Consider the following 57,671-nt stretch of genomic DNA (forward strand, 5'->3'; position numbering starts at 1 on the left):
GCTTTTCTTTACTATTATGACTAGACAAATATCATTTTAAACTCACCTAATTGAATAGATGGGTTCAATTAGTTTTTACGATAATTTTTGTATTTTTTAGACTCTATATATAAATTTTCAGTTTTTATACTTACTGTATTAGAATCACACATTGATTTTTGTATAGTAACTAAAAGTTTTGTACTTTCGATAAGATAGGTATTATAAAACTTGTTGAAATAGATAGTTGCTACAGGGTTTTTTTTTAATCCTATACTTATCAGTTTGAAATATTTTGACATAACGCAGTGAAAAAAGGTCATTAAAAGTAATGGTCAGGTGATTAGAAAATATAGTAAAATTAGAGCGAGCAAGTTGGATAGATGGTGGCTAATCTCAGTATAAAATGAGGTGGTGCTTATGAAAGTACCGTTAAAATCTTTAGAATGGAGACGCCTTGTGTGGTTTCAATTGTAGAAGCGCTACACTTAATGTTAGGTTTCGGTATGTTCATCGTTACCTTGTTAGGTTTAGTTATTACAATTGTTAAATTAAGCTATAAAAAATAACCATCTCTAACTTTGGCGGTTTAGATGGTTGTTTTTAAAATAACTTATAATAATCTGTCACCGTCTTTTTAACGGGCTCATTGGGGCGATACACGTATGGTGTGTTGCCCTTTTTCTATCTATAAATTACCACAATATAAAAATATAATCAAATTCTATAGGGCGACAAAAGTAATAGTATGTAGAATAAAAAATATAGTAAAATTAGAGCGAGCGAGTTGGGTAGATGGTGGCTAATCTCAGTATAAAGTGAGGTGGTGCTTATGAAAGTGCCATTTAAATCTTTAGAAAGGAGACGCCTTGTGTGGTTTCAATTGTAGAAGCGCCGCACTTAATGTTAGGTTTCGGTACTTTCATCGTTACCTTATTAGGTTTAGTTATTACAATTGTTAAATTAAGACATAAAAAATAACCATCTCTAACTTTGGCCGGTTAAATGGTTATTTTTATATAAATTATCATTTTAAAGCCACCGTCTTTTTAACGGGCTCACTAGGGCGATACACGTATAGTGTGTTGCCCTTTTTCTATCTATAAATTACCATAATATAAATAAATCATCAAATTTTTATGAATCGTCTCATTGTATTGGCTATTTATTATAGATGTAACTAAATGAATGTAAAAATGTATGATATGGTATATTAAATATATAGATAATACAATATAATTAAAGAATTAAGAAAAAAGTATTTTTTATAGTTTTTTAAAACAAAATGGGGCGATGTCAATTAAGAGAGAATCATTTTATACATATGTTTTACCTGGAATCATCCTGATTATTATAGTATCTATAATAATATTCATACCAAAAGTTAAAGGGTATGAAGGCACTGAAAAGAAACCTTTAATTATTGCTCATAGGGGTGCTAGTGGTTATGAACCGGAACATAGCTTTCCAAGCATATAATAAAGCGATTCATGAAATGAATATTGACTATTTGGAACTGGATCTACAAATAACTAAGGATAATAATTTAGTCGTTATGCATGATGAATCAATAGATAGAACTACAAATGGAAAAGGCAAGGTAGAAGACTATACAATTGAAGAGTTAAAAAAGTTGAAGTTAAGAGATAAGAAAAATCGAAATTTGGAGGTTCCAACTTTTGATGAGGTTTTAGATCAATATGGTAACAATGTTAAATACTATATTGAGTTAAAAAACGCTAAAGATAATCCTAATATGGCACATATTACGGTAGAAAAATTAAAAAATAAAAAGTTATTTAACTCTAAATACATCGTTATACAAGCGTTCGATGATAAAGCTTTGAAAACAATTAAAAATGAGAATGAAAACATACCATTGGTCAAATTGATTTATGATAATGAATTAAGCAAATTAGATAATAATATGTTAGAAAATATAAGTAGTTATAGTTATGCAGTTGGAGTTTCGCATAAAAAAATAGATCGTAAGCTTATAGAAAGTGTTGAAAACAATGCTATGCAAGTACACGCATTTACTGTAAACAGTGGGAATGACTATAAGTCCTTGAAACAAATAGGAGTGAAAGGATTTTTTACAAATTATGGAGATGATATTGTAAAGTAATTAACAATAATAGACGCTATAAATATAAAGGGGGATGCGTATTTCAATTATAATTTCCATTGCATTAAATACTTGAATGATAAGTATTTTAAAATAATTCCATTTAAAGTGTTGTGTATTACCATTTTATGTTATTTTTAGGTAGTAGTTTTTAAAATATTAATAAATACATAACGAACGATTTTTATACATATTTAAGAATTTAACGACTTATAGAAATAAGTAGGGATTGTTTTTTATAAAAAATACTTTAGTAATCATTTATACTATATAATGATTACTAAATCATCTAAAAGGGGAATTAGGAATTGGAAAAATTGCTGTCTATCATTGTACCAGTGTACAACAAAGAATTATTTCTTAATGAATGTATAGAATCAATTGGGGCATTAAATATTAATGAAGATAAAATTGAAGCGATATTTGTAGACGATTGTTCTAGTGATAACTCATTAAAAATAATTGAAGGATATAAAAATAAATATAGTTTTTTAAAACTCATTAAATTAGAAGAGAACACGGGTAGTCCTGCTGAACCTAGAAACGTAGGCATTAAAAATGCGAATGGAAAATACATAACTTTTCTTGATGCAGATGATTGGTTAGATTCAACTGGTTTGCCGACGCTATTAAACCAAGCTGAAGAGAATAATTCAGATGTTGCGTTTGGACACAGTATTAAACATACAGATAAAGCAATTAGCAAATTAGGAAGATTTACTTCATATAAAGTTGCAAATAATTTAGTACCATATGAAATTAATAAGATTTTTAGAGCTGTAGGACCACCAGGTAAAATTATTAAAAGAGATATCATTATTGATAATAATATTGAATTCAAGCATATGAAATTTGGTGAAGATAAATTGTTCTTTATCAATGCAATTTCTAAATGTAAAACAGCTTCTATGAATTCAACGCCTGTTTATCATGTGAATAGATATTCATATAATCAATCACTTGTAGGCGAAACAAATATTATAGAAAAAACACATTTTAATTTATTGGTTCTACAAGAAGTGTTGAAATTGGATATACCTAAGCCAGCAGAATTTCAATCATTAAGTCGACTTGTAGAAGTAGATTTCGTTTCTAGATTATTTAATAATAGAAGATTTGTAAAAAGTGAAAATAAAGATGTATTCTATAGTCTATTTCAACAAATGATAGATACTTTAAATGAACATGATAAAAATGTTGAAGATTATATCATTGGTGATAAATATAAAAATATTTATCAAATGCTTATAAATAAAGAATATGAGAAACTTTTTGACTTTATCGGCATGCTATTAAAAGGTGGAAAAGCAGATAGATATGTGAAAGATAATCAAATTCACTTTTTAATGCCTGAATCTGTAAAAGATTATTTACCAATGAAAGAAGAACTATTCGCTGTTTATGAAGGCACGCATCTTATTGATGATGAATTAAGAGAAGTTATAAGAGTATATAAAGCTTCAGAAACTACAATTAATCAAGTGTTACTTACTGAAATTAATTATGAGCTCAACGCAATCGAAGTTGAATTCTCTGAAGATGAGCATCGATTATACGTAAAAACTGAAGATTTAAGTAAGTGCAATTTTGACTTTAACATTAATTTAATTCACGATAACTATAAGAAGTATACAATTAACATGAATTTACCTAACGCAACGCAGACGCTCAAACTTAATAGACAAAATTTTAAATCTGAATTTATTGTGAATGATAAAAAAACTGGAAAGACAGAGGCGCCTAATAAATATTTCACCTATAATCCAATAACGATTGGTATAGCGAAAAAGGTCAATTTATATAAAGATCTGGAGTTTAAAGAACGCGCAGATGTTAATGTTGAAATAGGTGAGATAATAGAAATTAAAGACATTGGCTATACTAAAAAGAATACACCAAGACTTATCACAGTGGATGGATTAGTGTTAACAGCCAATCAAAAGTTTATTTATCGTGTTGCTACTAGTAAAGCCAATAAATATATTTATGAGAAACCTGAAACAGTGATGATTACAAAAGATTGTAAGGAATATCAAAATAGGGACTTTAGTGGTGAAGCTTTGACAGAGCTTAAGGTTAATGAAAAAGTAGCTATTCAAAAAGTAGTGGCATCTTCAAAGGGTACGCCACGACTTAAAACAATGAATGGTACATTTATAACCGCAAATAGAAATTTTGTTAAAGAGGTTTAAATTGAAAAGGAACAGTGACTTTATAGAGATTACTAGAAGATTCCAATTTTGGAGTCTTCTTTTTTAATGTTTACCTTTATTGATGAAATTACTTTTAAATTCGTCGTATAAGATGCTCATATATAAGTCGGTTTCATAATTTCCATTTATATATGAACCTTCACGATCACTACCTTCAATTATAAAACCTGAATTTTTGTAAGAATTTATAGCTCTATAATTATATGAAAGGACTCTTAAATAAACTTTATGGAGACCTAAGTCATTAAAGGCATATTCCAAAATTTGATGTGTTACTTGAGTACCAATTCCTCCATTCCAAAACTGTGGATTAAATATACCTATTGCAAACTTAGCTTTATTATTTGTTTCATCTAAAGTTAAACGAGCTTGTCCAATAAATAAATTGTCATAGTCAATAACCCATTCATATGGGTTAGCCATAATTTTCGCGATTAATAATTTAGCACCAGATTGTTGCTTTTCAGTTTCTGAATTTATTTCAGAGCCATACATTCTTAAAAGCTCTTCATTAAAAGGGACTGAGAGATAATCTTCAATGTCACTTGCTTGAGCATCTCTTAAACTTAGATGGTTATTAATTTTAAGCACTGCTTTCATAATGATCCTCCCAATCTATTCAGATAGTCTGTTGAATTTATTTATATCAGCATACTACAAATTAATTGTGATTATACATTAATTTTAAAAAGTTCTGATAAAATCAATGCTTTTCTAACAAAAAATTAATAATTCACCAACATTATGAAAAGTTATTTAATTGTGTGAAATACAATTAAGGATTCATAACTGTTTCAAACTAGCAATTAAATAACAGATACAGCGATTTTATGATTAAGTAAGGAATTTCGAACAATATAATCAAGTATTATCTTATATTATACATAATAAGTGATACACAAATAAAAAGTATTTTATAAGTATCACTTTAAACATAATTTTCAGTCAGAGCAAATCTTATTTTATAAGGAGTGTTTACAATGGAAGGTTTATTTGAAGCAATTAAAAATACAGTACAAGTCGGTATTGCAGGAGATGGCATGAAAATTGGAAGTGGCGTTTTAGACATCATTTCTAATGGGGCAGCATTAATTTCTCAAGCATTAGGATTTTAATCTAAGTAGATTTTAAAAAATAATACTTTAAAGGAGATAATCAATATGTCAGATTTATTTAACGCAATAAAAGAAACAGTACAGGCAGGAATTGCAGGAGACGGAGTTAAATTAGGGGCAAGCATTGTAGATATCGTATCAAGCAGTGTAAGTCTATTAGGACAATTATTCGGATTCTAGTAAAAATAAATTATAAAACTTATAAATAGAGGAGAGATTTTTATGTCTAAATTAGCAGAAGCTATCGCAAATACTATACAAGCAAGACAATCAGGTAATGGTGTAGAATTAGGGACTAGTATTGTAGATATTGTATCAAGCGGTGTCGGATTATTAGGTCAATTGTTTGGATTCTAATTATTAAAATAGGAAGTAGTGGTCAAGGTGATAACCTTGGCCATTTTTTTGTATGTTCAAAATGTGTATACTGTTATTGAGTGAATAAAAGCAATAAATATATTCAATTGTATTAATGAATATGTATAAAAAGAGGGGAAATAAAAATGAATTCTAAAAGTCTACTCATAGATTTTGATGATACAATCGTAGATTTTCATGATGCGGAATCACATGCATTTTTCAAAATGGCAGAAAAATATAAATTGATCGCTAATCATGACGATTTAAAAACCTTTATGAAAGTGAATCAAGCGCATTGGGAAGCTTTTCAAATTAATAAGTTAACGAAGGAAGAGGTTCTAAGTAAGCGATTTGAAGTATATTTTGATTTACATGAAATGACCGTGGATGGTAAAGAAGCGGATCACATATTTAGAGATGAATTAGCGAAAGCACCAATAAAATTCTTTCCTAACACAGTTGAAACTTTAAAGTATTTAAAACAAAATCATGATTTATATATTGTGACGAATGGTGTGTTAGAAACGCAAGAGCGCCGTATTGCGAAGGCACAGTTTGGTCAATTATTTAAAGGTGTTTTTGTTTCAGAACAAACAGGTTACCAAAAACCAATGCCTGAATTTTTTGATTATGTATTTAAGGAAATTGGTGAAGACAAACGAGATAATGCCATAATCGTCGGAGATTCTATGACATCAGATATTTTAGGTGGTAAAAATGCCCAAATTGGCACGTGTTGGTTTAATCCTAGAAATAAAATAAATGAAACTAATATCAAACCAGATTATACAATAAAATCACTCAATGAATTATTAATTTATATGAAATAAAAAAGGGGCAGGAATACGAAATTAAATTGGATTTCGGATCCCCGCTATTTTTCGGATAACTAAAACAGGATTCCAAGAGTTGAAGCGGTCGTAAAAAACTACGCGTCTACATTAAGGTAGACGCGTAGTTTTTTTAAAGCTGAAAACAAATGCATTTAGTATCAGACTGCTAATGAAAATAAAACAACTGAGACATATGTTTTATCTTTCGTACTCTTTTTATGGTGTCCAAACTAGAACATCATGTCCATCTTTGTTTACTGCATTTACATCTTTGAATCCTTGTTTAATAAAGAATGCTTTAGATTGGTTACGAGCAATGACTTTAATAGGAAGTCCTTGATTTTTTGCAAAATCTAACAACTCTTTACCGTAACCACGATTCTGAAAGTCGTTTAATACTTCTAATTTCCACAATACGTTGTAATCGTCGAAATCAGGGAAGTAGACTTCTTCAACATCGCCTTTACGATACAATGCCATTCTTGCGCCTAATCTATCTCCGATTTGAATACCATAAAAAGGTGAATCTGAACTGGCATCTATCATTTCTCCACGAAGTTCATCAACCATATACAAATCTTTGTTGCCGAAGTTTCTAAAATCTTCGAATAATTCGTCTGTTTTATAATTTATATCAAGACGTTTTACGTTACTCATAGCGTCTTCCCCCTTTGTACTATTATATTTTATTATACCTTATTTCTAATGATATTTCACAAAAATGACGACACGAAACATACTGTTAAAGTAGACTGTATACAATGCTTATTTCAAATACATAAACACACTTTTTTAAAATTTTTCAAAAATCGTTTATTATAGTATGTGCATTGAATTAAAAAGTAAAAAATACAGGTTATTTTAAGCCGTTAAATTGTCAATATAGTACATAAACTTTATACTGATTAGGAATAGAGTAACATAAGGAGAATTACGAATGGATTGTATGACTACGAAACTTAACGAAAAAGATCAATTTATTTCAAAAATTAAACAAAGTGATTCAACACTAGCTCAGTTTTATCATTTAGATGCAATGGATAAGAATAACTATAAACAAAGACTTCTAAGTGAAAGTAATGGAAGAGAAGTTGCATTAACGCAAGTGATTGAAAATTATATGAGTGATTTATCTTTGACTGAGGAACAAGAAAGTAATATTAAATTATTAAGTGATGGCGCAAAAGTAATTGTTGGCGGACAACAAGCAGGTTTATTTGGTGGACCTTTGTATACATTCCATAAAATATTTTCTATTATTACACTAAGTCAACAACTATCTAAAGATTATAATAAACATGTCGTGCCTGTGTTTTGGATTGCAGGGGAAGACCATGATTTTGACGAAGTAAATCATACTTATGCATATAATAATCAAGATGCTAAGTTACATAAAGTCAAATATCATACGATGGAGCCACCAGAAGCAAGTGTCTCACATTATAATCCTGATAAAGCTGAGCTCAAGGAAACTTTGAATCAATTTTTCCAACAACTGAATGAAACTGAACATTCACGACCTTTAATTGAAATGTGTCGTAATATTATTGATGCACATGATAGTTGGTCCGATATGTTTAAAGCATTGCTACATGAAGTATTTAAAACATATGGTTTATTATTGTTGGACGCTAATGATCCTGAACTACGTCGATTAGAGCAACCGTTTATCAGAAAAATTGTGGAAAACCATCTTGATGTTGATGCGACCTTTAGAAAAACACAAGCACAAACAACAGCAAGTGGTTTGGAGCAAATGATTCAAACAGATACAAATGTGCATTTGTTTTTACACGAAGATAATATGAGACAATTACTGACATTCAAAGAGGGTCAATTCTATTTGAATAAATCAGATAAAACAATGACGCTTCAAGAGGTTTTAGATATAGTAGATTCAGAGCCGGAAAGGTTTTCAAATAATGTGGTAACAAGACCTGTTATGGAAGAATGGTTATTTAACACTGTTGCCTTTATTGGTGGACCAAGTGAAATAAAGTATTGGACCGAATTAAACGATGTGTTTAAAACATTGGATGTTTCAATGCCAATCGTCTTACCACGCTTACGAATTACTTATATTAATCACAGAATTGAAAAATTAATAGCACAATATCAACTGGATAAAAACCAAATTATCGAAAATGGAATTGAAGATGCTAAACAAAAATTTGTTAGAGCACAAGCATCTCAAACATTCATTGATCAAATTGAATCAATGAAAGCACAGCAAGAAACACTATATCAATCGCTAAAAGCAGAAGTAAAAGGCAACAATGATAATACATTATTATTAGAAAAAAATAATTCAATTCATCAAAAGCAATACGACTATTTGATAAATAGATATTTATTAAATATTGAACGAGAAAATGAAATTAGCATGAAACATTTCAAAGTATTAAGTGGTACACTTCATCCAATGGGAGGGTTACAAGAAAGAATATGGAACCCTTTACAAATTATGAATGATTTTGGGATGAATGTGTTCAATCCCTCCACTTATCCACCACTTTCTTACACTTTTGATCATATTATAATAAAACCTTAGAGACAGTAAGGGCGCACCCGATTCATCTTTTTGATGAATCGGGTGTTTTTTTACGTTGAATAAGAAATTATGGTTATATTTGTATAATTAGTGGAGGATAGTGGTGAGATGTGGTAAATTATATATATGAGAAGGTGAGGTGATTATAAATGTTCATGGGAGAATACGAGCATCAGTTGGATACAAAAGGACGTATGATAGTGCCTTCCAAGTTTCGCTATGACTTAAATGAACGTTTTATAATCACTCGAGGCCTCGACAAATGTTTGTTTGGCTATACTTTGGATGAATGGCAAATTATCGAAGAGAAGATGAAGACATTACCAATGACTAAAAAGGACGCACGTAAGTTTATGCGTATGTTCTTCTCGGGAGCCGTAGAAGTAGAGCTAGATAAACAAGGGCGTATTAACATTCCGCAAAACTTGCGACAATACGCTAACTTAAGCAAAGAATGTACAGTAATAGGTGTCTCAAATCGTATTGAAATTTGGGATAGAGAAACTTGGAACAGTTTCTATGAAGAATCTGAAGATAGTTTCGAAGATATTGCTGAAGACCTGATTGATTTTGATTTTTAATAGGAGGAGTTAAATTTGTTTCATCATGTCAGCGTTATGCTTAAAGAAACCATTGATTATTTAAATATTAAAGAAGATGGTGTCTATGTCGACTGTACATTAGGTGGCGCAGGGCATGCCCTCTATTTATTAAATCAATTGGGTGACGAAGGTAGGCTTATAGCAATCGACCAAGATACAACAGCGATTGAAAATGCTAAAGAAGTTTTGAAAGAACACTTACATAAAGTGACCTTTGTCCATAGCAACTTTAGAGAATTAACTGAAATTTTAAATGATTTGAATATTGAAAAAGTAGATGGCATCTACTACGACTTAGGTGTGTCCAGTCCACAATTGGATGTACCTGAACGTGGGTTTAGTTATCATAACGATGCCAAATTAGACATGCGAATGGATCAAACACAATCGTTATCAGCTTATGAAGTTGTAAATGATTGGCAATTTGAAAAATTAGTCAGAATCTTTCATCGATATGGCGAAGAAAAATTTTCAAAACAAATTGCGCGTCGTATAGAACAGAACAGAGAACAAAAGCCAATCGAAACAACGTTAGAACTCGTTGATGTAATAAAAGAAGGTATACCCGCAAAAGCTAGGCGAAAAGGCGGACATCCTGCAAAAAGGATTTTCCAAGCAATTAGAATTGCAGTGAATGATGAATTATCTTCATTCGAAGATTCACTAGAACAAGCGATAGGTGCAGTAAAAATTGATGGTAGAATTTCAGTCATAACTTTCCATTCATTGGAAGATAGATTATGCAAACAGATGTTTCAAGAATATGAAAAAGGTCCAGATGTTCCACGGGGATTGCCAGTCATACCTGAAGCGTACACGCCTAAATTGAAACGCGTTAACCGTAAACCCATTACCGTCGCTGAAGAAGATCTAGATACAAATAACCGTGCGCGTAGTGCGAAGTTACGTGTTGCAGAAATATTGAAATAAGGAGTGAATGATGAGTGGCAGTAGAGAAGATTTATCAACCTTATAATGGATCAGAACAACAGATTCCCGAATCACAACCGAGGAAACAACCTAAAACGCAACCTAAAACCAAAACCGTAAAACGCAAAGTAGTAGTTCAACTTACAAAGTTTGAGAAAATGTTATACATAGGACTTATAACAGTAATTGCTTTAATAAGTATTTATATGCTATCTTTAAAAATGGATGCGTATGATACTCGAGGAAAAATTGCAGATTTAGATACTAAAATCGAACAACAATCAAGTGAAAACAGCGCAATAGAATCTGAAATTAAAAAGAACTCTTCATATGAACGCATTTACGATAAGGCAAAAGACGAAGGAATGAGCCTTAAGAACGACAATGTAAAGGTAGTGCGTAATAATGGCGAAGCGAAAAATTAGATTTAAAAAACCGAACTTTCTAATTAAACAAAGTAAAATAGGGGCAGTCCTACTCGTTCTCGGATTTGGACTGCTCTTTTTTACGTTGGTTTTAAGATACTCATATATTATGTTGACAGGGCACTCTTCCGGCGAAGATTTAATAATGAAGGCAAACGAAAAATATTTAGTCCAAAGCCAAGAGCAACCTGAACGTGGAAAAATATATGATCGTAATGGAAAAGTACTAGCAGAAGACGTAGAAAGATATAAAGTCGTTGCTATTGTTGATAAAAAAGCGAGTGAAGGCAGCGAGAAACCGAAACATGTTACAGACAAAAAAGAAACTGCGAAGAAATTAGCGACAGTGATAGATATGTCTGAGGAAGATATTGAAAAAAGACTGGATAATAAGAAAGCATTTCAAGTTGAATTTGGACAAAAAGGTGCTGATTTAACCTATCAAGAAAAAGAAAAGATAGAGAAAATGAATCTACCTGGCGTCACGCTCTATCCAGAAACTGAACGTTTCTACCCTAATGGTAACTTTGCGTCACATCTTATTGGCATAGCACAAAAAGACCCTGATACTGGGGAATTAAATGGTGCTATGGGCGTTGAAAAGATATTCGATAGTTATTTATCAGGACAAAAAGGTGCGTTATCTTACATTCATGATATTTGGGGCTACATTGCGCCAAATACAAAAAAGAGAAAACACCACAACGCGGTGATGATGTTCATTTAACTATAGATTCCAACATTCAAGTCTTTGTTGAAGAAGCACTAGATGGAATGGTTGAGCATTATAAACCGAAAGATTTATTTGCTGTAGTCATGGATGCAGACTCAGGTGAAATTCTTGCATACAGTCAACGACCTACGTTTAACCCAGAAACTGGCGAAGATTTTGGTAAAAAATGGGCGAATGATTTGTATCAAAATACGTATGAACCAGGTTCCACATTTAAAAACTTTGGTTTAGCGGCAGCAATTGAAGAAGGAGAATTTAAACCAGATAAAAAATATACGGCAGAACCAAGAGAAGTCATGGGATCGAAAATTTCCGACTGGAACAAAGTAGGTTGGGGAGAGATACCAATGTCACTTGGTTTCACATATTCTTCAAACACCCTAATGATGCATTTACAAGATTTAGTTGGCTCAGATAAGATGAAAGAATGGTATGAAAAATTTGGGTTCGGTGAATCAACGAACGGTATGTTTGATGGTGAAGCTACTGGTGACATCGCATGGGATAATGAAGCACAACAAAAAACATCTGCATTTGGTCAATCAACGACTGTAACACCAGTACAAATGTTACAAGCGCAATCAGCGTTCTATAATGAAGGTAATATGTTGAAACCATGGTTTATAGATAGTGTATCTAATCCTGTAAGTAATGATACTTTCTACAAAGGTGAAAAAGAAATCGCCGGTAAACCAATCAAAAAAGATACGGCTAAAAAAGTACGTACTGAAATGGATAAGGTTGTTAACAGCGAAAAGAGTAATGCTAAAAACTATAAAATCGATGGTTATGAAATAGAAGGTAAAACCGGAACAGCACAAGTAGCGGATTCAGATAATGGTGGATACGTAGAGGGTGAAAATCCATATTTCGTAAGCTTTATCGGTGATGCACCAAAAGATGACCCTGAAGTTGTTGTTTATGCTTGGTATGAGTTTAGCTCAGAAAAATGATCAAGAAGCATATGAAAGTGGTGTGAGTAAGGCCTTTAAACCAATTATGGAGAACACGTTGAAATATCTGAATGTTGGTGATAAAAATTCTAAAGACAAATCAGATGTGAAATACAGCAAAGTGCCAGATGTTGAAGGTCAAGAAACACAAAAAGCACAAGACAAAGTGAATAGTAAATCTCTAGAACCTATCGTTATAGGTGACGGTGAGAAAATCACAAAACAATCTGTTACTGCAGATAAAGAGGTATTGCCTAATAGTAGAGTGCTATTATTGACTGATGGCGATGTTACGATGCCAAATATGTCCGGTTGGACTAAAGAAGAAGTCATTGCATTTGAAAAGCTCACGAATACAAAAGTAACTACCAAAGGTAGCGGATTTGTTTCTGAGCAATCTATAACAGAAGGTCAAAAGATAAGTAAAAAAGATAAGATAGAAGTAACGTTGTCTTCTGAAGAAATAAATGGAGAAACAGCTGATGACGAATCAAAATCTAAAGACAATGAAGAAAGCAAAGAAGATAAAGAATAAATTTATTTAGCACAACTTCTGATTTCAATTTTAACTCATGTTAGAATATTTGTTTCATGATTATGAGGTATTCAAAAATAGTAGCTTGTCAGTATTTAGTAGCGTATGACGTTAATTAAATAACTGGTAAAGCTACTTACCTCTATACATATTGTAGCCACTTAGCACTAAGAAATAATCCAATTAAATATATAAAGGAGCATAATATGGTTTATTTACTCGCAATTATTGCACTTTTAATCACTTTTATATTAGTCCCAGTATTGATACCAACGTTAAAAAGAATGAAATTTGGGCAAAGTATCAGGGAAGAGGGCCCGCAAAGTCATATGAAAAAGACAGGCACACCTACAATGGGTGGACTTACTTTCCTGATTAGTATCATTGTAACTTCGATACTTGCAATTATTTTTATGGAAAATCCTAACCCAATAATTTTACTATTATTTGTAACAATAGGGTTTGGCTTAATCGGTTTCATAGATGATTACATCATTGTTGTGAAAAAGAACAATGAAGGATTAACAAGTAAACAAAAATTTTTAGCACAGATTGCGATAGCAGTCATCTTCTTCATTTTGAGCCAAGCGTTTAATTTAACTGATTTTTCTACAGGAATACATATTCCATTTACGAATACAGAAATACCACTATCCATTGCATATGTATTATTTATTGTGTTTTGGCAAGTAGGGTTCTCTAACGCAGTGAATTTAACAGATGGTTTAGACGGACTCGCAACAGGCTTATCTATAATTGGATTTGTTATGTATGCAATTATGGCGTATTTCCAAGGTGCTACATCTATCGGTCTATTCTGTATTATTATGATTTTTGCATTAGTTGGGTTCTTACCATTCAATTTAAACCCGACTAAAGTGTTTATGGGAGATACAGGTAGTTTGGCATTAGGTGGTATATTTGCCACAATTTCAATTATGCTAAACCAAGAATTATCACTCATTTTTATTGGCTTTGTGTTTGTTGCAGAAACTTTATCAGTAATTATTCAAGTTACATCTTATAAATTAACAGGCAAACGAATTTTTAAAATGTCACCATTACACCATCATTTCGAATTAGTTGGTTGGAATGAGAAGAAAGTTGTTACGGTATTTTGGACAGTAGGCTTGATTTCAGGACTAATTGGCCTATGGATTGGAGTGAATTAAATTGCTGAAATATACAGGGTTAGAAAATAAAAATGTATTAGTAATTGGTTTAGCGAAAAGTGGTTATGAAGCGACTAAGTTGTTAAATAAGTTGGGCGCGAATGTCATAGTTAATGATGGCAAAGATTTAAGCCAAGACTCACATGCGAAAGACTTAGAAAATAGAGGGATTAAAGTCATTGGAGGAGAACATCCGCTGTCTTTACTTGATAGTAATCCTATTATAGTTAAAAATCCTGGAATACCCTATACTGTACCTTTACTTGAAGTCGCTGTAGAAAAAGGCTTGAAAATCTTAACAGAAGTTGAATTGAGTTATTTGATATCAGAAGCACCTATTATTGGTGTCACAGGTACAAATGGTAAAACTACAGTAACGTCATTAATTGGCGATATGTTTCAAAAAAGTAGAGTAACAGGTAAAGTATCAGGGAATATTGGATATGTTGCTTCTAAAGTAGCTCAAGAGGTCACAGCAAGTGATTATTTAGTTACGGAACTATCTTCATTCCAACTACTTGGTATAGATCGATACAAGCCGCATATTGCTATTATCACAAATATATACTCGGCACATCTTGATTATCATGAATCATTAGAGAACTATCAAAATGCTAAAAAAGAAATTTATAAAAATCAAACAGAGGACGATTATTTAATCTGTAATTATCACCAGCGTCATTTAATTGAGTCGGAATCATTAAGTGCCAAAACCTATTACTTTTCTACACAACAAGAAGTTGATGGTATTTATGTAAAAGATGGTTTTATTGTGTTCAAAGGATTTAGAATCATTCATAAAGATGATTTAGTTTTACCGGGTGAACATAATTTAGAAAATATACTTGCGGCGACTTTAGCCGCACTTTTAGTCGGTGTATCAGTAAGAGCAATCATTGATAGTCTTACAACATTCTCTGGTATTGAACATAGATTACAATATATCGGCTCGAACAAAACGAATAAATATTACAATGATTCAAAAGCAACCAATACACTTGCAACACAATTTGCATTAAATTCATTTGATCAATCGATTATTTGGTTATGTGGTGGTTTAGATCGTGGTAACGATTTTGATGAACTTATTCCTTATATGAAAAACGTCAAGGTGATGGTCGCATTTGGAGAAACGCAAAGTAAATTTGTGAAGCTAGGTGAAAGTCAGGGCAAATACGTAATAACGGCGACTGATGTACAAGATGCAGTCGATAAAATACAAGACGCTATAGAACCAAATGACGTTGTACTTTTATCACCGGCCTGTGCAAGTTGGGATCAATACAATACTTTTGAAGAGCGTGGAAATAAATTTATAAAAAGTTTCCAAGCGCACTTACCTTCTTTTTAAAGGGTGTGAAAATGAATGACTAATAAAGTAAGTGAATTTGACTCTGAATACTTAAAAGAAAAACGAGCAAAACGTCGAAAACGACAAAAGCAAATTCAATATTCAGTATTTGGTGTATTGTTATTTATTATCATTTTGATTCTTATATATATGTTCACGCCTTTAAGTAAGATAAGCAGTGTGGAAATAAAAGGCAATGATAATGTTTCCAAAAGTGCAATCAATAAAGCGATTGATGTTAAAGACAACTCCAGAATGTACACATATAGCACTTCAAAAGCGACGGATAAATTAAAAGACAACAAATTGATAAAAAGCGCGAAAATTACGAAACAAATGCCTAACAAATTAACGGTTGAAGTCACTGAAAATCAAATTGTTGGAATGACGAAAAAGAAAGATAATTATGTGCCTATTCTAGAAAATGGTACAGAATTGAAAAACTATGATGGTAATGCAACGGATGATGGACCCATATTAGTAGGATTTGAAAAAGAGGAGAAAGAAAAAATTATTAATGAACTTGCAAAAATGCCGGCAAATGTGAGAGGAATGATTGCAGAAATTAAATATGATCCTCAAGAAAATTTACAAAATCAAATCAAATTATTCACATCTGATGACATTCAAATTCTTGGTAATCTCAATACGATTGCTAATAAAATGAAATATTATCCGCAAATGTCTCAATCGTTAGAACGTGATGAATCAGGCGAATTGAAAAAGTCAGGATATATTGATTTATCAGTAGGTGCATCATTTATTCCTTATGGTGGTGGTAATGAAACAAAATCAGCAAGTGACAAAAATGTAGACGAACAAACAACAGAAACAGATGCTCGCAAAAGACGAGTTACAAAGCGCATTAAACAAAATAAATAAAGAATCAGACAAAAATAATTAAAAAATTTCGACAAATACACGTGTTTATAGTTCACAAGCATCAAAACGTATTGTAAACTGTTAATAGTGTGAACTTGAATAAGTTATTGTCAGGAGGTGCCTATCTATGGAAGAGCATTATTATGTAAGTATAGATATTGGTTCATCAAGCGTTAAAACGATAGTGGGCGAAAAATTTCACAATGGTATAAATGTGATAGGTACAGGACAGACCTACACAAGTGGGATTAAAAATGGTCTTATTGATGATTTCGATATCGCTAAACAAGCGATAAAAGATACAATCAAAAAAGCCTCTATTGCTTCAGGCGTTGATATTAAAGAAGTATTTTTAAAACTTCCAATAGTCGGAACTGAAGTATTTGATGAAGCAAATGAAATAGAATTTCATGAAGATACAGAATTGAATGGTACACATATTGAAAGTGTGCTTGAAGGTATTCGCGAAAAAAATGATGTGCCAGAAACTGAAATTATAAATGCATTCCCAATTAAATTTATTGTTGATGGAGAAAATGAAGTTTCAGATCCAAAAGAATTAATTGCTAGACATGGTTTGAAAGTAGAAGCTGGTGTTATTGCAATTCAAAAATCAATTTTAATCAATATGATTAAATGTGTGGAATCTTGTGGCGTAGATGTATTAGATGTGTATTCAGATGCGTATAACTATGGTTCAGTGCTATCAGCCTACTGAAAAAGAGCTAGGCACATGTATCATCGATATCGGTGAAGACATTACACAACTTGCATTTTATGAACGCGGTGAGCTTGTTGATGCTGAGGCAATAGAGATGGTCGGTCGAGATATCACAGAAGATATTTCGCAAGGCTTAAACACATCTTATGAAACAGCAGAAAAAATTAAACATCAATATGGTCACGCTTTCTTTGAATCTGCTTCTGATCATGATGTATTTAGTGTGGATCAAGTGGATAGTGAAGAAGAAGCTCAATTTACTCAAAAAGATTTAGCAGATATTATTGAAGCACGTGTTGAAGATATCTTCTTTAATGTATTTGATATATTACAAGATCTAGGACTTACTAAAGTTAACGGCGGTTTCGTTGTTACTGGTGGTTCAACAAACTTATTAGGAGTTAAAGAATTACTACAAGATATGGTCAGTGAAAAAGTAAGAATTCATACACCATCACAAATGGGTATTAGAAAACCTGAATTTTCTTCAGCAATTTCAACAATTTCTAGTAGCATTACTTTCGACGAATTGTTAGATTATGTTACAATTAGTAATCATGACAGTGAAGAATTCGAAGAAGAAGTCATCGAATCTGATGAAAGAGAACATAGCACAAAATCAAGCGGATTTGACTGGTTCAAGAAAAAATCAAACAAACAAGAAGAGCCACAAACGTCAGCTTCTGAAATGGAAGAACCAGAAGCACCTGAGGAATACGACGAAAAAGTAGACGTCAACCAAGATGAAGAACGTAAACCTCAAGACAAAGAAGAAGGTAAATTCAAAAAACTTATGAAATCTCTATTCGATTGATTGGCCATTAAAACTAGGAGGAAATATAAATGTTAGAATTTGAACAAGGATTTAATCATTTAGCGACGTTGAAAGTCATCGGTGTAGGGGGCGGCGGTAATAACGCTGTAAACCGTATGATTGACCATGGTATGAATAATGTTGAATTTATTTCAATCAATACGGATGGACAAGCTTTAAACCTGTCTAAAGCTGAAGCTAAAATCCAAATTGGTGAAAAATTAACACGTGGTCTAGGCGCTGGAGCGAACCCAGACATTGGTAAAAAAGCTGCAGAAGAATCTCGTGAACAGATCGAAGATGCTATCCAAGGCGCAGATATGGTATTCGTAACTGCCGGTATGGGTGGCGGTACTGGTACTGGTGTCGCACCAGTCGTAGCAAAAATTGCTAAAGAAATGGGAGCATTAACAGTAGGTGTCGTTACACGTCCGTTTGGTTTTGAAGGTCGTAAGCGTCAAACACAAGCAGCAGCTGGTGTAGAAGCAATGAAAGCAACTGTAGATACATTAATTGTTATTCCTAACGACAGATTATTGGATATCGTTGATAAATCAACACCAATGATGGAAGCATTTAAAGAAGCCGACAACGTATTACGTCAAGGTGTTCAAGGTATTTCTGATTTAATCGCAGTATCAGGTGAAGTAAACCTTGACTTTGCAGATGTGAAAACAATCATGTCTAACCAAGGTTCAGCATTAATGGGTATTGGTGTTTCTTCTGGCGAAAACCGCGCAGTAGAAGCAGCTAAAAAGGCGATTTCGTCACCATTATTAGAAACTTCAATCGTTGGTGCACAGGGTGTACTTATGAATATTACTGGTGGAGAGTCATTATCACTTTTCGAAGCACAAGAATCAGCTGATATCGTACAAGATGCAACAGATGAAGATGTAAATATGATTTTCGGTACTGTAATTAATCCAGAATTACAAGACGAAATTGTAGTTACAGTTATCGCTACTGGATTTGAAGATAAACCTTCATCACAAGCACGTAAAGCTTCAAATACTGGTTTCGGTACAAGTGCAACAAGTAGTAACAGCACAAAAGAAGATACATTTGCATCAAATACAGCAAATACTTCTCAACCATCAGAAAGTGCTAGTGAAGGCAGAAGTCATACTACAAATGAAGATGACATTCCAAGCTTTATCAGAAATAGAGAAGAAAGACGTTCAAGAAGAACTAGACGTTAATTTTCGAACTAGCTCGCCTTGTGTACATAGGGCTTAAAGCTTAAAGTAGTCAATAATAAATACAATGATGTCATCAGGTCCAAAGATCTGATGACTTTTTTGAATTTTATTGCTATCTATGAGTATAACTTAATCATATATTTGTCTGAGATTTTAGAATGAATTATTGTCGCGGGTCTCCTATAAGAAGTCATAGCGGGAAATTGCAGTTTTAATTAATGGAGGGTCATAGTATGCATGATAAATTTATTAAAGATAATCATATATTGAAATATGAGGATAGCCATTTAAATAATGTAAAATTGGGTATAACAACAAGAGAAGAAGGTTTGAGTCCCTATCCCAAATCAGCTTTTAATATGGCTAGATATATTAACGATGATCCGCAAGACGTTACACAACACCAAGAAGAGCTTGCGACTGTAATTCAATACCCGAGAGAACAGTGGGTATTTCCTATACAAACGCATGAAAATAAAGTTGTAGAGGTGACAGCTAAAGATAGAGGTACGAATATTGATATTTTAACGGATGCTTTACATGGTGTAGATGCATTATATACGTATGAATCTGATCTTCTGCTTACAATGTGTTACGCGGACTGTGTACCTATATATTTTTATAGCGAAAAACATCATTACATCGCTTTAGCACATGCTGGTTGGAGGGGTACTGTCGGTCAAATTGTGAATGAAGTCATCCGCTATATCGATTTTAATTTAAATGATTTGAATATCGTTATTGGACCCGCAACTTCTACAACTTATGAAATTAATGATGATATTAAAGCAAAATTTGAATCATTACCGATAGACATAAATGAATACATTAAGACAAGAGCCAATGACAGACATGGCATTGATTTAAAACGTGCAAATGCTTTATTACTTGAAAATGCAGGTGTTCCTAAAGATAATATTTATATTACCAACTATGCGACATCTGAAGATTTATCCTTATTTTTCTCATATAGAGTAGAGAAAGGGAATACTGGCCGCATGTTAGCATTTATCGGTCAATAATGAAGAGGTGTAGAGATTTGAACGTACAACAGAATTTAGAACAAATTGAAAAACAATTAAAAACATACTGCGAAAAAGGTAATATTTCAACGTTACCAAACGTGATTGCAGTGACAAAGTATGTTACAATAGACCGAGCTAATGATGCTTATAATGCGGGAATTAGACATTTCGGTGAGAATCGTTTAGAAGGATTTCAACTTAAAAAAGAAGCTTTACCTGATGATATTGTAATGCACTTTATTGGTTCGTTACAGACAAGAAAGGTGAAAGAAGTGATTAATGAAATTGATTACTTTCATGCATTAGATCGTCTTAAATTAGCAAAAGAAATTAACAAAAGGGCGGAACACAAAATAAAGTGTTTTGTTCAAGTAAATGTTTCAGGTGAAGAATCTAAACAAGGTGTTGCATTGAAAGATGTGAATACTTTTATTGAAACGTTGGAACAATATGAAAATTTAGAAGTAGTTGGTCTTATGACTATGGCTCCATTAACTGATGACGAGTCATATATAAAAAGCTTATTTCAATCATTAAAGAATAAAAGAGATGAGATTAAAGCGCTCAATTTAAATTATGCACCATGTACTGAGTTATCGATGGGAATGAGTAATGATTTCCACTTAGTCGCTGAAGAAGGTGCGTCATTTGTGAGAATTGGGACTAAACTTGTAGGAAAAGAGGAGTGAGCCCCGTGGCTTTAAAAGATTTATTTAGTGGATTTTTCGTGGTTGAAGAAGAAGATGACGAATTAGAAGCACCAGAAGAAGAACAAGGTAGACAACAAAACAAGCAACAAGCGCAGTCTCAAACGAATTTCAATGAATATAAAAATAATGAAAATACAGAGCGACAAAGATCCATACAATCCGTTCCCAAAAAGCAGTCATCAAGATTACAGCAATCCTCAGGTGAAAGGAAGTATCAAATGAATAACACTTCATCAAAAAATAATGCAAGGAACGTTGTGAATATGAATAATCAAGAACAAGATCAATTCGGTTTTACAGAAGAAAGTTCTAAAATGTGTTTATTTGAACCACGTGTTTTTTCAGATACTCAAGATATTGCAGACGAACTCAAAAATCGTCGCGCAACTTTAGTTAATTTACAGCGTATTGATAAAGTTTCTGCTAAACGTATTATCGACTTTTTAAGCGGTACAGTTTATGCAATCGGTGGAGACATTCAACGCGTAGGATCAGATATATTCTTATGTACTCCAGATAATATAGAAGTAGTCGGTAGTATAACAGATCACATAGAAAATATGGAATACCAAGGTGAATAGAGGTAATAATAAATGGATATAGGTTTATTAGGAAGTATATTTAGTTTTATTTTATTCTTGGTTCAAATTTATTATTACGGAATGATTGTTTATTTCTTTATGTCATGGATACCTAATGCACGAGAAAATAAATTCGGTCAATTTTTGGCTAAAATTTATGAACCATTTTTAGAACAGTTCCGTAAAATTATTCCTCCAATTGGTATGATTGATATATCATCAATTGTTGCAATAATTGTACTTTACTTATTCCGATTAGGTTTAGCGAGTATTTTTAATCTAATTTTGAGTAATTTAGCTTAAATAAATTTACGTTGAATAGAATTTAAGTTTACTTATAACTAATGTATAAAATAAATGAGAAGCACCTAACGTTGTATGACGCGAGGTGCTTTCTCTTGTATGTGGAGTGATTAGCATCGATATTTATCAGCATTTTAGAAAAGAAGAACATGAATTAATAGATCAACTTATAGATAAGTGTAATCGTGCGAATGAGCAGTATGCGCCTATACTAACACCATTTCTAGATCCACGTGGACAATATATTATGAGTGTCATAGTCGGTAGCTATGGTGATTTAGAAGTGACATTCTTTGGTGGGCCTTATGCAGAACGCAAAAGGGCCATTGTTGCGCCTGATTATTTTGTGCCAGAAGAAGAACTGTTTGAAATTGTATTGCTTGAAATAGACTATCCTCAAAAGTTTGTAACGCTACAACATCAACATATATTAGGAACAATTATGTCTTTAGGGATAGAAAGAGAACAATTAGGAGATATTATTGTAGATGACTCAATTCAATTTACTTTGACAAAGCAATTGGAATCTTATATTATGTTAGAGCTAAATAGAATTAAGGGTGCTACAGTTAAACTTAATTCTATTCCTATAAAAGATATGATACAATCAAAAGAGCATTGGCAAACATATGAAACTACTGTGAGTGGTTTACGTTTAGATGTCATCCTAAAAGAAATGATTCGCAAATCACGTACAATTGCTAAACAATTAATTGATAAAAAGCGTGTCAAGGTCAATCATACAATGATTGACGCTACAGATTTTCAACTTGATAGTGGTGACTTATTGTCAATCCAAGGTTATGGTAGAGCAATGATTACTGATATTGGTGGTAAAACTAAAAAAGATAAAGTAAGAATTTCGTATAAAACTTTATTCAAATAATGTTATACTTATCTAACGTATAAACAAATCAAATTAGATTTTAATCAATAAGAATGCATACAAATGATTATAAAAAAATAGAAAATATAGACATAAAGCACTATTTCAGATATTTAAAGCAGTGCTAAAATAGTGTATTATAGAAGGAGGATAACGCATGCCTTTTACACCAAATGAAATAAAAAACAAAGACTTTACACGCGTAAAAACTGGTTTTGAACCAACTGAGGTTGAAAGCTATTTAGAACAACTAAGTAACGAAATTGAACGTTTAAAAGAAGACAAAAAGCAATTAGAGAAAGTCATTGAAGATAAAGATACAAACATCCAGTCTTATAAAGATGTTCATCAATCTGTAAGTGATGCTTTAATTCATGCGAAACAAGTCTGGGAAGAAACAAAATTAGTCGCAACTAAAGATGCTGAAGCAACAGTTTCTAAAGCACAAAGTGAAGCTAATAAAATCGTTAATGATGCAGTTGAAAAAGCACGTCGTCTTTCATTCCAAACTGAAGACATGAAACGCCAATCAAAAATATTTAGATCACGTTTCCGTATGTTAGTTGAGGCTCAACTTGATTTACTAAAAAGCGAAGATTGGGATTATTTATTAAATTATGATCTTGATTCTGAACAAGTAACTCAAGAGAATATTAATCATTTACATGAAAATGATTTGACTGAAGAAGAAAAAGCGAGGAAAGCGAAAGCAGAAGCAGATAGTACTGCAGAAGCAGACGCTCAGGCTACAAATACTGAAACAGATAAAAAATAGTAATTAATATAAATAACAGACGCGTAAGCATCTTTTTGCATATCAAAGCGAGTTAGGGACAGTGAGAGCCTTTCATATGTAAGATGTTTATATCACTGTTACTTTAAAAAAATATATGAACAATGAGAGAACTCTAAGTTGAGTTAATCAGGGTGGTAACGCGGTATTAATCGTCCCTGTTAATTGAACTTAGAGTTCTTTTTATTGTACGAATGAATTGAATTTAGTATGAAAATCGAAACAAGGAGTGTATAAAATGGATTATAAAGAAACGTTATTAATGCCAAAAACAGATTTCCCAATGCGCGGAGGGTTACCAAATAAAGAACCTAAGATCCAAGAAGAATGGGAAGCTCAAAACATTTATCAAAAAGTGTTAGATAAAAATGAAGGGAATCCATCATACATTTTGCATGATGGCCCACCATATGCTAATGGTAATTTGCATATGGGACATGCACTGAATAAAATCTTAAAAGACATGATGATTAGATATAAATCAATGCGTGGGTTTTATGCACCTTACGTCCCAGGTTGGGATACGCACGGTTTACCTATTGAACAAGCACTAACTAAAAAAGGTGTTAAACGTAAAGAATTATCTATTGCTGAATTCAGAAAAAAATGTGAAGCATTTGCTTTAGAACAAATTGAAAATCAGAAAAAAGATTTTAAACGTTTAGGTGTTAAAGGTGATTTTGACAATCCATATATCACGTTAAAACCAGAATATGAAGCAGCGCAAATTCGTTTATTTGGCGAAATGGCAGACAAAGGATTAATTTATAAAGGTAAAAAACCTGTATATTGGTCACCATCAAGTGAATCTTCACTTGCAGAAGCAGAAATAGAATATCAAGATAAACGTTCGGCTTCTATCTACGTAGCATTTGATGTTAAAGATGGTAAGGGCGTTGTAGATTCAGATGCAAAATTCATCATTTGGACAACAACACCATGGACATTACCTTCTAACGTAGCGATTACAGTACATCCTGATTTAACTTATGGTCAATATAATGTGAATGGTAAAAAATACATTATCGGTAAAGACTTAGCGAGTGATGTTGTTGAAGCATTAGGTCGGGATGAAAACACGCTTGAATTAGAAAAAGAATTTAAAGGTAGAGAATTAGAGTATGTGGAAACACAACATCCATTTGTTGACCGTGTTTCATTGGTTATCAATGGCTTACATGTTACTACTGATGCTTGGTACAGGTTGTGTTCATACAGCGCCTGGTCATGGTGAAGATGACTATATCGTTGGTCAGAAGTACAAATTACCTGTAATTAGCCCAGTTGATGATAAAGGTGTCTTTACAGAAGAAGTCGGTCAATTTGAAGGTATGTTCTATGACAAAGCTAATAAAGCAATTACGGATGTGTTAAAAGAAAAAGACGCTTTATTAAATTTAGAATTTATCACACATAGTTATCCTCATGATTGGCGTACGAAAAAACCTGTTATCTTCAGAGCAACGCCACAATGGTTTGCTTCTATTGATAAAGTACGTCAAGATATCTTAGATGCAATCGAAGTAACTGATTTTAAAGTAGATTGGGGTAAAACACGTATCTTCAATATGATCCGTGACCGTGGTGAATGGGTTATTTCACGTCAACGTGTATGGGGCGTACCATTACCAGTATTTTATGCTGAAAATGGTGACATCATCATGACAAACGAAACTGTTAATCATGTTGCAGATTTATTTGAAACATTTGGTTCTAATGTTTGGTTTGAACGTGATGCAAAAGATTTATTACCAGAAGGATTTACACACCCAAGTAGTCCAAATGGTGAATTTACTAAAGAAACAGATATTATGGACGTTTGGTTTGATTCTGGTTCTTCTCACAGAGGCGTTTTAGAAGGCCGTCCGGAACTATCTTATCCAGCTGATTTATACATTGAAGGTAGTGACCAATACCGTGGTTGGTTTAACTCATCAATCACAACTTCTGTTGCGACAAGAGGTAAATCACCATATAAAATGCTCTTATCTCACGGTTTTGTTATGGACGGATCAGGTAAAAAAATGAGTAAATCATTAGGTAACGTGATTGTGCCAGATCAAATTGTTAAACAAAAAGGTGCAGATATTGCACGACTTTGGGTAAGTAGTGTTGATTACTTAGCTGACGTTCGTATCTCAGATGAAATCTTAAAACAAACTTCTGATGTGTATCGTAAAATCAGAAATACATTAAGATTTATGTTAGGGAACGTGAGTGATTATAACCCTGCTACCGATGCATTAGCTGAAGCAGATTTATTAGAAGTAGATAAATATCTATTAAATAGACTACGTGAATTTACAGCAAATACTTTAGATCATTATGATAACTATGACTACTTAGACATCTATCAAGAAGTTCAAAACTTTATTAACGTAGAACTAAGTAATTTCTATTTAGATTATGGTAAAGATATTTTATATATTGAAGAACGTGATTCTCATAAACGTCGTAGTATGCAAACAGTGTTATACCAAATTGTAGTGGATATGACGAAACTATTAGCACCAATCTTAGTGCATACTGCTGAAGAAGTGTGGTCTCATATTCCTCATGTTGAAGAAGAAAGTATTCACTTAACTCGTATGCCAGAACGCACTGAAGTTGACCGTGAATTTTTAGATAGATGGAATACATTTATGAATTTACGTGATGACGTTAACCGTGCATTAGAAGCAAGCACGTGGTGAAAAAGTAATTGGTAAATCGTTAGAAGCTAAAGTTATAATTGGCAGTAATGAGAACTTTGATGCAACATCATTTTTACAACAATTCTCTGATTTACAGCAGTTATTCATCACTTCTCAAGCAGAAGTAGTGGAATCAGTTGAAAACGGTGTGGCTTATCAATATGGTGATATCCGTATTGAACACGCACATGGTGAAAAATGTCAACGTTGTTGGAATTATAGTGAAGAACTCGGTTCAGTTGGCGAACTTGATGATTTATGTCCGCGTTGTCAAGAAGTTGTAAAGACACTCGTATAAAACATAGTACCATCAATTATTAATAATTGAGTCTGAGACATGTATTTTGTCTCAGGCTCTTTTCATGTTTGAACTACTAAGATAATTATGAAGAAATAAATAAGAATAATAGTATTGAATGAGCTTTTTTAATGTATAAAAATGGATTTCAAGTATACTGAATTTATTAGAGTTTTAGAAAGGTGTTATACATGTTCCATAGTCAAAGCGCACATTTTGTAAATGGCATTACGTTAAATGTTAGAGATAAAGATGAAATGAAACAATTTTATGAAAACATCATAGGTATGAATGTAGTAAATGAATCTTATTCAACAATCCAATATGAGATTGGTAATTTAAATCATTTTATGACTTTTAATCAAGTTATACAGGGCAGAGAACCATTACATTCAGAAGCAGGATTATTTCACTTGGCGATTAGGTTGCCCGCAAAGACAGACCTTGCAGATTTGCTTGTTCAAATAAGTGAAGCGGGTATTCCAGTACATGGTGGAGAGCATGATGTGACAACCTCATTATATTTAGAAGACCCTGAAGGCAATGGATTAGAATTTTATGTTGATAATCCAATTGAAGACTGGTTATTTGAAGATGAAAAAGTAGTGCTTGAAACGCAACCGATTAACGTGCCAAATCTATTAACGTTTACATCAAATGAAAAATGGCAAGGTATTCCAGATGAAAGCGTCATTGGATATTTGAATTTAAAATCAATTGATTTAAGCAAAGTAAAGCAGTACTATAATAATTATTTCGGACTTGAAACATCATCATTAGAAACAGATGGCGCATTTTACTTATCCTCTAATGGTTATCACCAACATTTAGTGGTTAATAATTGGCTATCAAGTATTAAACGAATTGAAAATAATAGAACATATGGTTTAGCAATTATTGATTTTCATTACCCTGAAACTACTCACAAATTATTAACAGGCCCAGATGGTATACAATTTCGATTTAATTATAATAAGGTCGTGTGAATTAATGAAAAAAAGACTTGGTACGATGTTTGCGATAAGTGCTATTATTATTGTTGTCGCTGCATATGAAGGATTAGATAACCAAGATATGACTGAGCCAACAAATCATTTTTGGTCATTAGATCCAATGAAATATAATACGTATACTAAAGGACAATGCACGCACTACGTCTTTGAAAAAGTAAGAGAAGATGGTATGAAAATAGGGAAAAATTGGAACGACGCAAAGTATTGGGCATCGTTTGCACAAAAAAGTGACTATAAAGTAAATCAATCACCTAAGGTAGGGAGCATTTTACAGACTGCTGAAGGTGAGTATGGTCATGTAGCTTATATTGAACAACAAAATGACAATGGTTCATTAGAAGTGAGTGAAATGAATTATAACAAGCCTTTTGAAATATCAAACCGAATTATAACGAAAGACGAAGTTAAAGATTATAAATATATCCATCCTAAGAAAAATGCAAGTGTTTAAAGATAATAGTATTAAAGGCAATACTTGTGCATGCTTTCCGCGGGCACAGCCTCAGCCTGTAGTCTTCGGCACTTGCTTTTCCCGCAGGAGTCAGCACAAGTCATTACCTTGATTTAATAGTAAAATAATAGGAAATATGTTTTCGATAACTTATGTCTATGTTGTTAATAGCAAGATTTATTTAATATATATTTGTATAGTTTTTTATTTTGTAACAGTACTTGTGCATGCTTTCCGCGGGCACAACTTCAACTTGCAGTATTCAACTCATGTTGAAACATATGCTTGGGTGTAGGCGCTTCTATATCATGCTGTTATTACATCAACATAAAATATTTCATCTACATTTAAAACTAGGCAACATGGTGAGCCGTTTGATTGTTAAATGTAGATGATTTTTTAATTGGTTTATTGTATATGTGAATAATATTAGCCTTTTAAGTATTAATAATGTAACTTTTTTACCAGATATTCAAACTGTAACTTTTTTTATAAGTTTGATTAGGATATAATGAAAGATGTTGTAAAAGCGACTGAGATTAGAATAGGAGGTACAGACATGAAACGTCCGTACTATATTGGTATTTCTTTATTCATAACAATCGTTATATTAATATTAGATCAAATCACAAAATTTATTGTTGCTAGTTCAATGAAGGTTGGAGAAACATTTGAAGTTATTCCCAACTTTTTAAATATAACTTCTCACAGAAATGATGGTGCCGCTTGGGGTATTATGAGCGGGAAGATGGGCTTTTTCTATATAATTACAGTTATTATACTCGTAGTGCTCATTGTATTTTATATTAAAGAAGCAAAACACAGTTTGTTAATGCAAATCGCTATTAGTTTATTATTTGCAGGTGCTTTAGGTAACTTTATTGATCGCGTGTTGCACGGCGAAGTTGTTGACTTTATTGACACATATATATTTGGTTATAACTTCCCAATATTTAATGTAGCTGACTCTAGTTTGACGATAGGCGTTTTGTTAATTATTATCGCTTTGTTAACAGATATGAAGAACGAAGAATAGGAGAGATTTTGCATGACTATACATGAGTATAAAATAGAAAATAAAGATGACGTCGGCGACGTATCGACAAAGTATTACCTGAATTCAATTCAGATTGGTCACGTACACAGATCCAAGATTGGATTAAATTATCACTTGTAAAAGTAAATGATAAGCTAATTAAGCCAAATTATAAGACGAAGTTAAACGACCATATTGTAGTAACTGAAAAAGAAATTGTAGAAGCAGATATCAATCCAGAAAATTTAAATTTAGATATATATTATGAAGACGATGATGTAGCAATCGTCTATAAACCTAAAGGCATTGTGGTGCATCCTTCAGTCGGGCATTCAACAGGGACACTTGTAAATGGTTTAATGTATCAAATGAAAAATTTATCTGGCATTAATGGTGAAGTACGTCCAGGTATTGTACACCGTATTGATAAAGACACATCTGGTCTATTAATGGTAGCCAAAAATGATATTGCACATCGTAGTTTAGTGGATCAATTAGTTAAGAAAACTGTGACACGTAAATACGTAGCACTTGTTCACGGCAATATACCGCATGATTACGGTACAATAGAGGCACCAATTGGTAGAAATAAAAACGATCGTCAATCAATGGCAGTGGTTGATGATGGTAAAGAAGCTGTTACACATTTTAATGTATTAGAGCATTTTAACAATTATACTTTAGTAGAATGTGAATTAGAAACAGGGCGTACACACCAAATACGTGTACATATGAAATATATTGGATTCCCTCTTGTAGGTGATCCAAAATATGGACAGAAGAAAACCCTGAATATTGGTGGACAAGCACTACATGCAGGTATCATTGGTTTTGAACACCCAGTGACACAAGAATATATTGAAAAGTCTACACCACTCCCTGAAGACTTTGAGCAATTATTAGAAGATATTCGTAAAAGTGATACTAAATAATAAGCATGAACTTGAAAGATAAAGTTTTGAAGATTTCAAGTTAATATATAAGCACAAGCTACTAGAATTCTATATTTAGAACCTAGTAGCTTTTTTATGTTTGTTTATAAGCAAGAAAAATCACCGTATGAATGAAATAAACATCTTCTAATGATTAACTTGAATTTTAATTGACCGCTTGCAAGTGAATTGTATTCATGGTAATATAGTGACAGTTTAATAGAACGTCATACGTCTTTAAATGAAAGTCCAGAGAGGCTTCGAAGACATGTAGTTAATATAAGGTACATAAACATATTGTGTGTTTGTGAAAACAAATGAACACTGTTGTAGCTGAAGTTTATCAGCGCAATGGGAAACATAGCGGTTAAATCCCTGTGTAGAGAAAGCATCTAAGTTAAGTGAAGATAAATCTCTTGTTTGTTTATGATACCTTATAACTAAACCTCATGTCTTAATAAAGGCATGAGGTTTTCTTTGTATTAAATGAGATAGATATTTATCAAATTAAGGAAGGTGCCTAAAATGTCAGAACGAGTTATTATGGATGAAGCAACGATTCAAAGAACGGTGACACGTATTGCACATGAAATTTTAGAGTATAATAAAGGTACTGATAATTTAATATTGCTAGGTATTAAAACGCGCGGTGCATTTTTAGCGCGACGTATTCAACAAAAAATTGAACGCATAGAAGAGAAACTTGTACCAACTGGAACGATTGATATCACTCAATTTAGAGATGATTTAGAACAGACAATAAACGAAGCTGAAGAAAGCGCATATGAAATTGATGTTAATATTACAAATCAAGTCGTAATTATCATTGATGATGTTTTATATACAGGACGAACGGTGAGGGCTTCCTTAGATGCAGTGTTACAATACGCTAGACCTAAGAAAATAGGCTTAGCTACACTAGTTGATCGAGGACATCGAGAATTACCGATACGTGCAGACTTTGTTGGTAAAAACATACCAACAGCAAGGGAAGAAGCTGTGGCAGTTTTTCTTGAAGAAATCGATGATAGAAATGCAGTAGTAATTGAATAGCACCTTTTAATTCAGTACGAGAGACTGGAAAAGGGAAGAGGATTTAAATTTTCAGCTACGATCTAAGCATTAGATACGTAAGCAATTCATTTATAGTTGTCAAATGCACGATGTTGATAACATTCCTCTTCACATATACTTTGTTTTATTGCGAGTTATCTATAGTCAAAATGTCAATGGCTATAAATCAACTTAGCAATAATCAAGATATATACTTTTTAGTCTCTTTACATGAATTTAATGTAAAGAGATTTTTTTATGAGAGGAAGCATAAGACATGGAAAATGAAACAATGTTTGAACGGACAGTTAAGCCAGTATTAGATGTGCAAGATAGACCTAAATTAGGACAATGGGCATTCCTGAGTACACAACATTTATTTGCGATGTTTGGTTCAACTGTACTCGTACCATTTTTAACAGGATTACCTATATCTTCAGCGTTATTAGCTTCTGGTGTAGGGACATTGTTATACATACTAATTACCAAAGCGAAGATACCAACGATACTTAGGGTCGAGCTTTGCATTTATTACACCCATTATTACAGGACTTAATTCACATAGCTTAGGTGACATGTTGATGGCGTTGTTTATGAGCGGTGTAATGTATGTACTTATAGGGTTAGCAATTAGATTAACTGGAACAGCATGGCTGATGCATTTACTGCCGCCGGTTGTTGTAGGACCAGTCATTATGGTTATAGGGTTAAGTTTGGCACCTACGGCAGTGAATATGGCAATGTTTGAGAATTCCTCAGAGATGCAAGGATATAATCTAAGTTATTTAGCAGTAGCAATGACCACATTAATTGTAACAATCATAGTGCGGGGTTATTTCAAAGGCTTCCTATCTTTGATACCAGTATTAATTGGTATTATCACAGGTTACATCCTTTCAGCATTGATGGGACTTGTCAATTTTGCGCCAATAGCGCAAGCAAAATGGTTACAATTTCCGGACGTGTATTTACCATTTAAAGACTATACGCCATCCATTCACATGGGATTAATCATTGTCCTGATTCCTATTGTCTTTGTGACTGTAAGTGAGCACATTGGTCATCAAATGGTTATTAACAAAATTGTAGGGCGTAACTTTTTTAAAGATCCAGGTTTAGATCGTTCGATTATTGGTGATGGTGTTTCTACCATGTTTGCAAGTTTGATTGGTGGCCCCCCAAGCACGACTTATGGTGAAAATATTGGCGTTTTAGCCATTACAAAAATTTATAGTGTTTACGTCATCGGAGGCGCAGCAGTTATTGCTATTATTTTAGGGTTTGTTGGTAAATTTACAGCGCTCGTTTCATCTATACCTACACCTGTAATGGGAGGCGTATCAATATTACTTTTTGGTATTATCGCGACAAGTGGTCTGAGGATGCTAGTCGAAAGTGAAGTTGATTTTGCAAGTAACCGCAATCTTGTTATTGCATCAGTCATCCTTGTAATTGGTATTGGTAATCTCGTCTTTAACTTAAATGGCATCGGTATCAATATGCAAATAGAAGGCATGGCATTAGCAACTTTAGCAGGCATTATACTCAATCTTATCTTACCTAAGGAAACACCAGCGAATAAATAAGCATTGATCATTATGAGGAGGCTAAAAAATTGGATAACTTATTGTCGATGGAACATCTAACTACAAATGAAATATATGAATTAGTCAAACGTGCGAGTGCAATAAAAAAAGGTGAACTAGAACCTCGACGTTATGAAGATAAATTTGTAGCAAATTTATTTTTTGAAAACTCAACACGTACGAAAAGTAGTTTCTTAGTAGCAGAACAAAAATTAGGACTGAAATTAATTGATTTTGAAACAAATACATCTTCTGTTCAAAAAGGGGAAACATTATATGACACATGTAAAACTTTAGAACAAGTAGGTGCAGATGTTCTGGTAATAAGACATTCACAAACCACTTATTATGACGAATTAAAATCGCTTAACGTACCAATTATTAACGCAGGAGATGGCAGTGGGCAACACCCGACACAAAGCTTATTAGACATCATGACAATCTACGAAGAATATCAAACTTTTGAAGGCTTAAATATCTTAATTTGTGGTGATATTAAAAACTCTCGTGTCGCTCGAAGTAATTATCAAAGTCTAACAACACTTGGTGCTAATGTAATGTTTTCTAGCCCAGATGCTTGGAAAGATGATTCCTTAGATGCGCCGTATAAAGATATTGATACTGTTATAGATGAGGTAGATATAGTAATGTTATTAAGAGTACAACACGAAAGACATACTGATGAGAACACAACACAATTTGAAGTAAGTAACTATCATAATCAATACGGTTTAACGCAAGAAAGATATAATAGGCTGAAATCACAAGCAATCGTGATGCATCCAAGACCAGTAAATAGAGGTGTGGAGATAGAACATTCACTTGTAGAAGCATCAAAATCACGCATTTTCAAACAAATGGAAAATGGCATGTACTTACGCATGGCGGTTATAGATTATATTTTACAATCGAAAGGGGCAGAAACAAATGAAATTATTAACGAATGCTAAAATCTTAAAAAATGGTGAATTTGAAACGGTGTCTATCTTAGTTGAAGGACAACATATTAAACAAATAGCTACGCAAATTGAGGTAGATACAAATACTGAAGTTATAGATGTTAAAGGACAATTTGTTTCTCCAGGTTTAGTAGATGTACATGTGCACTTACGTGAACCAGGCGGGGAACATAAAGAAACAATAGCAACGGGCACAAAAGCAGCAACAAGAGGTGGATTTACAACCGTCTGCCCAATGCCAAATACACGTCCGGTACCTGATTCAGAAGAAAATTTAAATCATTTAAATCAATTAATAGAAGATAACGCTGAAGTAAGAGTATTACCTTACGCAGCTATTACAGTGAGACAAGCCGGTAAAGAACATGTCGATTTTGAAACACTTGCTAACAACGGCGCGTTTGCATTTACAGATGATGGTGTTGGTGTTCAACAAGCTAATATGATGTATGAGGCCATGCAAGCGGCAGCAAAAGTGAATAAAGCAGTCGTAGCACATTGTGAAGATAATAGTTTAATTTATGGTGGCGCTATGCATGAAGGGCAACGCAGTGAAGCTTTAGGCATTCCTGGTATTCCAAATATTTGTGAAGCAGTACAAATTGCACGTGATGTGCTATTAGCAGAAGCGGTCGGCGCACATTATCATGTATGTCATGTATCTACGAAAGAGAGTGTCAGAGCAATTCGTGATGCTAAAAAAGCAGGGATACATGTGACAGCAGAAGTTACACCACATCATTTATTATTAACTGAAGATAATGTTCCAGGTGATGATGCGATTTATAAAATGAATCCTCCATTAAGAAGCAAAGAAGATAGAGAAGCACTGATTGAAGGCCTATTAGATGGTACGATAGACTGTATTGCAACAGACCATGCGCCACACGCTACAGAAGAAAAAGCACAGCCTATGACAAAAGCGCCATTTGGTATTGTTGGAAGCGAAACAGCTTTCCCATTATTGTATACGCATTTTGTAAAAAATGGTGATTGGTCGTTACAACAGTTAGTAGATTATTTAACGATTAAACCAGCTCAGACTTTCGAGTTACCTTATGGTACATTAGAAGAAGGCGGATTAGCAGATTTAACAATTATTAACCTAGATGAGGAAAGTGAAATAAAAGCAGAGGATTTTGCATCTAAAGGAAGTAATACGCCATTTATAGGTTATAAAGTATATGGTACGCCAGTATTAACAATGGTTGAAGGTGAAGTTAAATTTAAGGAGGAACAATAATGTTGAAGAAACGCTATCTAGTTTTAGAAGACGGTTCATATTACGAAGGCTATCCCCTTGGTTCTGACCAATTAACAGTAGGAGAAATTGTTTTTAATACTGCAATGACGGGTTATCAAGAAACAATATCGGACCCGTCATACACGGGTCAAATTATTACATTTACATATCCACTTATCGGAAATTATGGTATAAATCGAGATGACTTTGAATCACTTGTACCTACCCTAAATGGTGTAGTTGTTAAAGAAGCAAGTGATCATCCAAGCAATTTCAGAAAACAAAAGACATTACATGACGTATTAGTAGAATATGATATTCCAGGTATTTCAGGTGTTGATACGCGTAGTATTACCAGAAAAATCAGAAATTTCGGCGTGTTAAAAGCAGCTTATACTGATAATAAAGCTGAAATTGAATCATTAGTAGAACAGTTAAAAACGACTGAATTACCTAAAAATGAGGTGACAGAAGTATCAACGAAAACACCTTACGTTTCAACTGGTTATGATTTGAGTGTCGTATTAGTCGATTTTGGTAAAAAACAGAATATCGTTAGAGAATTGAATTTGCGTGGTTGTAATGTAACCGTCGTACCATATGATACTTCAGCTGAGGCAATTATGAGAATGACTCCAGATGGGGTAATGCTTTCTAACGGACCAGGAGACCCTGAAGAAGTAAAAATCGCAGTTGAAATGATTAAAGGTATACTAGGACACGTTCCGTTCTTTGGTATATGTTTAGGACATCAACTTTTCGCCTTATCTCAAGGTGCCACATCATTCAAAATGAAATTTGGTCATAGAGGTGCCAATCATCCTGTAAAAGATCTCAAAACAGGAAAAATTGCAATAACGAGTCAAAACCACGGTTACGCAATCGATAAAGACTCATTAATTGATAGTGACTTAGAAATCACACATATTGCAATCAATGATGGAACGGTAGAAGGTTTAAAACATAAGTCATTACCAGCATTTTCAGTTCAATATCACCCTGAAGCATGTCCAGGACCATCTGATTCAAATTACTTATTTGATGAGTTTATCGATATGATGAATGATTTTAAAGCGAAGGAGCGTATGTCAAATGCCTAAACGTACAGATATAGAAACGATTTTAGTTATTGGATCCGGACCAATTATCATTGGTCAAGCTGCAGAATTTGATTATGCAGGAACACAAGCTTGTCTAGCATTAAAGGAAGAGGGCTACCGTGTAATATTAGTAAACTCTAATCCAAGCAACAATTATGACTGACAAAGAAATTGCAGATAAAGTATATATTGAACCATTAACACATGATTTCATAGCTCGCATTATTCGTAAAGAACAGCCGGACGCATTATTACCTACATTAGGTGGACAAACAGGATTGAACATGGCCATTCAACTACATGATAGTGGTGAACTTGAAGCAAACAATGTGCAACTTTTAGGTACTAAATTAGAATCTATCCAACAGGCAGAAGATAGAGAATTATTCAGATCATTAATGAATGAACTCGAGGTACCTGTGCCTGAAAGTGATATTGTAAACACCGTAGAACAAGCGTTTATGTTTAAAGAAAAAGTAGGCTATCCACTCATCGTAAGACCAGCATTTACAATGGGAGGCACTGGCGGTGGTATTTGTCATAATGATGATGAGTTTAAAGAAATTGTAGCGAACGGTCTACATTATAGTCCAGCAACACAATGTTTAATTGAAAAATCAATCGCTGGTTTCAAGGAAATTGAATATGAAGTAATGCGTGACAAAAACGATAACGCAATCGTTGTGTGTAATATGGAAAATATTGATCCAGTTGGTATACATACAGGTGATTCGATTGTTGTGGCGCCGAGCCAAACATTGTCAGACATTGAATATCAGATGCTACGTGACGTGTCATTAAAAGTAATCCGTGCCTTAGGAATAGAAGGCGGCTGTAACGTGCAATTAGCTTTAGATCCACACTCTATGGATTATTATATTATTGAAGTGAATCCACGTGTGTCCCGTTCATCAGCATTAGCTTCTAAAGCAACAGGATATCCAATTGCTAAACTAGCGACTAAAATTGCAGTTGGTTTAACGTTAGATGAAATGTTAAATCCAATTACAGAAACATCTTACGCGGCATTTGAACCAACTTTAGATTATGTTATCTCGAAAATCCCACGTTTCCCATTTGATAAATTTGAAAAAGGTGAACGTGTTTTAGGAACACAAATGAAAGCAACTGGTGAAGTTATGGCAATTGGTAGAACTTACGAAGAGTCATTACTTAAAGCAATCCGTTCATTAGAATATGGTGTACATCACCTTGGTTTGCCTAACGGAGATTCATATGATTTAGATTATATTAAAGCACGTATCAATGACCAAGATGATGAACGTTTATTCTTTATAGGTGAAGCGATTCGTCGCGGAACAACATTAGAAGAAATTCATGAAATGACACAAATTGATTACTTCTTCTTAAATAAATTCCAACACATCATTAATATTGAGCATGATTTGAAGGCTAATAAAGGTGACATCGAATATCTGAAATTTGCGAAAGATTACGGCTTTAGTGATCGTGTCATTGCACACCGTTTTGATATGACCGAAGAAGAAGTTCATGATTTAAGAATAAAAAATGGTATAACGCCAGTTTATAAAATGGTAGACACTTGTGCCGCAGAGTTTGAATCAGCAACGCCATATTATTACGGTACGTATGAATACGAAAACGAATCTATTGTTACAGATAAAGAAAAAATTCTTGTACTCGGTTCAGGACCAATTCGTATAGGACAAGGTGTAGAATTTGATTATGCAACAGTGCATGCAGTTTGGGCAATCCAACGTGCAGGTTATGAAGCAATTATCATTAATAACAATCCAGAAACTGTATCAACAGATTTTTCAATTTCTGATAAGTTATACTTCGAGCCATTAACAGAAGAAGATGTTATGAATATTATTGATTTAGAGCAACCTAAGGGTGTGGTTGTACAATTTGGTGGTCAAACAGCTATCAACTTAGCAGATAAACTTGCTAAACATGACGTTCAAATTTTAGGAACATCTTTAGAAAATCTAAATCGTGCTGAAGACCGTAAAGAATTTGAAGCATTATTACACACAATCGATGTGCCTCAACCAAAAGGTAAAACAGCAACGTCTCCTAAAGAAGCATTAGAAAATGCAAGGAATATTGGTTATCCAGTTGTTGTAAGACCTTCATATGTATTAGGTGGACGTGCGATGGAAATCGTGAATAGTGATGCAGAACTAGAAGATTACATGAACCAAGCAGTTAAAGCGAGCCCAGATCATCCGGTACTAGTAGATAGTTATTTGACAGGTAAAGAAATTGAAGTGGATGCCATATCTGACGGGGAAACTGTTATAATCCCTGGCATTATGGAGCATATCGAAAGAGCTGGTGTTCACTCAGGTGACTCTATAGCAGTCTATCCACCACAAACATTAACGCAACAAGAAATGGATACGTTAGAAGACTATACGATTAGACTAGCTAAAGGATTAAATATTATAGGATTAATTAATATCCAATTTGTTATCGCTCATGATGGCGTCTTCGTCTTAGAAGTGAACCCACGTTCGAGTCGTACGGTACCATTTTTAAGTAAAATTACGGACATCCAGATGGCTCAGCTAGCAATGCGTGCGATTATGGGTGAAAAAATTGTAGACTTAGGCTATAAAGCAGGGATACAACCATATGCTGAAGGTGTTTTTGTCAAAGCGCCAGTGTTCAGCTTTAATAAGTTAAAAAATGTTGATATTACGCTCGGACCTGAAATGAAATCAACAGGGGAAGTTATGGGTAAAGATACAACAATGGAAAAAGCCCTATTCAAAGGATTAACAGCCGACGGTATGGAAGTAAAAGATCATGGTACTGTATTGATGACAGTGAGTGATAAAGATAAAGAAGAAGTAGTCAGTATCGCACATCGTTTAAATGAAGTAGGCTATAAAATTTTAGCAACTGAAGGTACTGCGAATAAATTAGCTGAGCATCATATACCAACAGAAATTGTTGGTAAAATTGGCAAAGAAGATGATTTATTAACGCGTATTCAACAAAGTGAAGTACAAATTGTAGTTAATACGATGACGAAAGGTAAGGAATTCGAACGTGATGGTTTCCAAATCAGACGTACATCAGTTGAAAATGGCGTACCTTGTCTCACTTCATTAGACACAGCCGATGCACTAACGTCAGTGATTGAAAGCATGACATTTACAATGAAAAATATGTAATAGTTAAGTTTGATACCACTAAGATAAAATAACAGTGCGAGTGCATAACATTATTTTATCTTAGTTCATATAGTAGAAGATCTTAAAATACGAGGTGTAGAACATATTATGAATAATTTACCAATTATCGCACTAGACTTTGATTCATCAGAAACGGTGGATGCATTCTTAGATCAATTTGATGAGCCACTTTTTGTAAAGGTGGGTATGGAACTTTTTTATCAAACTGGACCACAATTTATAGAATCTATTAAAGCACGTGGGCATGATATTTTTTTAGATTTAAAATTACATGATATACCGAATACTGTGGGTAAGGCAATGGAAGGGTTAAGTAAATTAAACGTTGATTTAGTCAATGTACATGTCGCTGGTGGAACTGAAATGATGACACGCGCATTAGAAGGTTTAAGAAAACACAACCAAAATATTAAAATTATAGCAGTTACACAACTTACTTCAACTACAGAATCTATGTTAAGAAATGAACAAAACATTCAAAGTTCTATAGAAGATGCAGTGCTTAATTATGCGTATCTAGCCAAAACGTCTGGTTTAGACGGTGTCGTATGTTCACCGCTTGAAGCGAGCATTACTTACAGGTGAACTCGGTAAAAACTTCTTAAAAGTAACACCTGGTATCAGACCAACAAATGCGCATTCAAATGATCAAAAAAGGATTACTACACCGGAAGATGCGAAACAATTAGGCTCGACACATATTGTAGTAGGTCGACCAATTACGCAAAGTGATAATCCGGTCGCAAGTTATCATAAAATTAAAGAGAGTTGGTTAAGTAAGAATGGCTAAAGCAATAGCAAAATCACTATTAGATATTAAAGCAGTTTCACTTTCGCCCAACGATCCGTTTACATGGAGTTCAGGTATTAAATCACCTATTTATTGCGATAACCGTGTGACATTAGGTCATCCGTCAGTACGACGTAATATTAGAGATGGTTTAAGTTCGTTAATTAAAAATAATTTTTCGGATGTCGAAATCGTTTCGGGGACTGCAACAGCGGGCATTCCACATGCTGCCTATGTTTCTGAAGCGCTAGATTTACCGATGAATTATGTGCGTTCTAAGAGTAAGAGCCATGGTAAACAAAACCAAATTGAAGGTGCGTTAAGCAAAGGTAAAAAAGTGGTAGTCATTGAAGATTTAATTTCAACAGGTGGATCTTCTATAACTGCTGTAGAGGCATTAAAAGAAGCAGGAGCTGAAGTTCTTGGCGTAGTAGCTATCTTTACGTACGGTCTAAAAAAAGCGGATGAACAATTTAAAGAAGCCCAAATACCTTTCTTTACTTTAAGTAATTATAATGAATTAATTGAGGTAGCTAAAGAAAAGGGAGACATTTCTGACAATGATATTGATACATTAGTTGAATGGCGAGACAACTTGTCTTAAAATGTGAGTTGGAGGGGATATTATGACAGAAAACCCAAAAAAAGCATATAATCACTTTGCACATTTAAACGATTTTTTAAAAAAGAAGACGATTATAGACATCCAACTCATTCAAACGATAAGAACGAATGGCTATCTAATACATCAGAAGCAAATATATATAAGAAATCCAAGACTACAATTAAACAAAAAGGACATATTAAGTAATTCATAAAATGTAATATGTATAGACGTATTTAAGACCATAATAAAGAGGAAGATCAGAATGAATTTCATTTTGACCTTCCTCTTTATATTAAATCATTTTGATATAGCAAACTTCTTGTTGAACTTCGTTAAATTAAGGTTATTTTTGTAATAACAAAGTTTATCAATATAATTTATAATACTTATTATATGTGCTGACCGTTTTAAAACTAAAATGTGTCATTGTGTAGTAAAGTCATTATTAGCGGATCATAATTTTAATAATAATATAACCTACTAATAAAACTAATGCCGCAATAAGTAATGGAATAATATAAAAAGACATGAAATACCTCCAATTGGATTTATATTTATTCTAACTGTAAATATTAGAAAGTAAAAGAAATAAAGACGATATTGTCATTCAACTAAAAAAGAGATGACAGTTATACATTTTTTGAATGCAATGGGTTAAAAGCGTTACAAGAAATACAAAGTGGTGTGACCACTATTGTTGTGGTACATTTGCATTTATAATACGATGTATAACTTAGAATTACAATAATATATTTTTATGGGGCTGGGACATAAATATATGTCTTAGCCTCTATAGTTATATTAATTTTAGCTGACTGAATTGAAAATACCAATCGTAATCGTTTACCAAAAGGGTTTAATTTTTGAAAATGTAAGGGGTGCTTAAATGAAAATGATGAAACAATTATTCCGTGATCATACTAAAAATATCATTATTTGTTTAATTGGCGCATTTGTCAGTGCAATTGCAGTAAATTGCTTTATTCTAGAATCTAATCTTGGGGATGGAGGCACAGTTGGTATATCTTTAGCGCTTAAATATGCTTTTGGTTGGTCACCAGCTTTAACTTCTTTAATTATTAATACAATTGTTATTATTGTAGGTTGGAAATTTTTAAGTACAAGAACTGCTGTATATACTTTTATTGCAAATACAGCAATTTCTCTATTTTTAGATTTAACTGAAAATTTTAGTACTGGTATAGATAACTTTGTAATCAACGCCGCTTTTGGTGGTGTGTTTGTAGGTGTGGGCATCGGCTTGGTTATTGCAGCAGGTGGTGTCATTGGAGGAACTTCAGTTGTAGCTAAAATGCTGAATAAGTACTTTGATATAAAAACGTCACAAGGCATATTTTTATTAGATGGTTTAGTTGTGCTATCTTTCTTATTTGTATTACCGTTAGAAAATGTGTTGTTTACGATTATTATGATATTCATTACTGAACGTGCAACTGCATTTATAATTGAAGGCTTTAATCCTAAAAAAGCTGTTACAATTATTTCAGATAAAAATGAAAATATTAGTGATAGAATTAACAGTTTTACAGGCAGGGGCTCAACGTTACTTAAAGGCAAGGGTGGTTTCGGTAAAAAAGAAACAAGTATGCTATATGTTGTAGTGCCACAATCTCAAGTCACGCGAGTCAAAAAATTAGTGAATGAAGAAGATGACAAAGCTTTCTTAGTTATACATGATGTACGTGACGTGCTAGGTAGTGGATTTATTAATTTAACATAAGCCAATATTTTGAACGTTTGTAAATAAGAATTTGAAAATATTTTACTACTTATAATAACGTTGTATATTCGATTTTTTACAATTTATCATTTATTCTAGTATTAAGAAGAAATTAAGGAGGTTGGATGATGGCTATACCAAAAATAACTACATTTCTAATGTTCAATGGAGATGCGTAAGAAGCAATTAATTTATATGTTAATACATTTGAAGATGCTGAAATATTGGCATTGGTAAGATATAGTGAGAGTGATAAAGAACCAACTGGTGCTGTACAACACGCTATTTTCAGGTTGAAAGATCAAGTGTTTATGGCAATTGATAATATGAATGGTGTCGATATAGAAATGAATCCAGCCGTATCATTATATGTCACTGTAGACAGTGCGTTAGAAATGGAACGCTTATTCAGTAATCTGAAAAGTGGTGGGGCTATTTTAATGCCTAAAACACAAATGCCACCATTTAGAGAATTTGCTTGGATACAAGATAAATTTGGTGTTAATTTTCAACTAGCATTGCCAGAATAAATTTAAATTAGAGAATGAAAAAAGCTAGGATATAATCGTTTTTGAAAAAACAAACGACTTTATCCTAGCTTTTTTATTATGCGTTTTGATAATCTTAAGCATAATATATAATAACAAATTATTTTACTTTCATTTTTTGAATGTGATCATAATCTGGTGTAGCGAAAAGCGTTTTTTGATTATCATATGTTACAAAACCTGGTTTGGCACCTGAAGGTTTGTGCACATGTCTAATTTCTGTGTAATCTACTGGAATTTGTCCAGAATTACCAGCTTTGGAGAAATAACCAGATAACATGGCCGCTTCTTTAATCGTCTCTTCACTTGGTGCGTCACTAAGTATCACAACATGAGAGCCTGGTATATCTTTCGTGTGGAACCAAAGATGATTTTTTGCTGCTTTTTTATTCGTTAAATAATCATTTTGTTTATTGTTTTTACCGACAAGAATCGTATCACCATCAGTTGAAACATATGCTTGTAATTGAATGGTTTGTTTCTTTTTCTTCTTGTTTTGTTTGCGTTGTTTCATAAAGCCCTGTTCTGCTAGCTCATCACGGATATCATCAATTTCATCAACAGAGATATGTGCGAGCTGTTGTTCAATACTTTCAAAATAAGCAATATTCTCTTGAGTTAATTCAATTTGATGGAGCAACTCGTGTGCTCTTGTTTTCAACTTGTTATATTTTTTATAATAATTCTGCGCATTGACAGCGGGGGCTTTGGTTGGGTTAAGAGGAATTGTAATTTCTTCACCAGTATAATAATTAAGCGTCGTAATTTCTTTATCGCCTTGCTTAATTTGATAAATATTGGCTGTTATTAACTCACCATATAGTTGCTGTAATTCTTTTTCTTTGGTACCTTCTTGCTCATCAATTAATTTACTTAATTTATTTTGATATTTATGAAGTTGTTGCTGTACAAATTTAACTAAATCATTCGCACGTTGTTTGACACGCTCTCTTTCGCCACGTGCATCATAATAGCGATCAAGTAAATCATGCAGTGAATCGTATTCTACAACATCATCATAAAATTGATTTAATTTCATAAAGTAAAAATCTTCTTTACCTGTTTTATGATTTTTATGGAAAACAGGTATGGGCTCGCCCTTAGTTTCTTCAATTACTGTATCAAATGCTTCAGTGCAAAGTTTGGGCAGTCATAAATTGTTTTCTGCTAACAATTTCATTAGTAATTAATGGACTAAACCCTTCGATGTGATCTAGTAATTGTCGAGCTATTTTCCCACTATTAAAATCTATATATTTTAAAACAGTTTCTCCAGATATATCATATGGATTAATTTTGTTTTGCGCAGGTGGTGCTTCATATTGAAAACCAGGCATTACAGTACGATACTGATTTGTGTTTGGTGTTAAATGCTTAAAGCCTTCAATAATCTTGCGCTGTTCGTTTACTAATATTAAATTACTGTGTTTACCCATAATTTCTAATATAATTGTACGATGTATTGTATCGCCAATTTCATCTTTACTCTGTACATCTATTTCTACGCGTCTATCATTACCAATTTGTCTTACTGCTTTTATAAAGCCACCTTCAATATGTTTACGGAACACACGTGCAAACATAGGAGGATCAAATGGATTGTCATATTTTTTATTAGTTAAATGCATTCTAGTAAAACTTGGATGGATAGAAAGTAGAAGCTGATGATTTTTACGATTTTGACGCACAACGACAAGAAGTGTGTCGTTTTCTGGTTGATTTATTTTGTGGATTCTACCACCTACAAGAAATTGTAGAGATTCCACCATTTTTTTAGTGAATAAACCATCATATGCCATTACTATCAGCCACCTTATTTTTAGTCATTCAACATATTGTAACATGGCGTAAAGATTAGGTCATGAGCAAAGTTTGTGTTGTGGGACGCTATACAATTGAATGTTTCTTATGGTATCATATGTTAATAATAGAAGATTAGCTTAGAGAGGTAGTAAGTCATGGATAATGAGAAAGGTTTATTGATTGTACTATCTGGACCTTCTGGTGTAGGAAAAGGGACAGTTAGAAAAAATATTTGATGATCCAACCACATCTTATAAATATTCTATTTCAATGACCACACGTGGTAAGCGTGAAGGTGAAGTAGATGGCGTTGATTATTTTTTCAAAGCAAAAGCAGAATTTGAAGAATTAATTAAACAAGATGAATTTATAGAATATGCTGAATACGTAGGAAATTACTATGGGACGCCTGTTCAATATGTTAAAGATACGATGGAACAAGGCCATGACGTATTTTTAGAAATTGAAGTAGAAGGTGCGAAACAGGTGCGTAAGAAATTCCCTGATGCATTGTTTGTTTTTCTTGCCCCGCCAAGTTTAGATCATTTACGTGAACGCTTAGTCGGTCGTGGCACGGAGTCTGATGAAAAAATTCAAAGTCGTGTGAATGAAGCACGTAAAGAAGTAGAAATGATGAACTTGTATGACTATGTTGTAGTTAATGATGAAGTAGAGTTAGCTAAACAACGTATTCAATCTATTGTAGAAGCTGAGCATTTGAAGAGAGAACGTATTGAAGCGAAATATAGAAAAATGATATTGGAGGCAAAAAAATAATGTTATACCCACCATTAAACGAATTAACAGCAAAAGTTAATTCAAAATATTTAATTGCAACTACTGCCGCAAAACGTGCTCGTGAAATAGATGAAAATCCAGAATCTGCATTGTTAAGCAAATATGATGCAAAAAAACCTGTAGGTAAAGCGCTAGAAGAAATCGCCGGCGGAGATGTTTATCCTGACGGACTTTACAAAATACCATCTAAGTAATTAAAAGTTAATCTTGAAACATATAAATAACAAATAGCATAGTGCTAATTAAAAGTTTTTCAAACGAGTCTGGGACATAAATACATGTCTCAGACTCGATTGTTAGATTGAACAGTAGTTGTTTGATATCTAATTGTACTTGTTTCAAGCTTTTTTGAGTAAGCCTTGCGGGAGCGGGAATAGAAATCAAATTTTGATTTCTATCCCGCTCCCTTTTTTTATTTAATTTAAAATTTTGTGTATAATGGTGATTAATCATCTATTTAAAGCATTTAATAACAAATTAACCTTAGTGTTATTTATAAACATAAATTTATAGCCTATTAAGAGGTCATATTTAAATTATTTGGAGGAGATTTGCAATGAAACGAATATTACTTGCTGTTACAGGTGGCATTGCTCGCGTATAAAGCAATTGATTTAACAAGTAAATTAACGCAAGCAGACTATGACGTTAGAGTTATGCTTACAGATCATGCACAAGAATTTGTGACCCCATTAGCTTTTCAAGCAATTGGTAGAAATCCAGTTTATACAAGTACTTTTTTAGAACAGAATCCGGAAGAAATACAACATGTTGCATTAGGTGATTGGGCGGACGCAATCGTAGTGGCACCAGCGACAGCAAATATCATTGCCAAACTTGCAAATGGCATTGCAGATGATATGGTGACGTCGACATTGCTTGCTACTGAAACAGCTAAATTTATTGCGCCAGCGATGAATGTGCATATGTATGAAAATAAGCGGACACAGCACAATCTCGCTACACTGAGTTCAGATGGTTATTATTTTCTTGAACCCGGTGAGGGCTTTTTAGCATGTGGCTATGTAGCAAAAGGCCGCATGGAAGAACCTTTGCAAATTGTTGAAAGGTTAAACCAGTTTTTCAAAGAGAACGAACAAGCATCTTATTCGATAGACAGTCGATTTGAAGGTATGAACGCATTAATCACTGCCGGACCGACCGTCGAAGAGTTGGACCCAGTACGTTATTTATCTAACCGATCATCAGGAAAAATTGGTTACGCATTGGCAGAATCACTAACTAAGCGTGGAGCGAACGTCACACTCGTATCTGGACCTACACACCTAACACCTCCAGAAAATGTGAATGTTATTCAAATTCAAAGTGCTGAGGAAATGTTTGAAGCGGTAAAAACACGCTTTAATGAACAAGATATCATATTTAAAGCTGCGAGCAGTATCAGATTATGCACCTGCTGAAATGTTAGAACACAAACTTAAAAAACAAGACGGTACATTATCTGTGACTTTTAAACGTACGCCAGACATTTTGAAATATCTAGGTGAACACAAAACAAAGCAATTCTTAGTAGGCTTTGCGGCAGAAACACAAAATATTGAAACATATGCTCAGAAAAAACTGCAACATAAAAATGCAGATGTGATTATTGCTAATAACGTAGGCGATCGTTCAATAGGATTTAGTTCGGATGATAATGACTATACGATGTATTTTAAAAATGGAGGTCCTATTAGTTTAGGAAAACACAAAAAAGTCATATTGGCGGAGCATATCTTAGATAGTTTAGAAACAAGGTGGGAATAAAATGATAGCAAAAGTAATTGTTGATATACCTTCTAAAAGTGTGGACTTTACGTTCGATTATATTATTCCTACAAGACTACAATCTATGATACAAGTTGGTATGCGTGTCATTGTGCCTTTTGGACCAAGAACAATTCAAGGCTATATTATGGAAATAACAGAACAACCTGACGCAAATATAGACATAGCTAAGTTAAAAGAGATAAAAGAAATTCAAGATATTAAACCAGAATTAACTGAAGAACTTATTAAGTTAACAGATTGGTATAATAATTATTTTGTGACGAAGCGAATTTCTATGTTAGAAGTGATGTTACCGAGTGCAATTAAAGCTAAATATACAAAAGTTTTTTCAATTGAAAATGATGAAGCAATTCCGGAACAGTTACGACGTCGTTTTGATAGCGAAGGGCATTATGCGTATAAAGAAGCTCAATATAATGATGATTTATCTGTCATATCACCTTTGTTAAAGCAAGGTGATATTAGTGAAGTAACATTGCTTTCTCAAAGTCTCAGTAAAAAGAAACAACGTGCTTGTGAGAGTGATAGAAGGTTTTGAATATGATGCTGTACTTGGTTCTTTAGAAAAGTCTCAAAAGCAATATGATTTATATGCTTATTTAATTGATGAACGTCATCATACTGTATTACTGAAACAATTAGAAGCAATGAACTTTTCAAAATCGAGCATTGATACACTGATGCGCAAAGGCTTTGTGGAAAAATACGATGCAATCGTTGAACGTGATCCTTTTGAAACGCGTGTATTTGAACAAGACGAAAAGCAACAACTCACAGTTGACCAACAAGCAAGCGTTTGAAGCAATACTTAAAAATATTAAGGCACATGAACAGAGAACTTTTTTACTACATGGTGTGACTGGTTCAGGAAAAACTGAAGTATATTTGCAAACAATTGAAGAAGTCTTGCATTTAGATAGACAAGCTATGATGCTAGTGCCGGAAATTGCCTTAACCCCACAAATGGTTTTAAGGTTTAAGCAACGATTTGGTGATGAAGTAGCCGTGCTCCATTCAGGCTTATCAAAAGGTGAACGTTATGATGAATGGCAAAAAATCAGAGATGGTAAAGCTCGGGTAAGTGTTGGTGCACGGTCAAGTGTGTTTGCACCATTTAAAAATTTAGGCATGATCATTATTGATGAAGAACATGAATCATCTTATAAACAAGAGGATTATCCTAGATACCATGCACGTGATATCGCAGAGTGGCGCAGTCAATATCATCAGTGTCCATTGATATTAGGGAGTGCTACACCAAGTTTAGAAACTTACGCGCGCGCAGATAAGGGTGTTTATGAACTATTATCTTTACCTAACAGAGTTAATCAACAGGCATTGCCAGAAATTGAAATCGTTGATATGAGAGCTGAATTAAGTTCAGGCAACCGGTCTATGTTTTCAGAACAATTACGTGAAGCCATTCAAACTCGTTTAGATAATCAAGAACAGATTGTATTGTTTTTAAATCGCCGAGGCTATGCATCATTTATGTTATGCAGAGATTGTGGTCATGTACCACAATGTCCCAATTGTGATATCTCATTGACTTATCATAAGTCTTCGGATCAATTGAAGTGTCATTATTGTGGGCATCAAGAAACACCACCGAACAAATGTCCTAATTGTGAAAGTGAGCATATCAGACAAGTTGGTACTGGTACACAAAGAGTTGAGGAATTATTACAAGAAGTGTTCCAAGAAGCACGCATTATACGAATGGATGTTGATACTACATCTCGTAAAGGTGCGCATGAAAAATTATTAAATGATTTTGGCTCAGGTAAAGGTGATATTTTATTAGGTACTCAAATGATTGCGAAAGGGTTAGACTTTCCTAATATCACACTCGTAGGTGTACTCAATGCGGATACAATGTTGAACCTTCCTGACTTCAGAGCAAGTGAACGTACTTACCAATTATTAACACAAGTATCAGGTCGTGCAGGACGTCACGAAAAAGAAGGACAAGTAATCATTCAAACTTATAATCCAGAACATTATGCGATTAAAGATGTTCAAGAAAATGATTATCCAGACTTTCTTTAACAAAGAGATGAATTATAGGAAAATAGGGAAATATCCTCCTTACTTCTTTTTAATTAATTTCACTATCGCACACAAAGATATGAAGAAAGTAATGGAAGCATCGAAACATATTCATAAAATTTTATTACAGCATTTATCAGACAAAGCGTTAGTATTAGGACCATCACCAGCGAGCATTATCAAGGATAAATAATGAATATCGCTTCCAAATCTTAATTAAATATAAAAGTGAACCAGCGCTACACGAAGCGCTTAAGTATTTAGATGATTATTATCATGACCAATATTTAAAAGACAAGCTATCATTGAAAATTGATATTAATCCCCAAATGATGATGTAAGTAATTTGGTTGAATATATTGACTACAGGTGATCCAAAGTTTACAGCGGTTTGAATAATTAAATAAATTTCAAAAAAGGACAAATAGTTTAACTTGAGACGTTTTTAAAGTCTTAGTTAACTGTTTGTCTTTTTTAGTGCTATATATTTGAATGATTGTTTACAATGTCGGTTAATATATGTGGCATTCGTCGATTTGCATCAGTGAAATATTATATTGGAGGAGTTTTTGTGAGGAAAATACAAATCATTAATATTGCTAATGATTATAAATAGCATCTATAAAGGGGAATAAATACGCTAAAAACATAAGTATTACTAGAATAGCTATAAACCAGTTTTCTTTATCCAAACTTATTCATCCTTTGTAAAAGTATATGGTAACCATATTATAAAAGAATAACTAAAATCAATAACATAGAGTGAATGTAATTAAATCTTTAAGTTAAATTAACAATGTTATTAAAAGTAAATAGCGAGCTACCATTTATTATAAAGGTCTTTTTAACTTTTTATTTTTAAAATTAAAAATGTCTATAACAATTGTTATGTATGTAATTTTAATATATAAAAAACATATCAAATTTAAAATTTGCATTTAATGCTTTGTACAGTTATATTGAATAGTAACGAGTCCAATATAAATTGATATCGAACTTATTTAAAATAAAGGTCTGAGATTTTAAAATCAACAATAAAATACAATGGTGGGTATTTTTCATCATGTAAATATAATATCTAAGGGGATTTGTCTATGAGTTTAATGAATATGAGAGAAGCTACAGGATTAAGTATAGTTGAATTATCAAATCGCATCGCATCTTTATATAATACGAAATTAAGTCCTGAATTAATTGAACGCATAGAAAGTAAGCAAACGAAATTAAAAAATGAAGATGCACAAATATTGGCCGAATTTTTTAATACAACCTCTGAAGATTTAATGTGAATCAAATAGACTTAAAAATTCATCAGAATGAGTGTTTAATGATCTATAAATTTCGGCATAGTACGAGTGAGTAAAGGGGCGATATGGCAATGGTATATAATGAATACAATCAACCAATTGGTGATATAATAAATGATTTTGAAATGCCAAGTTTTCCTGAAGCAAAGTCATTGAAAGGACAATATAGTCGCTTGGAAAAATTGTCAACACAACATATCGATGATTTATTCAATCATTTTAGTGTAGAAGAAGATGCGCCGAATTGGACATATCTACCTGATGAACAAACTCAAGATTTTAATCAATTTAAAGTCTACATAAATAATAAAATTAAATCGAAAGACCCCTATTTTTTTCAATTATTGACAACGAAACGGATGAAGCGGTTGGTATTTTGTCATTGTTAAGAATAAATCAAAAAAATGCATCTATCGAAGTGGGCCATATTCATTATTCAAATGTTTTAAAACAATCACGTATTGCAACTGAGGTCCAATATTTATTAGCAAATTATGTATTTGAAACATTAGGCTATAGAAGATATGAATGGAAATGTGATGCTTTGAATCAACCTTCTATTAAGGCGGCCAAAAGACTTGGATTTAGATATGAAGGTATCTTTAGAAATCATACAATTTATAAAAATAGAAATAGAGATACATGTTGGTTATCTATGATAGAAAGTGAATGGTATGAATATAAAATTAAGTTTGAAAAATGGCTGAATCCTTATAATTTTGATGAGTTTGGCAAACAGCTAACTAGATTGTCTATGGACTAGAAGAATGAAAATCAAAATTTATATAATCGAAGTATATGTAAAACGAAGGAAATATTTTATTGTAAACCGATAAAATATTTCCTTTTTTTCTTTGGAATTGTTAAGCTATATGTAGTATTAGAAACGCATGAAATATATTTTCAAATTGAAATATAAACGGCTAGTACAGCTATTTCAATTAGCTGTTGCACAATGCATGATGCATTTTTGGTCAAAATAAGTTATAATGATATGATGAATTTTTGTGAGGAGAAATATGATGACAATTAAACAGCTTGTTACGAGTCAACACCCAATTCTAAAAAGATCAATACCTGATGTTACTTTATTTGACGCTCAATTAGCGGAGTTGTTACTCGATTTAGAAGATACAATGTATGACGTAGGTGCATCCGCTATATGTGCACCGCAAATTGGTATATCGCAAAAAGTAGCGATTATAGATATGGAAGTAGATGGCTTGTTACAACTGATTAATCCTCAATTAATAAGCGAATCTAATGAGAAAGTTACAGATTTAGAAGGATCTATTAGTATACCTAACGTATATGGTGAAGTGACAAGAAGTAAAATGATCGTTGTTAAAAGTAATGATAAAAATGGTAATGAAGTTGAAATGACCGCATATGATGATATTGCACGTATGATATTACATATGATTGACCATTTTGAAGGTAAGTTATTTACTGAGCGCGTAAGTAAATTTTTAAGTGAAGCTGAAATGGAGGCGTATTTTGACAATGAGTAAAATAATATTTATGGGGACACCTGATTTTTCAACTAAAGTTTTAGAAATGCTAATTGCTGAACATGATGTAATCGCAGTTGTAACGCAACCTGATAGACCAGTTGGTAGAAAACGTACGCTTACACCACCACCTGTAAAAAAAGTGGCAGTAGCACATGACATTGCGGTCTACCAACCAGAAAAATTAGCACAATCAGAAGACTTAAAAGTACTTATTGATTTAAATGCAGACCTAATCGTCACAGCAGCTTTTGGACAAATATTACCAGAAACATTATTAGCATCACCTAAACTGGGTGCGATTAATGTCCACGCCTCATTGTTACCTAAATATAGAGGTGGCGCTCCAATTCATCAAGCGATTATTGATGGTGAAAAGGAAACAGGAATATCTATTATGTATATGGTTAAAAAATTAGATGCTCGGTGATATTATATCTCAACGCGCTATCGAGATAGAACAGCAAGATGATGTAGGTACGATGCACGAGAAATTGAGTTTTTTAGGTGCAAACTTACTGAAAGAAACGTTGCCGTCTATTATAAGTGGCACGAACGACAGTATTGCTCAAAATGAAAGTGAAGCGACATTTGCCTCTAATATTAATCGTGAAGACGAGAAAATTGATTGGACACTTTCAGCAGAACAGATATATAACCATATTCGCGGCCTGTCACCATGGCCTGTTGCTTATACAGTAATGGATGACGGAAATTTAAAAATATATGCATCTAGAATTGAAAAAGATAAAACTGGAGAACCAGGTACGATTATAGAAACAACTAAAAAAGCAATTATCGTCGCGACTGGTTCCAAAGATGCTATTGCTTTAACAGACATACAAGTTGCAGGTAAAAAACGAATGCTTGCCGCAAATTACTTAAGTGGAGTGCAAACGCCACTCGTTGGGAAGGTATTATTATGACAATAGACACGAACGTAAGACAATTAGCGTTTGAAACTTTACAAGACATCATAAATGACAAAGCTTATAGCAATATCATCATTAATGAAGTTTTATCTAATAATGAATTAAATCGTGCAGATAAGGGATTATTTACTGAACTCGTTTATGGCACATTAAAAAGAAAATTTTCGCTGGATTACCTATTAAAACCTTTCGTTCAAACGAAGCTCAAAGGTTGGGTAAGACAATTACTATGGATGAGTATTTATCAATACGTATATTTAGACAAGGTTCCTGAACATGCAATTATAAACGAAGCAGTAGAAATTGCTAAACGTAAGGGTGGACCGCATAACGGTAACGTAGTAAATGGTATATTACGTAATATTATGCGCAGTGATTTGCCAGACTTCACTGAAATCACTGATGATAAAAAAAGAATCGCTATCGAATACAGTTTGCCAAAATGGTTAGTAGATCATTGGTCGACACACTTTGGTATTGAAAAAACTGAAGCAATCGCGGAATCATTTTTAACAAAAGTAGCGACAACTGTACGTGTAAATTTAACAAGAATTTCAATTGAAGATGCAATTAGAAGATTAGTTGAAGATGATTATATCGTGGAACAAGATAACGAAATTGATACATGTTTGCACATCAGTGGCAAACCAATTATCGAATCACGTATGTTCAAAGATGGTTTAGTTTCTATCCAAGATAAAAGTTCTATGTTCGTTGCGGAATTAATGGGATTAACTGAGGGCGACGAAGTATTAGATGCATGTAGTGCGCCAGGTGGAAAAGCGTGTCATATTGCAGAAGTATTAAATGGCACAGGTCATATTGATGCAACTGATATCTATGAACATAAGATAGATTTGATAGATTTCAATATTAAAAAATTACGATTGTCTAACATTTCTGCTTTTGAACACGACGCGACTGAAAAATATGGTAAAGTGTATGATAAGATTTTAGTTGATGCACCATGTAGTGGCTTAGGTGTCCTAAGACACAAACCTGAAATTAAATATGAACAATCGCAACAATCGATTCAATCATTAGTTGAAATTCAATTGGAAATTTTAAATAATGTGAAAGATAATTTAAAACCAGGTGGCACGTTAGTCTATTCTACATGCACAATTGAACAATTAGAAAATGAGAATGTAGTATATACATTTTTAAAAGATAATAAAGATTTTGAATTTGACACATTTGAACACCCGATTACTGGAGAAAAAGTGAAAACGATGCAAGTACTACCTCAAGATTTCAACTCTGATGGCTTTTTCATTACTAGGATTAGAAGAAAGGAAAATTAAATTATGATTACTGAAGAAAAGAAGAAAAAGAATAAGTTTCTTCCCAATTTTGAAAAGCAGTCCATTTATTCAATTAGATATGACGAGATGCAAGATTGGTTGATACAAAATGGTCAGCAAAAATTCAGAGCAAAACAAATTTTTGAGTGGCTTTACGAAAAACGCGTAGATAGCATCGACGAAATGTTGAATTTATCTAAGGAACTTAGAGAAGTTTTAAAAGAAAGTTTTACAATGACAACTATGACGACAGTCGTTAAACAAGAGAGCCGAGACGGTACAATCAAATTTTTATTTGAACTACAAGATGGCTATACAATTGAAACAGTTCTTATGAGACATGAATATGGGAATTCAGTATGTGTGACGACACAAGTAGGTTGTCGTATTGGTTGTACGTTCTGTGCATCTACATTAGGTGGATTGAAACGTAATCTAGAAGCGGGTGAAATAGTATCGCAAGTACTTACTGTTCAAAAAGCACTAGATGAATCAGAAGAACGCGTATCACAAATTGTTATCATGGGTATTGGTGAACCGTTTGAGAACTATGATGAAATGATGGATTTCTTAAAAATTGTCAATAACGATAATGGGTTGAATATTGGTGCCCGTCACATTACGGTATCAACTTCAGGTATTATTCCACGTATATATGATTTCGCAGATGAAGACATTCAAATTAATTTTGCTGTGAGTTTACACGGTGCAAATGATGAAATACGTTCTAGATTAATGCCTATTAACAGAGCATACAACGTTGAAAAATTAATGGAAGCTATTAATTATTATCAAGAAACAACAAATAGACGTATTACGTTTGAGTATGGCTTGTTTGGTGGCGTTAATGATCAACTTGAACATGCTAGAGAATTAGCGCATTTAATTCAAAACTTAAATTGTCATGTTAATTTAATTCCTGTTAACCACGTACCAGAACGTAATTATGTTAAAACACCTAAAGAAGACATATTTAAATTTGAGAAAGAATTAAAACGTTTAGGTATTAATGCAACAATTAGACGTGAACAAGGTGCAGATATAGATGTTGCGTGTGGTCAATTAAGAGCGAAGGAACGAAAAGTAGAAACGAGGTAGAGACATGCTAAAAGCACAATTTTTTACTGACACGGGACAATATCGTGATAAAAATGAAGATGCAGGTGGCGTATTTTATAATCAAACAGAGCAACAGTTATTAGTGCTCTGTGATGGTATGGGCGGACATCTTGCGGGTGAAGTCGCAAGCCAATTTGTAACCAATGAACTGCAAAGTCGATTTGAAGAAGAAAATCTTATCGAGGCAGATCAAGCTGAAGATTGGTTGAGAACAACACTAAAAGCGATTAACCGTGAATTATATCAATTGTCAGTAGAAAATCCAAAATATCAAGGTATGGGTACGACTTGTGTTTGTGCATTAGTATTTGATAATTATGTAGTTGTTGCAAATATTGGGGATTCACGTGCGTATTTAGTGAATAGTAGAGATATTGAACAAATTACCAACGATCACTCATTCGTGAATCATCTTATGATGATAGGCCAAATTAGCGCTGAAGAAGCGTTTACGCATCCACAACGCAATATTATTACGAAAGTGATGGGTACGGATAAATTAGTTACGCCAGATATTTTTGTGAAAAAAACGAATTTTTATGACTTTTTAATGTTGAATTCTGATGGTCTAACTGATTTTGTTCGTAACCATATGATTCAAGAAGTATTAATTCAAGATAATGAATTAGAAACACAGGGACAAAATTTAATAGAACTTGCATTATCACAAGATACGAATGATAACGTAAGTTTAATTTTGGCTGAGATTGAAGGTGATAAAGTATGATAGGCAAATTAATAAATGAACGCTATGAAGTGATTAAAAAACTTGGTGGCGGTGGTATGAGTACTGTCTATCTTGCTCGAAGACTCGATACTCAACCGACAAGTAGCAATTAAAGCAATTAGAATTCCATCGGGTGAAAAAGAAGAAACAATTAAACGTTTCGAGCGTGAAGTACATAACTTAACTCAACTTTCACACGACAATATTGTTAGTGTATTTGATGTAACAGAAAATGAAGAGAACTTCTTTTTAGTGATGGAATACATAAAAGGTCCAACATTATCAGAATACATTCAAGAAAATCGTCCATTAGATATTGAAACTGTGTTGAATTTCACGAGACAAATTATCGATGGTATCAAGCATGCGCATGATACTAAAATTGTTCACCGTGATATAAAACCTCAAAACATTTTGGTGGAAAAAGATAAAACTTTAAAAATATTAGATTTTGGTATTGCTAAAGCGTTAAGTGAAACAACAATGACCGAAACGAATCATGTGTTAGGTACAGTACAGTATTTATCTCCAGAACAAGCACGAGGAGAGTCTACAGATAATGGAACTGATATCTATTCCATCGGTGTAGTATTGTATGAAATGCTTGTTGGGAAGCCTCCATTTTCAGGAGAAACCGCAGTAAGTATTGCAATTAAGCATATACAAGACCCGATGCCCAATGTTACTGAGCATCGTTCAGATGTGCCACAAGCTATAAGTAATGTTGTGCTAAAAGCAACAGAAAAAGATAGATCTGAACGTTATGAAACTGTTAAAGATATGCAAGAAGATCTTGATAGTGCATTGTCAAAAAGTAGAGAGCATGAAGCGAAATATCTTTCAGATGATGCTAACACTAAAACAGTGCCTATAAATAAAGAAGAAATTGCTAATCAAACACAATCAGAAAATCAACATAAAAATATTAAAGAAACGATGCAAATTCCTATTGTGAATCAACAAAAATTCCAATCTAGTGAAGAGCATATATATGCAATGCCAACGAAACAACGTTCAAAGAAAAAGAAGTTTTTCTATGCTATTGTAATTATTCTTTTATTATTTGGCTTATTTGGTTTTATGGCTATGGGAATGTTTGGGAGTAAGTATTTAGAGACGCCAGACTTATCTGGTAAAACTGAAAAAGAAGCAGAAACAATATTAAAAGATAATAAATTAGAACTTGGTGATATTTCTCGTGAATATAGCGATAAATACTCTGAAAATAAAATTATTAAAACAACACCTAAAAAAGGTGAGCGTTTAGAGCAGAAGAGTAAGGTGGATATCGTTTT

At 33.2% G+C, this 57,671-nt stretch carries 41 protein-coding genes and 14 pseudogenes (1 of these 55 cut by a window edge); 52 read left to right on the forward strand and 3 right to left on the reverse strand.

Annotated features, from left to right (window positions below; all coding sequences use genetic code 11):
• Window positions 1-440: 440 nt before the first annotated feature.
• From ABLV90_RS09865 to ABLV90_RS09880, 4 genes are all read left to right on the forward strand, one after another.
• Window positions 441-548 (forward strand): putative holin-like toxin, encoded by a 108-nt coding sequence (locus tag ABLV90_RS09865; RefSeq protein WP_427704856.1) that lies wholly within the window; start codon window positions 441-443, stop codon window positions 546-548.
• Window positions 549-852: 304 nt separating this feature from the next.
• On the forward strand, window positions 853-960 hold the full coding sequence (locus tag ABLV90_RS09870) for a putative holin-like toxin (RefSeq protein ID WP_460872574.1): 108 nt from the start codon (window positions 853-855) through the stop codon (window positions 958-960).
• Between the two features lie 466 nt (window positions 961-1,426).
• Window positions 1,427-2,107, forward strand: coding sequence for a glycerophosphodiester phosphodiesterase family protein (locus ABLV90_RS09875; RefSeq protein ID WP_460872575.1), 681 nt, complete (start codon window positions 1,427-1,429; stop codon window positions 2,105-2,107).
• A 308-nt stretch (window positions 2,108-2,415) separates the two neighbouring features.
• Window positions 2,416-4,299: a DUF5776 domain-containing protein gene (locus ABLV90_RS09880; RefSeq protein ID WP_427704848.1), complete on the forward strand. Its 1,884-nt coding sequence runs from the start codon at window positions 2,416-2,418 to the stop codon at window positions 4,297-4,299.
• A gap of 63 nt (window positions 4,300-4,362) precedes the next feature.
• On the opposite strand, the gene ABLV90_RS09885 is transcribed toward ABLV90_RS09880, so the two are convergent.
• A complete protein-coding gene (locus ABLV90_RS09885; protein ID WP_285323006.1) occupies window positions 4,363-4,920 on the reverse strand; it encodes a GNAT family N-acetyltransferase in 558 nt (185 codons plus the stop codon).
• A gap of 380 nt (window positions 4,921-5,300) precedes the next feature.
• Between ABLV90_RS09885 and ABLV90_RS09890 the strand changes: the two genes are divergently transcribed.
• From ABLV90_RS09890 to ABLV90_RS09905, 4 genes are all read left to right on the forward strand, one after another.
• Window positions 5,301-5,435, forward strand: coding sequence for a beta-class phenol-soluble modulin (locus ABLV90_RS09890; protein ID WP_460872576.1), 135 nt, complete (start codon window positions 5,301-5,303; stop codon window positions 5,433-5,435).
• A gap of 45 nt (window positions 5,436-5,480) precedes the next feature.
• Window positions 5,481-5,615 (forward strand): beta-class phenol-soluble modulin, encoded by a 135-nt coding sequence (locus ABLV90_RS09895; RefSeq protein WP_427707788.1) that lies wholly within the window; start codon window positions 5,481-5,483, stop codon window positions 5,613-5,615.
• A gap of 42 nt (window positions 5,616-5,657) precedes the next feature.
• Window positions 5,658-5,792 carry a beta-class phenol-soluble modulin gene (locus tag ABLV90_RS09900; RefSeq protein ID WP_460872577.1) on the forward strand — a complete coding sequence of 45 codons (135 nt, stop codon included), beginning with the start codon at window positions 5,658-5,660 and terminating at the stop codon, window positions 5,790-5,792.
• 146 nt (window positions 5,793-5,938) lie between these two features.
• Entirely contained in the window at window positions 5,939-6,625 is a 687-nt protein-coding gene (locus tag ABLV90_RS09905; protein WP_427704844.1) for a YjjG family noncanonical pyrimidine nucleotidase, read from the forward strand.
• 219 nt (window positions 6,626-6,844) lie between these two features.
• Here the strand turns inward: ABLV90_RS09905 and ABLV90_RS09910 are convergent, their stop codons facing one another.
• Window positions 6,845-7,285, reverse strand: a complete 441-nt coding sequence (locus ABLV90_RS09910; RefSeq protein ID WP_285323010.1) for an N-acetyltransferase — start codon at window positions 7,283-7,285, stop codon at window positions 6,845-6,847.
• Between the two features lie 280 nt (window positions 7,286-7,565).
• Between ABLV90_RS09910 and bshC the strand changes: the two genes are divergently transcribed.
• The 32 genes and pseudogenes from bshC to ABLV90_RS10070 all read left to right on the forward strand — a co-directional run bounded on the left by bshC (window position 7,566) and on the right by ABLV90_RS10070 (window position 43,017).
• Window positions 7,566-9,179 (forward strand): bacillithiol biosynthesis cysteine-adding enzyme BshC, encoded by a 1,614-nt coding sequence (bshC, locus tag ABLV90_RS09915; protein WP_460872578.1) that lies wholly within the window; start codon window positions 7,566-7,568, stop codon window positions 9,177-9,179.
• A gap of 149 nt (window positions 9,180-9,328) precedes the next feature.
• On the forward strand, window positions 9,329-9,760 hold the full coding sequence (gene mraZ, locus ABLV90_RS09920) for a division/cell wall cluster transcriptional repressor MraZ (protein WP_427704838.1): 432 nt from the start codon (window positions 9,329-9,331) through the stop codon (window positions 9,758-9,760).
• 15 nt (window positions 9,761-9,775) lie between these two features.
• The gene (gene rsmH / locus ABLV90_RS09925) at window positions 9,776-10,711 is read left to right on the forward strand and encodes a 16S rRNA (cytosine(1402)-N(4))-methyltransferase RsmH (RefSeq protein ID WP_460872579.1); all 936 of its coding nucleotides are present in this window, start codon (window positions 9,776-9,778) and stop codon (window positions 10,709-10,711) included.
• 14 nt (window positions 10,712-10,725) lie between these two features.
• Window positions 10,726-11,136 carry a cell division protein FtsL gene (ftsL, locus tag ABLV90_RS09930; RefSeq protein WP_021338689.1) on the forward strand — a complete coding sequence of 137 codons (411 nt, stop codon included), beginning with the start codon at window positions 10,726-10,728 and terminating at the stop codon, window positions 11,134-11,136.
• A pseudogene (locus ABLV90_RS09935) lies at window positions 11,117-13,357 on the forward strand (penicillin-binding protein). The gene ftsL and the pseudogene ABLV90_RS09935 overlap by 20 nt, the downstream one beginning before the upstream one ends.
• 206 nt (window positions 13,358-13,563) lie before the next feature.
• On the forward strand, window positions 13,564-14,529 hold the full coding sequence (gene mraY / locus ABLV90_RS09940; RefSeq protein WP_460872580.1) for a phospho-N-acetylmuramoyl-pentapeptide-transferase: 966 nt from the start codon (window positions 13,564-13,566) through the stop codon (window positions 14,527-14,529).
• A gap of 1 nt (window position 14,530) precedes the next feature.
• Complete coding sequence (murD, locus tag ABLV90_RS09945; protein WP_460872581.1) at window positions 14,531-15,880, forward strand: UDP-N-acetylmuramoyl-L-alanine--D-glutamate ligase; 1,350 nt, start codon at window positions 14,531-14,533, stop codon at window positions 15,878-15,880.
• Between the two features lie 15 nt (window positions 15,881-15,895).
• Window positions 15,896-16,762, forward strand: a complete 867-nt coding sequence (locus ABLV90_RS09950; RefSeq protein WP_460872582.1) for a cell division protein FtsQ/DivIB — start codon at window positions 15,896-15,898, stop codon at window positions 16,760-16,762.
• Between the two features lie 127 nt (window positions 16,763-16,889).
• Window positions 16,890-18,297: pseudogene (gene ftsA / locus ABLV90_RS09955) on the forward strand (cell division protein FtsA).
• A 29-nt stretch (window positions 18,298-18,326) separates the two neighbouring features.
• Complete coding sequence (gene ftsZ, locus ABLV90_RS09960) at window positions 18,327-19,499, forward strand: cell division protein FtsZ (protein WP_460872583.1); 1,173 nt, start codon at window positions 18,327-18,329, stop codon at window positions 19,497-19,499.
• A 233-nt stretch (window positions 19,500-19,732) separates the two neighbouring features.
• Window positions 19,733-20,521: a peptidoglycan editing factor PgeF gene (gene pgeF / locus ABLV90_RS09965; protein WP_460872584.1), complete on the forward strand. Its 789-nt coding sequence runs from the start codon at window positions 19,733-19,735 to the stop codon at window positions 20,519-20,521.
• A 17-nt stretch (window positions 20,522-20,538) separates the two neighbouring features.
• Entirely contained in the window at window positions 20,539-21,213 is a 675-nt protein-coding gene (locus ABLV90_RS09970; protein ID WP_460872585.1) for a YggS family pyridoxal phosphate-dependent enzyme, read from the forward strand.
• A gap of 5 nt (window positions 21,214-21,218) precedes the next feature.
• Window positions 21,219-21,815: a cell division protein SepF gene (locus ABLV90_RS09975; protein WP_460872586.1), complete on the forward strand. Its 597-nt coding sequence runs from the start codon at window positions 21,219-21,221 to the stop codon at window positions 21,813-21,815.
• Between the two features lie 12 nt (window positions 21,816-21,827).
• Window positions 21,828-22,118: a YggT family protein gene (locus tag ABLV90_RS09980; protein ID WP_426428849.1), complete on the forward strand. Its 291-nt coding sequence runs from the start codon at window positions 21,828-21,830 to the stop codon at window positions 22,116-22,118.
• A gap of 106 nt (window positions 22,119-22,224) precedes the next feature.
• Window positions 22,225-23,004: a YlmH family RNA-binding protein gene (locus ABLV90_RS09985; RefSeq protein ID WP_069832905.1), complete on the forward strand. Its 780-nt coding sequence runs from the start codon at window positions 22,225-22,227 to the stop codon at window positions 23,002-23,004.
• 157 nt (window positions 23,005-23,161) lie between these two features.
• Window positions 23,162-23,779: a DivIVA domain-containing protein gene (locus ABLV90_RS09990; RefSeq protein WP_460872587.1), complete on the forward strand. Its 618-nt coding sequence runs from the start codon at window positions 23,162-23,164 to the stop codon at window positions 23,777-23,779.
• Between the two features lie 256 nt (window positions 23,780-24,035).
• Window positions 24,036-26,788 (forward strand): annotated as a pseudogene (gene ileS / locus ABLV90_RS09995) (isoleucine--tRNA ligase).
• A gap of 191 nt (window positions 26,789-26,979) precedes the next feature.
• Window positions 26,980-27,774, forward strand: a complete 795-nt coding sequence (locus ABLV90_RS10000; protein ID WP_427704827.1) for a VOC family protein — start codon at window positions 26,980-26,982, stop codon at window positions 27,772-27,774.
• 4 nt (window positions 27,775-27,778) lie between these two features.
• On the forward strand, window positions 27,779-28,252 hold the full coding sequence (locus ABLV90_RS10005; RefSeq protein WP_460872588.1) for a CHAP domain-containing protein: 474 nt from the start codon (window positions 27,779-27,781) through the stop codon (window positions 28,250-28,252).
• Window positions 28,253-28,811: 559 nt separating this feature from the next.
• Window positions 28,812-29,288, forward strand: a complete 477-nt coding sequence (lspA, locus tag ABLV90_RS10010; RefSeq protein ID WP_002507923.1) for a signal peptidase II — start codon at window positions 28,812-28,814, stop codon at window positions 29,286-29,288.
• A 12-nt stretch (window positions 29,289-29,300) separates the two neighbouring features.
• Window positions 29,301-30,220, forward strand: a pseudogene (locus ABLV90_RS10015) (RluA family pseudouridine synthase).
• 525 nt (window positions 30,221-30,745) lie between these two features.
• Window positions 30,746-31,273, forward strand: a complete 528-nt coding sequence (gene pyrR / locus ABLV90_RS10020) for a bifunctional pyr operon transcriptional regulator/uracil phosphoribosyltransferase PyrR (protein WP_460872589.1) — start codon at window positions 30,746-30,748, stop codon at window positions 31,271-31,273.
• Between the two features lie 277 nt (window positions 31,274-31,550).
• Window positions 31,551-32,859, forward strand: a pseudogene (locus tag ABLV90_RS10025) (uracil-xanthine permease family protein).
• A 29-nt stretch (window positions 32,860-32,888) separates the two neighbouring features.
• Window positions 32,889-33,809 carry an aspartate carbamoyltransferase catalytic subunit gene (locus ABLV90_RS10030; RefSeq protein ID WP_460872590.1) on the forward strand — a complete coding sequence of 307 codons (921 nt, stop codon included), beginning with the start codon at window positions 32,889-32,891 and terminating at the stop codon, window positions 33,807-33,809.
• The gene (locus tag ABLV90_RS10035; protein ID WP_460872591.1) at window positions 33,787-35,061 is read left to right on the forward strand and encodes a dihydroorotase; all 1,275 of its coding nucleotides are present in this window, start codon (window positions 33,787-33,789) and stop codon (window positions 35,059-35,061) included. The genes ABLV90_RS10030 and ABLV90_RS10035 overlap by 23 nt, the downstream gene beginning before the upstream one ends.
• Window positions 35,061-36,161: a carbamoyl phosphate synthase small subunit gene (locus ABLV90_RS10040; RefSeq protein ID WP_021338704.1), complete on the forward strand. Its 1,101-nt coding sequence runs from the start codon at window positions 35,061-35,063 to the stop codon at window positions 36,159-36,161. The genes ABLV90_RS10035 and ABLV90_RS10040 overlap by 1 nt, the downstream gene beginning before the upstream one ends.
• Window positions 36,154-39,328: pseudogene (carB, locus tag ABLV90_RS10045) on the forward strand (carbamoyl-phosphate synthase large subunit). Before ABLV90_RS10040 ends, carB begins: the two are co-directional and overlap by 8 nt.
• Before the next feature lie 108 nt (window positions 39,329-39,436).
• Window positions 39,437-40,139 (forward strand): annotated as a pseudogene (pyrF, locus tag ABLV90_RS10050) (orotidine-5'-phosphate decarboxylase).
• A complete protein-coding gene (gene pyrE, locus ABLV90_RS10055) occupies window positions 40,132-40,743 on the forward strand; it encodes an orotate phosphoribosyltransferase (RefSeq protein WP_427704809.1) in 612 nt (203 codons plus the stop codon). Before pyrF ends, pyrE begins: the two are co-directional and overlap by 8 nt.
• A 22-nt stretch (window positions 40,744-40,765) precedes the next feature.
• Entirely contained in the window at window positions 40,766-40,957 is a 192-nt protein-coding gene (locus ABLV90_RS10060; protein ID WP_460872592.1) for a hypothetical protein, read from the forward strand.
• A gap of 675 nt (window positions 40,958-41,632) precedes the next feature.
• Window positions 41,633-42,487 carry a YitT family protein gene (locus tag ABLV90_RS10065; RefSeq protein WP_427704804.1) on the forward strand — a complete coding sequence of 285 codons (855 nt, stop codon included), beginning with the start codon at window positions 41,633-41,635 and terminating at the stop codon, window positions 42,485-42,487.
• A 185-nt stretch (window positions 42,488-42,672) separates the two neighbouring features.
• Entirely contained in the window at window positions 42,673-43,017 is a 345-nt protein-coding gene (locus ABLV90_RS10070; protein ID WP_460872875.1) for a VOC family protein, read from the forward strand.
• Window positions 43,018-43,135: 118 nt separating this feature from the next.
• On the opposite strand, the pseudogene ABLV90_RS10075 reads toward ABLV90_RS10070, so the two are convergent.
• Window positions 43,136-44,834 (reverse strand): annotated as a pseudogene (locus ABLV90_RS10075) (NFACT family protein).
• 159 nt (window positions 44,835-44,993) lie between these two features.
• On the opposite strand from ABLV90_RS10075, the pseudogene gmk reads away from it, so the two are divergent.
• The 12 genes and pseudogenes from gmk to pknB form a co-directional block, all read left to right on the forward strand.
• Window positions 44,994-45,615, forward strand: a pseudogene (gmk, locus tag ABLV90_RS10080) (guanylate kinase).
• Window positions 45,615-45,830 (forward strand): DNA-directed RNA polymerase subunit omega, encoded by a 216-nt coding sequence (gene rpoZ / locus ABLV90_RS10085; protein ID WP_002507908.1) that lies wholly within the window; start codon window positions 45,615-45,617, stop codon window positions 45,828-45,830. Before gmk ends, rpoZ begins: the two are co-directional and overlap by 1 nt.
• 362 nt (window positions 45,831-46,192) lie before the next feature.
• Window positions 46,193-47,403: pseudogene (gene coaBC / locus ABLV90_RS10090) on the forward strand (bifunctional phosphopantothenoylcysteine decarboxylase/phosphopantothenate--cysteine ligase CoaBC).
• Between the two features lies 1 nt (window position 47,404).
• Window positions 47,405-49,817, forward strand: a pseudogene (gene priA / locus ABLV90_RS10095) (primosomal protein N').
• 753 nt (window positions 49,818-50,570) lie between these two features.
• Window positions 50,571-50,765 carry a helix-turn-helix domain-containing protein gene (locus ABLV90_RS10100; protein ID WP_069816107.1) on the forward strand — a complete coding sequence of 65 codons (195 nt, stop codon included), beginning with the start codon at window positions 50,571-50,573 and terminating at the stop codon, window positions 50,763-50,765.
• Between the two features lie 89 nt (window positions 50,766-50,854).
• Window positions 50,855-51,546: pseudogene (locus ABLV90_RS10105) on the forward strand (GNAT family N-acetyltransferase).
• A gap of 259 nt (window positions 51,547-51,805) precedes the next feature.
• Window positions 51,806-52,294 (forward strand): peptide deformylase, encoded by a 489-nt coding sequence (locus ABLV90_RS10110; RefSeq protein ID WP_056935551.1) that lies wholly within the window; start codon window positions 51,806-51,808, stop codon window positions 52,292-52,294.
• Window positions 52,287-53,220, forward strand: a pseudogene (gene fmt, locus ABLV90_RS10115) (methionyl-tRNA formyltransferase). The gene ABLV90_RS10110 and the pseudogene fmt overlap by 8 nt, the downstream one beginning before the upstream one ends.
• Before the next feature lie 2 nt (window positions 53,221-53,222).
• On the forward strand, window positions 53,223-54,530 hold the full coding sequence (rsmB, locus tag ABLV90_RS10120; protein WP_256092382.1) for a 16S rRNA (cytosine(967)-C(5))-methyltransferase RsmB: 1,308 nt from the start codon (window positions 53,223-53,225) through the stop codon (window positions 54,528-54,530).
• Between the two features lie 3 nt (window positions 54,531-54,533).
• Window positions 54,534-55,628 (forward strand): 23S rRNA (adenine(2503)-C(2))-methyltransferase RlmN, encoded by a 1,095-nt coding sequence (rlmN, locus tag ABLV90_RS10125; RefSeq protein WP_460872593.1) that lies wholly within the window; start codon window positions 54,534-54,536, stop codon window positions 55,626-55,628.
• Window positions 55,629-55,632: 4 nt separating this feature from the next.
• Window positions 55,633-56,376 (forward strand): Stp1/IreP family PP2C-type Ser/Thr phosphatase, encoded by a 744-nt coding sequence (locus tag ABLV90_RS10130; RefSeq protein ID WP_069816101.1) that lies wholly within the window; start codon window positions 55,633-55,635, stop codon window positions 56,374-56,376.
• Window positions 56,373-57,671: pseudogene (gene pknB / locus ABLV90_RS10135) on the forward strand (Stk1 family PASTA domain-containing Ser/Thr kinase) (it continues 751 nt past the right edge of the window). Before ABLV90_RS10130 ends, pknB begins: the two are co-directional and overlap by 4 nt.

Source organism: Staphylococcus sp. 2S1 (genome assembly GCF_046721335.1).
In the GTDB taxonomy this organism is placed as follows: Bacteria; Bacillota; Bacilli; order Staphylococcales; family Staphylococcaceae; genus Staphylococcus; species Staphylococcus equorum_A.

Coding starts and splice junctions, on each gene's coding strand:
- ABLV90_RS09875 (WP_460872575.1), top strand. CDS start 1,427: ATGAACCGGAACATAGCTTTCCAAGCATATAATAAAGCGATTCATGAA.
- ABLV90_RS09885 (WP_285323006.1), bottom strand. CDS start 4,920: ATGAAAGCAGTGCTTAAAATTAATAACCATCTAAGTTTAAGAGATGCT.
- ABLV90_RS09890 (WP_460872576.1), top strand. CDS start 5,301: ATGGAAGGTTTATTTGAAGCAATTAAAAATACAGTACAAGTCGGTATT.
- ABLV90_RS09895 (WP_427707788.1), top strand. CDS start 5,481: ATGTCAGATTTATTTAACGCAATAAAAGAAACAGTACAGGCAGGAATT.
- ABLV90_RS09900 (WP_460872577.1), top strand. CDS start 5,658: ATGTCTAAATTAGCAGAAGCTATCGCAAATACTATACAAGCAAGACAA.
- ABLV90_RS09905 (WP_427704844.1), top strand. CDS start 5,939: ATGAATTCTAAAAGTCTACTCATAGATTTTGATGATACAATCGTAGAT.
- ABLV90_RS09910 (WP_285323010.1), bottom strand. CDS start 7,285: ATGAGTAACGTAAAACGTCTTGATATAAATTATAAAACAGACGAATTA.
- bshC (WP_460872578.1), top strand. CDS start 7,566: ATGGATTGTATGACTACGAAACTTAACGAAAAAGATCAATTTATTTCA.
- mraZ (WP_427704838.1), top strand. CDS start 9,329: ATGTTCATGGGAGAATACGAGCATCAGTTGGATACAAAAGGACGTATG.
- mraY (WP_460872580.1), top strand. CDS start 13,564: ATGGTTTATTTACTCGCAATTATTGCACTTTTAATCACTTTTATATTA.
- ABLV90_RS09950 (WP_460872582.1), top strand. CDS start 15,896: ATGACTAATAAAGTAAGTGAATTTGACTCTGAATACTTAAAAGAAAAA.
- ftsZ (WP_460872583.1), top strand. CDS start 18,327: ATGTTAGAATTTGAACAAGGATTTAATCATTTAGCGACGTTGAAAGTC.
- pgeF (WP_460872584.1), top strand. CDS start 19,733: ATGCATGATAAATTTATTAAAGATAATCATATATTGAAATATGAGGAT.
- ABLV90_RS09980 (WP_426428849.1), top strand. CDS start 21,828: ATGGATATAGGTTTATTAGGAAGTATATTTAGTTTTATTTTATTCTTG.
- ABLV90_RS09990 (WP_460872587.1), top strand. CDS start 23,162: ATGCCTTTTACACCAAATGAAATAAAAAACAAAGACTTTACACGCGTA.
- ABLV90_RS10000 (WP_427704827.1), top strand. CDS start 26,980: ATGTTCCATAGTCAAAGCGCACATTTTGTAAATGGCATTACGTTAAAT.
- ABLV90_RS10005 (WP_460872588.1), top strand. CDS start 27,779: ATGAAAAAAAGACTTGGTACGATGTTTGCGATAAGTGCTATTATTATT.
- lspA (WP_002507923.1), top strand. CDS start 28,812: ATGAAACGTCCGTACTATATTGGTATTTCTTTATTCATAACAATCGTT.
- pyrR (WP_460872589.1), top strand. CDS start 30,746: ATGTCAGAACGAGTTATTATGGATGAAGCAACGATTCAAAGAACGGTG.
- ABLV90_RS10035 (WP_460872591.1), top strand. CDS start 33,787: ATGAAATTATTAACGAATGCTAAAATCTTAAAAAATGGTGAATTTGAA.
- ABLV90_RS10040 (WP_021338704.1), top strand. CDS start 35,061: ATGTTGAAGAAACGCTATCTAGTTTTAGAAGACGGTTCATATTACGAA.
- pyrE (WP_427704809.1), top strand. CDS start 40,132: ATGGCTAAAGCAATAGCAAAATCACTATTAGATATTAAAGCAGTTTCA.
- ABLV90_RS10060 (WP_460872592.1), top strand. CDS start 40,766: ATGACAGAAAACCCAAAAAAAGCATATAATCACTTTGCACATTTAAAC.
- ABLV90_RS10065 (WP_427704804.1), top strand. CDS start 41,633: ATGAAAATGATGAAACAATTATTCCGTGATCATACTAAAAATATCATT.
- rpoZ (WP_002507908.1), top strand. CDS start 45,615: ATGTTATACCCACCATTAAACGAATTAACAGCAAAAGTTAATTCAAAA.
- ABLV90_RS10100 (WP_069816107.1), top strand. CDS start 50,571: ATGAGTTTAATGAATATGAGAGAAGCTACAGGATTAAGTATAGTTGAA.
- ABLV90_RS10110 (WP_056935551.1), top strand. CDS start 51,806: ATGACAATTAAACAGCTTGTTACGAGTCAACACCCAATTCTAAAAAGA.
- rlmN (WP_460872593.1), top strand. CDS start 54,534: ATGATTACTGAAGAAAAGAAGAAAAAGAATAAGTTTCTTCCCAATTTT.
- ABLV90_RS10130 (WP_069816101.1), top strand. CDS start 55,633: ATGCTAAAAGCACAATTTTTTACTGACACGGGACAATATCGTGATAAA.